This is a genomic window from Streptomyces sp. NPDC104381, from assembly GCF_055583745.1.
Genome location: NZ_JBVJNK010000007.1, coordinates 1 through 55,627 on the forward strand (window position 1 = coordinate 1; position 55,627 = coordinate 55,627).

General features: G+C 72.2%; 55 protein-coding genes and 1 pseudogene (1 of these 56 cut by a window edge). 21 read left to right on the plus strand and 35 right to left on the minus strand.

Annotation, left to right across the window (positions count from 1 at the left end; translation table 11 throughout):
- Positions 1-498 precede the first annotated feature (498 nt).
- The 7 genes and pseudogenes from ACZ607_RS24315 to ACZ607_RS24345 form a co-directional block, all read right to left on the minus strand.
- Positions 499-701: pseudogene (locus ACZ607_RS24315) on the minus strand (AraC family transcriptional regulator); the annotation flags it as partial.
- 21 nt (positions 702-722) lie between these two features.
- On the minus strand, positions 723-1,532 hold the full coding sequence (gene proC, locus ACZ607_RS24320) for a pyrroline-5-carboxylate reductase (protein WP_469737762.1): 810 nt from the start codon (positions 1,530-1,532) through the stop codon (positions 723-725).
- Positions 1,533-1,603: 71 nt separating this feature from the next.
- Positions 1,604-2,365, minus strand: coding sequence for an ABC transporter permease (locus tag ACZ607_RS24325; RefSeq protein ID WP_469737764.1), 762 nt, complete (start codon positions 2,363-2,365; stop codon positions 1,604-1,606).
- Entirely contained in the window at positions 2,362-3,156 is a 795-nt protein-coding gene (locus ACZ607_RS24330; protein WP_469737766.1) for an ABC transporter ATP-binding protein, read from the minus strand. The genes ACZ607_RS24325 and ACZ607_RS24330 overlap by 4 nt, the downstream gene beginning before the upstream one ends.
- Before the next feature lie 75 nt (positions 3,157-3,231).
- Complete coding sequence (locus ACZ607_RS24335; protein WP_469737768.1) at positions 3,232-3,996, minus strand: class I SAM-dependent methyltransferase; 765 nt, start codon at positions 3,994-3,996, stop codon at positions 3,232-3,234.
- A 50-nt stretch (positions 3,997-4,046) separates the two neighbouring features.
- The gene (locus tag ACZ607_RS24340) at positions 4,047-4,592 is read right to left on the minus strand and encodes a hypothetical protein (RefSeq protein ID WP_469737769.1); all 546 of its coding nucleotides are present in this window, start codon (positions 4,590-4,592) and stop codon (positions 4,047-4,049) included.
- A gap of 34 nt (positions 4,593-4,626) precedes the next feature.
- Complete coding sequence (locus ACZ607_RS24345; protein WP_469737771.1) at positions 4,627-5,001, minus strand: SH3 domain-containing protein; 375 nt, start codon at positions 4,999-5,001, stop codon at positions 4,627-4,629.
- 124 nt (positions 5,002-5,125) lie between these two features.
- Here ACZ607_RS24345 and ACZ607_RS24350 point away from each other — a divergent pair, with 124 nt between their 5' ends.
- Positions 5,126-7,312: a serine/threonine-protein kinase gene (locus ACZ607_RS24350; RefSeq protein WP_469737772.1), complete on the plus strand. Its 2,187-nt coding sequence runs from the start codon at positions 5,126-5,128 to the stop codon at positions 7,310-7,312.
- A gap of 34 nt (positions 7,313-7,346) precedes the next feature.
- On the opposite strand, the gene ilvD is transcribed toward ACZ607_RS24350, so the two are convergent.
- The 5 genes from ilvD to ACZ607_RS24375 all read right to left on the minus strand — a co-directional run bounded on the left by ilvD (position 7,347) and on the right by ACZ607_RS24375 (position 13,254).
- Entirely contained in the window at positions 7,347-9,197 is a 1,851-nt protein-coding gene (ilvD, locus tag ACZ607_RS24355) for a dihydroxy-acid dehydratase (protein WP_469737774.1), read from the minus strand.
- Between the two features lie 149 nt (positions 9,198-9,346).
- A complete protein-coding gene (locus ACZ607_RS24360) occupies positions 9,347-10,606 on the minus strand; it encodes a PQQ-binding-like beta-propeller repeat protein (RefSeq protein ID WP_469737776.1) in 1,260 nt (419 codons plus the stop codon).
- Between the two features lie 150 nt (positions 10,607-10,756).
- On the minus strand, positions 10,757-11,380 hold the full coding sequence (locus ACZ607_RS24365) for a TetR/AcrR family transcriptional regulator (protein ID WP_469737778.1): 624 nt from the start codon (positions 11,378-11,380) through the stop codon (positions 10,757-10,759).
- Positions 11,377-12,186 (minus strand): sugar phosphate isomerase/epimerase family protein, encoded by an 810-nt coding sequence (locus ACZ607_RS24370; protein WP_469738527.1) that lies wholly within the window; start codon positions 12,184-12,186, stop codon positions 11,377-11,379. Before ACZ607_RS24370 ends, ACZ607_RS24365 begins: the two co-directional genes overlap by 4 nt.
- A gap of 120 nt (positions 12,187-12,306) precedes the next feature.
- Positions 12,307-13,254, minus strand: a complete 948-nt coding sequence (locus ACZ607_RS24375) for a Ppx/GppA family phosphatase (RefSeq protein WP_469737780.1) — start codon at positions 13,252-13,254, stop codon at positions 12,307-12,309.
- Between the two features lie 32 nt (positions 13,255-13,286).
- Between ACZ607_RS24375 and ACZ607_RS24380 the strand changes: the two genes are divergently transcribed.
- Positions 13,287-14,129 carry a DUF3109 family protein gene (locus ACZ607_RS24380; RefSeq protein ID WP_469737781.1) on the plus strand — a complete coding sequence of 281 codons (843 nt, stop codon included), beginning with the start codon at positions 13,287-13,289 and terminating at the stop codon, positions 14,127-14,129.
- Between the two features lie 106 nt (positions 14,130-14,235).
- On the opposite strand, the gene ACZ607_RS24385 is transcribed toward ACZ607_RS24380, so the two are convergent.
- The gene (locus tag ACZ607_RS24385) at positions 14,236-16,014 is read right to left on the minus strand and encodes a BACON domain-containing protein (protein WP_469737783.1); all 1,779 of its coding nucleotides are present in this window, start codon (positions 16,012-16,014) and stop codon (positions 14,236-14,238) included.
- 187 nt (positions 16,015-16,201) lie between these two features.
- On the opposite strand from ACZ607_RS24385, the gene radA reads away from it, so the two are divergent.
- Together radA and disA are read left to right on the plus strand one after the other, a co-directional pair.
- Positions 16,202-17,614 carry a DNA repair protein RadA gene (gene radA, locus ACZ607_RS24390; RefSeq protein ID WP_469737785.1) on the plus strand — a complete coding sequence of 471 codons (1,413 nt, stop codon included), beginning with the start codon at positions 16,202-16,204 and terminating at the stop codon, positions 17,612-17,614.
- Positions 17,615-17,694: 80 nt separating this feature from the next.
- Positions 17,695-18,819, plus strand: coding sequence for a DNA integrity scanning diadenylate cyclase DisA (gene disA / locus ACZ607_RS24395; RefSeq protein ID WP_469737787.1), 1,125 nt, complete (start codon positions 17,695-17,697; stop codon positions 18,817-18,819).
- An 83-nt stretch (positions 18,820-18,902) separates the two neighbouring features.
- Here disA and ACZ607_RS24400 read toward each other — a convergent pair whose 3' ends face one another.
- Entirely contained in the window at positions 18,903-19,730 is an 828-nt protein-coding gene (locus tag ACZ607_RS24400) for a hypothetical protein (protein WP_469738529.1), read from the minus strand.
- Between the two features lie 259 nt (positions 19,731-19,989).
- Here ACZ607_RS24400 and ACZ607_RS24405 point away from each other — a divergent pair, with 259 nt between their 5' ends.
- From ACZ607_RS24405 to cseC, 5 genes are all read left to right on the plus strand, one after another.
- Positions 19,990-20,892, plus strand: coding sequence for an HhH-GPD family protein (locus ACZ607_RS24405; RefSeq protein WP_469737789.1), 903 nt, complete (start codon positions 19,990-19,992; stop codon positions 20,890-20,892).
- A 183-nt stretch (positions 20,893-21,075) separates the two neighbouring features.
- Positions 21,076-21,660, plus strand: a complete 585-nt coding sequence (locus ACZ607_RS24410; protein WP_147983522.1) for a SigE family RNA polymerase sigma factor — start codon at positions 21,076-21,078, stop codon at positions 21,658-21,660.
- Positions 21,648-22,346, plus strand: a complete 699-nt coding sequence (locus ACZ607_RS24415) for a hypothetical protein (protein WP_469737791.1) — start codon at positions 21,648-21,650, stop codon at positions 22,344-22,346. The genes ACZ607_RS24410 and ACZ607_RS24415 overlap by 13 nt, the downstream gene beginning before the upstream one ends.
- 11 nt (positions 22,347-22,357) lie before the next feature.
- Positions 22,358-23,068, plus strand: a complete 711-nt coding sequence (gene cseB / locus ACZ607_RS24420) for a two-component system response regulator CseB (RefSeq protein ID WP_469737793.1) — start codon at positions 22,358-22,360, stop codon at positions 23,066-23,068.
- The gene (gene cseC / locus ACZ607_RS24425; protein ID WP_469737795.1) at positions 23,065-24,396 is read left to right on the plus strand and encodes a two-component system sensor histidine kinase CseC; all 1,332 of its coding nucleotides are present in this window, start codon (positions 23,065-23,067) and stop codon (positions 24,394-24,396) included. Before cseB ends, cseC begins: the two co-directional genes overlap by 4 nt.
- A gap of 128 nt (positions 24,397-24,524) precedes the next feature.
- Here the strand turns inward: cseC and ACZ607_RS24430 are convergent, their stop codons facing one another.
- Positions 24,525-26,120: an MDR family MFS transporter gene (locus ACZ607_RS24430; RefSeq protein WP_469737797.1), complete on the minus strand. Its 1,596-nt coding sequence runs from the start codon at positions 26,118-26,120 to the stop codon at positions 24,525-24,527.
- 135 nt (positions 26,121-26,255) lie between these two features.
- Between ACZ607_RS24430 and ACZ607_RS24435 the strand changes: the two genes are divergently transcribed.
- Entirely contained in the window at positions 26,256-26,840 is a 585-nt protein-coding gene (locus tag ACZ607_RS24435) for a TetR/AcrR family transcriptional regulator (RefSeq protein WP_469737799.1), read from the plus strand.
- 44 nt (positions 26,841-26,884) lie between these two features.
- Here ACZ607_RS24435 and ACZ607_RS24440 read toward each other — a convergent pair whose 3' ends face one another.
- Positions 26,885-27,607, minus strand: coding sequence for a M23 family metallopeptidase (locus ACZ607_RS24440; protein ID WP_469737801.1), 723 nt, complete (start codon positions 27,605-27,607; stop codon positions 26,885-26,887).
- 971 nt (positions 27,608-28,578) lie between these two features.
- Entirely contained in the window at positions 28,579-31,104 is a 2,526-nt protein-coding gene (locus ACZ607_RS24445; protein ID WP_469737803.1) for an ATP-dependent Clp protease ATP-binding subunit, read from the minus strand.
- A 440-nt stretch (positions 31,105-31,544) separates the two neighbouring features.
- Between ACZ607_RS24445 and ACZ607_RS24450 the strand changes: the two genes are divergently transcribed.
- The gene (locus ACZ607_RS24450) at positions 31,545-32,126 is read left to right on the plus strand and encodes an SCO3374 family protein (RefSeq protein ID WP_469737805.1); all 582 of its coding nucleotides are present in this window, start codon (positions 31,545-31,547) and stop codon (positions 32,124-32,126) included.
- Here the strand turns inward: ACZ607_RS24450 and ACZ607_RS24455 are convergent.
- From ACZ607_RS24455 to ACZ607_RS24500, 10 genes are all read right to left on the minus strand, one after another.
- The gene (locus ACZ607_RS24455) at positions 32,105-32,440 is read right to left on the minus strand and encodes a histone-like nucleoid-structuring protein Lsr2 (protein ID WP_099173598.1); all 336 of its coding nucleotides are present in this window, start codon (positions 32,438-32,440) and stop codon (positions 32,105-32,107) included. The two genes, ACZ607_RS24450 and ACZ607_RS24455, sit on opposite strands and share 22 nt — an antisense overlap.
- A gap of 144 nt (positions 32,441-32,584) precedes the next feature.
- Positions 32,585-33,082, minus strand: coding sequence for an amino-acid N-acetyltransferase (locus ACZ607_RS24460; protein ID WP_104791746.1), 498 nt, complete (start codon positions 33,080-33,082; stop codon positions 32,585-32,587).
- A 129-nt stretch (positions 33,083-33,211) separates the two neighbouring features.
- Complete coding sequence (locus ACZ607_RS24465; RefSeq protein ID WP_469737808.1) at positions 33,212-33,646, minus strand: BlaI/MecI/CopY family transcriptional regulator; 435 nt, start codon at positions 33,644-33,646, stop codon at positions 33,212-33,214.
- Between the two features lie 101 nt (positions 33,647-33,747).
- Complete coding sequence (locus tag ACZ607_RS24470; protein ID WP_104786906.1) at positions 33,748-33,927, minus strand: hypothetical protein; 180 nt, start codon at positions 33,925-33,927, stop codon at positions 33,748-33,750.
- Between the two features lie 66 nt (positions 33,928-33,993).
- Complete coding sequence (locus tag ACZ607_RS24475) at positions 33,994-34,590, minus strand: hypothetical protein (protein ID WP_469738531.1); 597 nt, start codon at positions 34,588-34,590, stop codon at positions 33,994-33,996.
- Between the two features lie 140 nt (positions 34,591-34,730).
- The gene (locus tag ACZ607_RS24480; protein WP_031091045.1) at positions 34,731-35,528 is read right to left on the minus strand and encodes a type III pantothenate kinase; all 798 of its coding nucleotides are present in this window, start codon (positions 35,526-35,528) and stop codon (positions 34,731-34,733) included.
- Positions 35,528-36,574 carry a carboxylating nicotinate-nucleotide diphosphorylase gene (gene nadC / locus ACZ607_RS24485; RefSeq protein WP_469737811.1) on the minus strand — a complete coding sequence of 349 codons (1,047 nt, stop codon included), beginning with the start codon at positions 36,572-36,574 and terminating at the stop codon, positions 35,528-35,530. Before nadC ends, ACZ607_RS24480 begins: the two co-directional genes overlap by 1 nt.
- Before the next feature lie 2 nt (positions 36,575-36,576).
- Complete coding sequence (locus ACZ607_RS24490; RefSeq protein ID WP_469737813.1) at positions 36,577-38,367, minus strand: L-aspartate oxidase; 1,791 nt, start codon at positions 38,365-38,367, stop codon at positions 36,577-36,579.
- The gene (gene panC, locus ACZ607_RS24495) at positions 38,364-39,377 is read right to left on the minus strand and encodes a pantoate--beta-alanine ligase (RefSeq protein ID WP_469737815.1); all 1,014 of its coding nucleotides are present in this window, start codon (positions 39,375-39,377) and stop codon (positions 38,364-38,366) included. Before panC ends, ACZ607_RS24490 begins: the two co-directional genes overlap by 4 nt.
- Positions 39,374-40,348 carry a Rossmann-like and DUF2520 domain-containing protein gene (locus ACZ607_RS24500; RefSeq protein ID WP_469737817.1) on the minus strand — a complete coding sequence of 325 codons (975 nt, stop codon included), beginning with the start codon at positions 40,346-40,348 and terminating at the stop codon, positions 39,374-39,376. The genes panC and ACZ607_RS24500 overlap by 4 nt, the downstream gene beginning before the upstream one ends.
- Before the next feature lie 165 nt (positions 40,349-40,513).
- On the opposite strand from ACZ607_RS24500, the gene ACZ607_RS24505 reads away from it, so the two are divergent.
- Positions 40,514-41,713, plus strand: a complete 1,200-nt coding sequence (locus ACZ607_RS24505; protein ID WP_469737819.1) for a threonine aldolase family protein — start codon at positions 40,514-40,516, stop codon at positions 41,711-41,713.
- Between the two features lie 24 nt (positions 41,714-41,737).
- Here the strand turns inward: ACZ607_RS24505 and ACZ607_RS24510 are convergent, their stop codons facing one another.
- On the minus strand, positions 41,738-41,896 hold the full coding sequence (locus ACZ607_RS24510) for a hypothetical protein (protein ID WP_469737821.1): 159 nt from the start codon (positions 41,894-41,896) through the stop codon (positions 41,738-41,740).
- Between the two features lie 104 nt (positions 41,897-42,000).
- On the opposite strand from ACZ607_RS24510, the gene ACZ607_RS24515 reads away from it, so the two are divergent.
- Positions 42,001-43,113, plus strand: a complete 1,113-nt coding sequence (locus tag ACZ607_RS24515; RefSeq protein ID WP_469738533.1) for a DUF5937 family protein — start codon at positions 42,001-42,003, stop codon at positions 43,111-43,113.
- Positions 43,114-43,135: 22 nt separating this feature from the next.
- Here the strand turns inward: ACZ607_RS24515 and ACZ607_RS24520 are convergent, their stop codons facing one another.
- Positions 43,136-43,810, minus strand: coding sequence for a response regulator (locus tag ACZ607_RS24520; RefSeq protein WP_469737823.1), 675 nt, complete (start codon positions 43,808-43,810; stop codon positions 43,136-43,138).
- A gap of 20 nt (positions 43,811-43,830) precedes the next feature.
- Positions 43,831-45,039, minus strand: a complete 1,209-nt coding sequence (locus tag ACZ607_RS24525) for a sensor histidine kinase (RefSeq protein ID WP_469737825.1) — start codon at positions 45,037-45,039, stop codon at positions 43,831-43,833.
- A 96-nt stretch (positions 45,040-45,135) separates the two neighbouring features.
- On the opposite strand from ACZ607_RS24525, the gene ACZ607_RS24530 reads away from it, so the two are divergent.
- Both ACZ607_RS24530 and ACZ607_RS24535 read left to right on the plus strand, forming a co-directional pair.
- Positions 45,136-46,125: an SAM-dependent methyltransferase gene (locus tag ACZ607_RS24530; RefSeq protein ID WP_469737827.1), complete on the plus strand. Its 990-nt coding sequence runs from the start codon at positions 45,136-45,138 to the stop codon at positions 46,123-46,125.
- A gap of 46 nt (positions 46,126-46,171) precedes the next feature.
- Positions 46,172-47,314 carry an NADH-quinone oxidoreductase subunit D gene (locus ACZ607_RS24535; RefSeq protein WP_469737828.1) on the plus strand — a complete coding sequence of 381 codons (1,143 nt, stop codon included), beginning with the start codon at positions 46,172-46,174 and terminating at the stop codon, positions 47,312-47,314.
- A 55-nt stretch (positions 47,315-47,369) separates the two neighbouring features.
- Here the strand turns inward: ACZ607_RS24535 and ACZ607_RS24540 are convergent, their stop codons facing one another.
- From ACZ607_RS24540 to ACZ607_RS24555, 4 genes are all read right to left on the minus strand, one after another.
- Entirely contained in the window at positions 47,370-48,398 is a 1,029-nt protein-coding gene (locus tag ACZ607_RS24540) for a hypothetical protein (protein ID WP_469737830.1), read from the minus strand.
- Positions 48,399-48,502: 104 nt separating this feature from the next.
- Positions 48,503-49,483 carry an ABC transporter substrate-binding protein gene (locus ACZ607_RS24545; RefSeq protein ID WP_469737832.1) on the minus strand — a complete coding sequence of 327 codons (981 nt, stop codon included), beginning with the start codon at positions 49,481-49,483 and terminating at the stop codon, positions 48,503-48,505.
- Positions 49,484-49,535: 52 nt separating this feature from the next.
- Positions 49,536-50,210 carry an ABC transporter permease gene (locus ACZ607_RS24550; protein ID WP_469737834.1) on the minus strand — a complete coding sequence of 225 codons (675 nt, stop codon included), beginning with the start codon at positions 50,208-50,210 and terminating at the stop codon, positions 49,536-49,538.
- A 3-nt stretch (positions 50,211-50,213) separates the two neighbouring features.
- Positions 50,214-50,933, minus strand: coding sequence for an ABC transporter permease (locus ACZ607_RS24555; protein ID WP_469737836.1), 720 nt, complete (start codon positions 50,931-50,933; stop codon positions 50,214-50,216).
- 141 nt (positions 50,934-51,074) lie between these two features.
- On the opposite strand from ACZ607_RS24555, the gene ACZ607_RS24560 reads away from it, so the two are divergent.
- From ACZ607_RS24560 to ACZ607_RS24585, 6 genes are all read left to right on the plus strand, one after another.
- Positions 51,075-52,250, plus strand: coding sequence for an ABC transporter ATP-binding protein (locus ACZ607_RS24560; protein WP_469737838.1), 1,176 nt, complete (start codon positions 51,075-51,077; stop codon positions 52,248-52,250).
- A gap of 79 nt (positions 52,251-52,329) precedes the next feature.
- A complete protein-coding gene (gene folP / locus ACZ607_RS24565; protein WP_469737840.1) occupies positions 52,330-53,190 on the plus strand; it encodes a dihydropteroate synthase in 861 nt (286 codons plus the stop codon).
- Complete coding sequence (locus tag ACZ607_RS24570) at positions 53,187-53,669, plus strand: nuclear transport factor 2 family protein (protein ID WP_469737842.1); 483 nt, start codon at positions 53,187-53,189, stop codon at positions 53,667-53,669. The genes folP and ACZ607_RS24570 overlap by 4 nt, the downstream gene beginning before the upstream one ends.
- Before the next feature lie 194 nt (positions 53,670-53,863).
- On the plus strand, positions 53,864-54,223 hold the full coding sequence (gene folB / locus ACZ607_RS24575) for a dihydroneopterin aldolase (protein ID WP_099173577.1): 360 nt from the start codon (positions 53,864-53,866) through the stop codon (positions 54,221-54,223).
- Positions 54,220-54,831 carry a 2-amino-4-hydroxy-6-hydroxymethyldihydropteridine diphosphokinase gene (folK, locus tag ACZ607_RS24580; RefSeq protein WP_469737844.1) on the plus strand — a complete coding sequence of 204 codons (612 nt, stop codon included), beginning with the start codon at positions 54,220-54,222 and terminating at the stop codon, positions 54,829-54,831. Before folB ends, folK begins: the two co-directional genes overlap by 4 nt.
- 116 nt (positions 54,832-54,947) lie before the next feature.
- Positions 54,948-55,433 (plus strand): DUF3180 domain-containing protein, encoded by a 486-nt coding sequence (locus ACZ607_RS24585; RefSeq protein ID WP_469737846.1) that lies wholly within the window; start codon positions 54,948-54,950, stop codon positions 55,431-55,433.
- A 43-nt stretch (positions 55,434-55,476) separates the two neighbouring features.
- Here the strand turns inward: ACZ607_RS24585 and folE are convergent, their stop codons facing one another.
- Positions 55,477-55,627: the final stretch of a GTP cyclohydrolase I FolE gene (gene folE / locus ACZ607_RS24590; protein ID WP_469737848.1), read on the minus strand. Its footprint extends 455 nt past the window's final position; 151 of the gene's 606 nt are visible here — the last part of the coding sequence; the start codon falls outside the window, past its right edge — the gene reads right to left on this strand; its stop codon occupies positions 55,477-55,479.

The following is a 55,627-nucleotide window of genomic DNA, read 5'->3' on the forward strand; positions in this document are numbered from 1 at the left end:
TTCACCGGGGCCCTCCGGGCGCTTCCCTTCGTTCTTGCGTTTCCGACTCTATCAGACTCTTTCGTGTCCGATTCCCGGCCGAAGCGGGTTCCTGCTGATTCGCTTTCCAGTTCTTCGCTTTCGCGTTTCCCTTTCCGGCGAGTCCGACTCTATCAGATCCTTTCGGGCCTGATTCCCAGTCAGCGGGGTTTGCCATCCCGGCCGTTGGGCCGTTCCGACGAGTGAGACTTTAGCGGAATCCTGGGCTCCGACGCTAATCGGGGCACCTTCGAAGCATCTTCGAACGCTGATTCCTCATTTCGCACGTGTGCACGTAAAAACGCACGACAGACGTCGCTCGTTTCGAGTGGTCACTGCGGAATGGCTGTCCGGGGACCGACCGGGGTCGGCGCTCACGTCGGACAACTCGGAGCACACTACGGACCTGCCCGGGGCGTGTCAACCCACCTCTTGGCCCGCCCTTGTCGCGGGGGGCCGGCCTGTAGTCGCGCGGGCTCCGGACATGCCGGCCCGGGCGGCGAGCCCGGGCCTCGTGCGCGGTTCGGCCGGACGGGTCATCGCATGGGCGCGGGCCTCCGCCGGTGCGTCCGCGTGACGGTCGGCGCGGGGCGTGGGGTGCTCGGTGAACTGCGCCCGGGTCCCGTACGGAACGGAGCGGTGACCATCGAACGCGCGATCGTGGCCGCCGCCCCGGCTCCGTGAGTGGGCAGCGGCCCGACCGGTCAGCCGTTGCCGGTCGCCAGTTCGCGGCTGCGGTCCCGGGCGGCTTCGAGTGCGGCGATGAGGGCCGCCCGTACGCCGTGGTTCTCCAGCTCGCGGATGGCGCTGATGGTGGTGCCGGCCGGGCTGGTGACGGCCTCGCGGAGCTTGACCGGGTGTTCGCCGCTGTCCCGGAGCATGACCGCCGCACCGATGGCGGCCTGGACGATCAGGTCGTGGGCCTGGGCGCGGGGCAGCCCGAGCAGGATGCCGGCGTCGGTCATCGCCTCGACGAGGAAGTAGAAGTACGCGGGTCCCGAGCCGGAGAGCGCGGTGGCCGCGTCCTGCTGGGACTCGGGGACCCGGAGGGTCTTGCCGACGCCGCCGAAGATCGACTCGGCGTGGTCGAGGTGCTCGGCGGTGGCGTGGCTGCCCGCGGAGATGACGGACATGCCCTCGTCCACCAGGACGGGGGTGTTCGGCATGACGCGTACGACCGGGGTGCCGACGGTGAGGCGCTCCTCGATGAAAGCGGTGGTGATGCCGGCGGCGGCGCTGATGACGAGGCGGTCGGCGGTGACGTGCGGGGCCAGTTCGTCGAGGAGCCGGCCCATATCCTGCGGCTTGACCGCCAGGATGAGGATGTCGGCGCTCTTGGCGGCCTCGGCGTTGGTGACGGCCTCGACGCCGTAGCGGGCGCGTAGCTTCTCGGCCCGCTCGGCGCGGCGGGTGGTCACCAGCAGGTCACCGGCGCGCCAGCCGGCCCGGATCATGCCGCTGAGCAGGGCCTCGCCGATCTTTCCGGTACCGAGGACTGCGACTGTCTGGGTCATGCGGTTCATCCTCCGGGTGGCGGTGCGCGGTACGTGGCGCTGATCGTCGTGCCCATCCTCGCACCGCGCCCTCAGGTGGTGCGGCGCCGGAGGGTTGCGGCGCCCAGGCAGAGGACGAGCAGGGCGCTGCCGGCGACGATCAGGACGTCGCGGTAGAAGTCGGCGGTGACGTCGGTGTGCGTGAGGACCTGGTTCATCCCGTCGACGGCGTACGACATGGGCAGGACGTCGGAGATGGCTTCGAGTACGGGGTGCATCCGGTCGCGCGGGGTGAACAGTCCGCAGAGCAGCAGCTGCGGGAAGATCACGGCGGGCATGAACTGGACCGCCTGGAACTCCGATGCGGCGAAGGCCGAGACGAACAGGCCGAGCGCCGTGCCGAGCAGGGCGTCGAGCAGGGCGACCAGGAGCAGCAGCCAAGGGGATCCGACGACGTCCAGCCCGAGGACCCAGACGGACATCGCGGTGGCCAGGAGCGACTGGGCGACGGCGACGGCGCCGAAGGCCAGCGCGTAGCCGGCGATCAGGTCGCCCTTTCCGAGAGGGAGGGCGAGGAGGCGTTCGAGGGTGCCCGAGGTGCGTTCGCGGAGGGTGGCGATCGAGGTCACCAGGAACATCGTGATCAGCGGGAAGATGCCGAGCAGCGAGGCGCCGATGGCGTCGAAGGTCTCCGGGGTGGCGTCGAAGACGTAGCGCAGCAGCGTGATCATCAGGACCGGGACGATCAGCAGGAGTGCGATCGTGCGGGGGTCGTGGCGGAGCTGGCGCAGGACCCGGCCGGCGGTGGCGAAGGTCCGGGCCGGGGACAGTGCGGGGGCGGCGTCGGTGCTCATCGGGTCGTCTCCTGGCGGGCGGTGGCCTCGTCCGCGGCGGCCTCGTCCACGAGGTGGAGGAAGGCCTCCTCGACGGTGGCGGAGCCGGTACGGGTGCGGAGGGCGTCGGGGGTGTCGTCGGCGAGGATCGTGCCCTCGCGCATGAGCAGCAGCCGGTGGCAGCGTTCGGCCTCGTCCATGACGTGGGAGGAGACGAGGACCGTGGTGCCCCGGTCGGCGGCGAGGGAGTGGAAGAGGTCCCACAGGTCGCGGCGCAGTACGGGGTCGAGGCCGACGGTCGGCTCGTCGAGCACCAGGAGTTCGGGGGTGCCGAGCAGGGCGACTGCGAGCGAGACGCGGCTGCGCTGGCCGCCGGAGAGGGCGCCGGCGAGGGAGTCGGCGTGGCTGGTGAGGTCGACGTCGCCGATGGCGCGGGTGACGGCCTCCTCGCGTTCTCCCCGGCGGGCGCGGCCCGGCAGGAGCACGGCCGCGAAGTAGTCCAGGTTCTGACGCACGGTGAGGTCCGTGTAGACCGACGGTGCCTGGGTGACGTAGCCGACGCGGGGCCGCAGGGACGGGTGGCCGGCCGGGCGGCCGAGGACGTCGAGGGTGCCCGTGACCTTGGCCTGGGTGCCGACGACGGCCCGCATCAGCGTGGACTTGCCGCAGCCCGACGGGCCCAGGAGGCCGGTGATCCTGCCCGGCTCGACCGTGAAGCCGAGACCGCGCAGGACGGTGCGGTCCCCTCGTACGACGGTGAGGGCGTGTGCCTCGACGGCCCCCGCGTTCGTGGGACGCAGAGAATTCATCATGTGATGAATATTGGTCCTGCCGGAGGGGCCGAGTCAAGGGACGCGGGGCCCCGTTCGGCGGCCGTCACGGAGCGTTCAGAGGACCAGTACGGCGAGTTCGACCACGTAGCGCTCCTCGACCATGCCGTCCGGGAACTCGGCGGTCAGGTGTGCGCGCTCCTCGTCCATGAACCGGCGGGTGGACCGCTCGCCGTCCACACCCCGCACGAGGAAGGCGGAGTGGGTGGCGAGGTTGGCGAGGTGCAGGTCGACCGGGACCGTCCGGGACCACGGCACCAGCCGTTGCGCGAAGTCGCCGCCGGAGAGCCGCGCGAGGTTCCGGGAGTCGGCCGGTGAGCCGTGGGCGCTGCTGCCCGCGCCGAGATGGCGGCGCAGCCGGGTGTCCTGGCCGGCGATCCAGGGGGCGGAGTGGTCGGAGACGTTCCACCAGAGGGCCAGCGCCCCGCCGGTGCGCAGGACCCGGCGCGCCTCGGGGAGGGCCAGGTCCGGGTCGGTCCAGTGCCAGGACTGGGCGTAGGTGACCAGGTCGGCCGCCCCGGTGGCCAGGGGGAGGCGGTTGCCGTCGCCCCGGACCACGGGGACGTGCGGCAGTGACCGGTGCAGCTCCGCCGCCATGCCGGGGCCCGGCTCGACTGCGGTGACCAGGGCGCCGCGGGCGTCCAGCAGCCGGGTGGCGATGCCCGTCCCCGCGCCGACGTCGACCGTACGGGCCCCCCTCAGGGGGCGGTCGGCCAGTTCCTCGACGGCGTCCAGGAGCGCGGGCGGGTATCCGGGGCGCGCGGCGGCGTACTCGGCGGCGGCGCTGTCGAACGAGAGGGCGCGGGACGTGGGAGCGGTCATGGATTCATCGTGCACGCACTACGGCGCGCGCGAGCCCGGAACCACGGGTTCTACCTGCGCCCGGAGCGCTTCCCCTTGGCTCCCTTACGGGCGGCCGGGTTGCCCGTGCGCGAGGAGCGGCGCTTCGCGTACTGGGCGAGCGCCGTCTCGTACTCCGTACGCCGCAGCTTCTCCCCCGGGGCCTCGGTGAAGGAGCGGACGAAGTAGGCGAGCAGCGAGCCGATGAAGCCGATCGCCTTGAGGCCGCGCAGCCTGTCCTCGTGGGCCGGGTCGGCGGGGCGGCGGGTGAAGCCCTCCCAGGTCTTGCGGAAGGCGATGGCGCTGCAGACGGCGAACATCAGCACCACCAGGGTCCCGACGAGGCTGCCCACCTCGGCGATCTCCAGGCCCTGGTAGGCGAAGCGCAGGACGAAGCACGCGGCGACGGCCGCCGCGAGCGAGCCGACGGTGGCGCCCACGCGCCGCAGCCCGTACCCCCCGTCATGGTCGACCCAGGTCGTACCGAAGAAACGGAGAGGTTCGGGCCGCGGCCCTGGTGCGGTGGAGCCCGGAGGCACGGCCGAGGGCGTTCCGGAGGCTTCGCTGTTCTCGCTCACGGAACCGATTATCCCCGGCCGAGTCCCGCTTCCGTCAGTCGCAGCGCGGTGCGATGTAGCCGTCACTGCCCGTGTGGACATAGGCGTCCGACACGAACTGGCCGTTGGCGATGTTGTCCCAGAGGTTCGACGTGCCGTACGGGCCGGTGACCCGCTCCCCCGGCTTCTGGCAGTGGACCGGGACGCTCATCCCGTACGGCAGCGTCCGGACGATCCCGTACTGCGTGCCGGGTCCCCTGCGGACGTTGACGCGGTAGCCGGGAGCGATCGGGTAGACGACGGCGCCCGCGGCGAGCGTCGTCACCTCCTCCATGACGACCGCCTCCGCGACGACCGCCTCCGTGACCGTGTCCGTCGCGCCCGTGACGTCCGTGGTCACCGTGCCGACGCTCTTCTCCTCAACACCCATGAGTGCCTCCCCCGTTGAAAGCGATGCGGTGTGACGCGCAGGCTAACAAGCCCCACGCTGCTCGCACGCACCATCGACTAGGCTCCGTGCGTCGCGCTTGCGCACGAACACACGGGGGTGGGCGATGCCGCCGCTGCGAGGGACCGGTTCACATCCGGAAGCGGAGCATCCTGAGTACGCCGGGCAGTATCGGCTGGAGGCATGTCTCGGAGCGGGCGGCATGGGTGTCGTGCACCTGGCGCGCTCCGCCTCGGGGTTGCAGCTCGCGGTGAAGGTGGTGCACCGCCAGCACGCGGACGATCCGGAGTTCAGGGCGCGTTTCCGGCAGGAGGTCGCGGCCGCCCGGCGGGTCAGCGGGGCGTTCACCGCGCCCGTCGTGGACGCCGATCCGGCGGCCGGGCTGCCCTGGATGGCCACCCTGTACGTCCCCGGCCCGACGCTCGCCGCGCAGGTGAAGCGGAACGGGCCGATGAGCCCCGCCGAGCTGCGCAGGCTCACGGCCGGGCTCGCCGAGGCGCTGCGCGACATCCACCGCGCCGGAGTCATCCACCGGGATCTCAAGCCGAGCAACGTGCTGCTGCCCGACACCGGCCCCAAGGTCATCGACTTCGGGATCTCCCGGCCGTACGACAGTGATCTCCGTACGGAGACGGGGAAGCTGATCGGCTCACCGCCCTACATGGCGCCCGAACAGTTCCAGCGGCCCCGCGAGGTCGGTCCGGCGGCGGACGTGTTCGCGCTCGGGGCGGTGCTGGTGCACGCGGCGACCGGGCGGGGGCCCTTCGACTCGGACAGCCCGTACCTCGTGGCCTACCAGGTGGTGCACGACGAGGCGGACCTGGCCGGGGTGCCGCCGGATCTGGCGCCCCTGGTCGGGCGGTGCCTCGCCAAGGACCCCGGGGACCGGCCCACGCCCGACGAGATCATGGCCGCGCTGCACCCTCCGTCGTACGAGGCGGCCGCCTTCATTCCCGTCCAGCGCAGGCCGGTCGCGGCGGAGTCCGTGGTGCCGGCGGGGACGGCACAGGGGGACGCCGACGAGGAGCCCACGCATGTACGGGTGGCCGACGGGCTGCCCTCCGGGCCCGGGGCGGTGAGGCGCCGCCGCACCCGCCGGCTCGCGGCCGTCGCCGTGGCGGTGGTCCTGGTGGCCGGCGGCCTCTGGGCGGCCGGAGCGTGGGGCGGGCCCGGGGAGCCGGAGCCGGAGCCCGCGCCGAGGAAGAGCACGGCGGCGGCCTTCACGCCCTGGCGGACGCCGCCGGCGGAGCGGGGCGGCTCGGCCCCGTCCTGCTCCCCGGGGACCGCCGGTACGCACCCCGCGCTGTACTGCGTCTCCGCCGCTTCCGGCGCCGCCCGGCTGGACCCCTCGGACGGCCACCCCGTCTGGTCGCGGCGCGAGGGCTCGTCGGAGGGTTCCGAGGGGCCGGGCCCCGTGGGCGCGGTCGCCGGGAGCGTGGCGTACACCGTCGTGACGGGCGGGGAGGCCCGGGCGTACTCCCCGGGCGAGGGCACGGAGCTCTGGCACAAGGACCTCTCCGCGTACCTCGACTCCCCCTTCCCGGCGGGCGACACCCTGCTGGTGGTGCGCCAGGACGGGACGCTCCAGGCACTCGACGCGGCGACCGGCACCTCCCGGTGGCGGCGCGCCGTCCCGGGACACGTGAGCCCGGGCTTCGCGCTGTACGAGCCGGCGACCGGGCTCGCGTACGCCTTCGAGAGCTCGGCCCGGGGGACGACCACCCTGGTCACGGCCGTCGAGGCGAGCACCGGGAGGACGGCCTGGCAGCGCAGGCTGGACGGGATGCTCACCCCCGCGGGTACCTCCGGCGGGGCGCTCCTGCTGACCTCGATGGACCAGAAGGCGCAGACCACCGCGCTCGTCCGCTACGACCCCGGTCCGCGCCGTACGACCCGGATCCCGCTGCCCTTCCGGATGAACGGGCCGGAGGCCGTGGTGGACGGGGACACCGCCCTGCTCCTGGAGCGCGGCGGCACCCTGCTGGCCGTCGACGTCCGCCCGGGGGCCGCGCGGGCCGAGCGGTGGCGGCTGGAGACGGCGGTCAGCACGACCTCGGCCCCGGTCGTCGGGGCGGGCGGCCGGCTGTACTTCTCGGCCGCCGACGGACGGCTGCTCGCCGTCGACACGGAGCACGGGACGCTGCTCGGCCAGACACGTCCCCGGCTGCGGGAGGGGAAGCTCGGCCACGCCTCGTCGCTGCCCTCGCCCGTCGTCCTGGGCCGCAGCGTCATCGGCACCGCGCCCGACGGGTCCGTCTTCGCCGTGGACGCGGACGACCCCGCCCACTGGTGAGACCAGGGACGGGGCCGTACGGGAAGGCGTCGGGTCAGCCGAGCCTGGAGACGTCGCGGACCGCGCCCTTGTCCGCGCTGGTCGCCATCGCCGCGTACGCGCGCAGCGCCTGGGAGACCTTGCGGTCGCGGTTCTTGGGTGCGTACACGCCGTTCAGCGCCTCGCGTCGGGTGGCCAGCTCCTCGTCGGACACCAGGAGCTCGATCGTGCGGCTCGGGATGTCGATCGCGATCCTGTCGCCGTCCTCGACCAGGGCGATGGTGCCGCCGGACGCCGCCTCGGGGGAGGCGTGGCCGATGGACAGGCCCGAGGTGCCGCCGGAGAAGCGGCCGTCGGTGACGAGGGCGCAGCTCTTGCCGAGGCCGCGGCCCTTCAGGAACGACGTCGGGTAGAGCATCTCCTGCATGCCGGGGCCGCCCTTGGGGCCCTCGTAGCGGATGACGACGACGTCGCCCTCCTTGATCTCCTTGCGGAGGATCTTGTCGACGGCCTCCTCCTGCGACTCGCAGACGACGGCCGGGCCCTCGAAGGTCCAGATCGACTCGTCGACGCCGGCCGTCTTCACGACGCAGCCGTCGACGGCCAGGTTGCCCTTGAGGACCGCGAGCCCGCCGTCCTTGGAGTAGGCGTGCTCGACCGAGTGGATGCAGCCGCCGGCCGCGTCCGTGTCGAGGCTGTCCCAGCGCTCCGACTGGGAGAAGGCGGTCGCCGAGCGCTTGCACCCGGGGGCCGCGTACCAGAGGTCGAGCGACTCGGCGGAGGGCGAACCGCCGCGCACGTCCCAGGTCTTGAGCCACTCGTCGAGGGAGGCCGCGTGCACGCTGTGGACGTTCTCGTTGAGCAGACCGCCCCGGTGCAGCTCGCCGAGGATGGCGGGGATGCCGCCCGCGCGGTGGACGTCCTCCATGTAGTACGTGCCGCCGGGCGCCACGTTGGGGGCGACCTTCGCGAGGCAGGGGACCCGCCGGGAGATCTCGTCCATCTCCGCGAGGCCGAAGTCCAGCTCCGCCTCCTGCGCGGCGGCCAGCAGGTGGAGGATCGTGTTGGTGGAGCCGCCCATGGCGATGTCGAGCGCCATGGCGTTCTCGAACGCCTCGCGGCTGGCGATGTTGCGGGGCAGGACGGAGTCGTCGTCCTCCCCGTAGTAGCGCTCGGTGATCTCGACGACCGTGCGGGCGGCGTTCTCGTACAGCGCCTTGCGGGCGGTGTGGGTGGCGAGGACCGAGCCGTTGCCCGGGAGCGCCAGGCCGATGGCCTCGGCGAGGCAGTTCATCGAGTTGGCGGTGAACATGCCGGAACAGCTGCCGCAGGTCGGGCAGGCGTTCTCCTCGATGCGGAGGATGTCCGCGTCGGAGATCTTGTCGTTGACGGCGTCCGAGATCGCGTCGACGAGGTCGAGGGTGCGGACCGTGCCGTCGACGAGGGTGGCCTTGCCGGCCTCCATCGGACCGCCGGAGACGAAGACCGTGGGGATGTTGAGGCGCAGCGCGGCCATCAGCATCCCGGGGGTGATCTTGTCGCAGTTGGAGATGCAGATCAGGGCGTCGGCGCAGTGGGCCTCGACCATGTACTCGACGCTGTCCGCGATGAGGTCGCGGGAGGGCAGGCTGTAGAGCATGCCGCCGTGGCCCATGGCGATGCCGTCGTCCACCGCGATGGTGTTGAACTCGCGGGGCACCGCGCCGGCGGCCTTGATCGCCTCGGAGACGATCCGGCCGACCGGGGCGAGGTGCGTGTGGCCCGGGACGAACTCGGTGAAGGAGTTGGCGACCGCGATGATGGGCTTACCGATGTCCTCACTGGCTACGCCGGACGCCCGCATAAGGGCGCGGGCGCCCGCCATGTTGCGGCCGTGGGTGACAGTGCGGGACCTCAGCTGGGGCATCGTCTCTCGCTCCTTCGACAGAAAAGACTGTCTCCGAGCGTACGCCTCCCGTGCCAAGATCTGGACACAGTGTCCGGAATGCGGGATGTGATGCTCAACGGGTGGGCGGGGCCGGGGAGTGACGCAGGCCCCGTGCCGCCGCCCCCGGGTCACACCGCCGGCAGCGCGAACAGCCGCTCGGCGTGCAGGGCGGCCAGCCGCTTGTCGTCGCCGGGGACCACGTACCACTGCTCCAGCGAGCCCCCGCCGTCGTTGAAGGTCCAGCGGAGCTTCCCGTCCCGCGCGTCGTACGCCTGCACGCCGCCGTTCTTGTCGAACTCCGTCGCCCCGTACAGGGTCTCCCCCACCTTGGCGAACTGGAGCGGCACCGAGACCTCGCGCAGATCCTCCGTGTTGTGCCAGCGCTGCTTGCCCGTGCCGGGGTCGACGGCCCACAGGGAGTGGGCGCTGTCCGAGGCGTAGAGCACCCCGTCGACGACGGTCGGCCCGTTGAACGTGTCGAACTCCTCGGTCGGCAGCGACCAGCGCTCGGCGCCGTCGTCCAGGGCGAAGGAGCGCAGGTGACGGCCGTCGGAGACGATCACCGCTCCCTCGTGGACGGCGATCCGCTCGAAGTTGGCCCTGCTGATCTTCTTCGTCCAGAGCTGGCGTCCGGTCGTGGTGTCGCGGACGGTCAGGTTCTTGCGGAGGTCGGTGTAGACCAGGCGCTCACCGCTCACCGCGGAGGTGAGACCGGACTCGTCGGTCCCGGTGTCCCGCTTCTCGCTCCAGACCGCCTTGCCCGTACGGATGTCGATGGCGGCGATCACGTTGGTGCGGGAGCTGAGGTCCTTCTCCAGGATGCCCGCGATCACATACACGCGTTCGGTGTCGGCTCCGACGGGCCGGGGCTGCGCGTAGCGCCCCTCCAGCCGGCTGCGCCAGGTTTCCTTGCCGGTGGCAGGGTCCAGGCCCACGAGGTCACCGTCGTACGTCCCGCTGGCCAGGTAGAGCGTGTCCCCGCCCATGATCAGCCGCGCGCCGGGCTGGGCGGCGTCCTTCAGCGACCACAGCTTCTTCCCCGTGGTGAGGGACCGGCCCACCAGGGGATCACCGGCGACCAGCACCACGTCCCCCACGACGGCGAGCACCTCGTGGTTGCCGAGGGTGCCCACCGCGGTCGTCTCCTGCCACAGGGCGCGCGGCGCGGTCCCGGCGGGCGGTGTCGTGAACGCGTCCCCGCCCGCGCCGCCGGGCTTCGGGTCGCCGGTGCCGCCGCCGGAGGCGTCGGCCTCCTCGGGCCCGCACGCGGTCACCGCTCCCGCCAGCGCGAGGCCGAGACTCGCGCCGGCCAGCCGCAGCAGCCGCCTGCGCGACACGGCGGCGCTCCCGCCGCCCGGTCCCTGCCCGGCTCCGGTCGTCACACGCATGTTCGTCTCCCCCACCTTGTCCACGCCGTACGTCGGCCCACCCGGTCCGGGACAGCCAACCTCAGATTCCGGCCACGGCCGGTGTCCGGTACCGACTCGCGACACCGTTGTGATCCCACCGGCACAGCCGTCACACGGGCCGGACCCGGATCACCCGTCGCTCAGATACCGCTGGAGCGTGGGCGCCACCATGGCGATGATCTTCTCGGGATCCGTGGAGGCCAGCGGTTCCGCCCGGATGACGTACCTCAGCATCGCGATCCCGATCATGTGCGAGGCCGCCAGCTCGGCGCGGAAGGTCGGGTCCGGCACGTCCAGCTCCGCCGCGATCCGCTCCAGCAGCCGGCGCAGCACGAAGCCGCGCAGCACCTTCGCCGCCGCCTCGTGCGTGAGCGCGGACCGGAGGATCGCCAGCAGCGGCGCGCGGGACGCCGGGTTCTCCCATACGCCGATGAAGTACCGGGCCAGCCGCTCCCCCAGGTCCTCCGGGTGCCCGCCGAGGACCTGGGGCAGGACGAGGGCGGGCTCGAAGGAGAGCTCGATGGCGGCGGCGAAGACCTCGTCCTTCGTACCGAAGTAGTGGTGGACCAGGGCGGCGTCGACACCGGCGGCCCTGGCGATGCCCCGCACGGACGTCTTGTCGTAGCCGCGCTCGGCGAACTCGCTGCGGGCCGCCTCCAGGATCCGGGTCCTGGCGTCGGGGCCGGTGGCGCCCGCCGTGCGGGCGGGGCGCCCCCTGCGCCGCGGGGACGGGTCGTCGGCGCCGGGGGTCACGTGCGGGGCGTCCGCGCCGACGACGCCAGGTGCAGCCGGGTGAAGGCGAGCGCCTCCGCGAGGTCGGCCTCGCGTTCGGCCGACGACATGGCGCGGCGGGTGTTGACCTCGATGACCACATGGCCGTCGAAGCCCGTACGGGCCAGGCGCTCCAGCAGTTCCGCGCACGGCTGGTCGCCCCGGCCGGGCACCAGGTGCTCGTCCTTGCCGGAGCCCTTGCCGTCGGCGAGGTGGACATGGGCGAGCCGGTCGCCCATCCGGTCCACCATGGCCAGGCTGTCGGTGCGGGCGGTCGAGGTGTGCGAGAGGTCCACGGTGAAGTGCCGGTAGTCGTCGTTGCTGACGTCCCAGGCGGGGGCGTACGCGAGCATCTCGCGGTCCCGGTAGCGCCACGGGTACATGTTCTCCACGGCGAAGCGCACATCGGTCTCGTCCGCCATGCGCCAGATGCCGGAGACGAAGTCCCGGGCGTAGTTGCGCTGCCACCGGAACGGCGGGTGGACGACCACCGTCGACGCGCCGAGCTTCTCCGCCGCGGCTCTCGCCCGCTGGAGCTTCACCCACGGGTCGGTCGACCAGACCCGCTGGGTGATCAGGAGACAGGGCGCGTGCACGGCGAGGATCGGGACCTGGTGATAGTCCGACAGCCGCCGCAGCGCCTCGACGTCCTGGCTGACGGGGTCGGTCCAGACCATGACCTCGACACCGTCGTAGCCCAGGCGCGCCGCGATCTCGAAGGCCGTCGCCGTCGACTCCGGATAGACGGAAGCCGTCGACAGGGCGACCTTCGCATCCGGGATGCGCACCACTGGTTCTGCCACGTGGACAGGGTACGGGCAGCGGTGTGCGAGTCCGAGGGAGCCCGGCTGAAAGTGAGAAGGCCCATGAGGGCGCCCGCGAGGACGGGACCGGGGCGCCCACGGGGATCAGGCCAGGGCGGCCTGCTGCGCGGGCAGGTGGTCGAGGCGGCGGAGAATGACTCCCTCGCGCAGCGCCCAGGGGCAGATCTCCAGCTCCTCGACCCCGAACAGGTCCATCGCGCCCTCGGCGACGAGCGCCCCCGCCAGGAGCTGCGCGGCGCGCCCCTCGGTGACGCCGGGCAGATTCCCCCGCTGCTCGACGGTCATCGTCGACAGCTTCGGCACCCACTCCTCCAGCGCCTTGCGGGTGAGGACGCGCTGCACGTACAGCCCCTCGGCGGACCGGGCGGCGCCCGTGATCCTGGCGAGCTGGCGGAACGTCTTGGAGGTGCCCACCACATGGTCGGGCGGTCCCAGCCGGGTGAACTCGCCGACCGTACGGGCGATGCCGGCGCGGACATGGCGGCGCAGCGCGCGTACGTCGGTGGGGTCCGGCGGGTCGCCGGGGAGCCAGGCGGCCGTGAGCCGGCCGGCGCCGAACGGCAGCGACACGGCGGCGTCGGGCTCCTCGTCCATCCCGTAGCCGACCTCCAGCGAACCGCCGCCGATGTCGAGGACCAGCAGCTTCCCCGCCGACCAGCCGAACCAGCGGCGGGCGGCCAGGAAGGTCAGCCGGGCCTCCTCCTCGCCGCTGAGGACGGCGAGGGTGACCCCGGTCTCGTCGCGCACCCGGGCCAGCACCTGGTCCGCGTTGCCCGCGTCACGCACGGCGGAGGTGGCGAAGGCCAGCACGTCCTCGCAGCCCTTGTCCTCGGCGGCCTGGAGGGCGTCGGCGACCGTCGTCACGAGGCGGTCGACGCCCTCGGGGCCGATCGCCCCGTCCCGGTCGAGGAGTTCGGCGAGCCGTAGTTCCGCCTTGTGCGAGTGGGCCGGCAGCGGGCGGGCGCCGGGATGCGCGTCGACCACCAGCAGATGCACCGTGTTCGACCCCACGTCGAGGACTCCGAGTCTCATACGGGAACGCTACTGCGGCTTACTCTGGGCACGTGCCAAAGACGAAAAAGGCGAAGCCGGACAAAGCCACGAAGAAGCAGCAGAAGACGAAGCAGGAGATGCGGCAGGCGGAAGCCACCGGGCCGGACGGGCCCGACGAGAAGGGGCTCGACTTCGCGCGGGCCTGGGTCGAATTCCCCGACCCCGCCGACGACGAGCAGGTCTTCCGCTGCGATCTGACCTGGCTGACCTCCAGGTGGACCTGCATCTTCGGCAGCGGCTGCCAGGGGATCCAGGCGGGCCGCGCCGACGACGGCTGCTGCACGCTGGGCGCGCACTTCTCGGACAAGGACGACGAGAAGCGGGTGGCCGGTCACGTGGCGCGGCTCACACCGGAGCTGTGGCAGTTCCACGACGTGGGCACCAAGACCGGCTGGGTCGGGGTCGACGAGGACGGCGAACGCCAGACGCGGCGCTGGGAGGGCTCCTGCATCTTCCAGAACCGCCCCGGGTTCGCCGGCGGCATGGGCTGCTCCCTGCACATCCTGGCCCTGAAGGAGGGCAGGGAGCCGCTGGAGACCAAGCCCGACGTGTGCTGGCAGCTGCCGGTCCGCCGTACGTACGACTGGATCGAACGGCCCGACGACACGCGCGTGCTCCAGATCTCCATCGGGGAGTACGACCGCCGGGGCTGGGGCCCGGGCGGTCACGACCTGCACTGGTGGTGCACCTCGGCGACGTCCGCGCACGGCGCCGGTGAGCCGGTCTACGTGTCGTACCGTCCCGAGCTCATCGAACTGATGGGCAAGGAGGCGTACGACCGGCTGACCGAGCTGTGCGAGCAGCGGCTGGCGTCGCTGCTGCCGATGGCGCCGCACCCGGCCGACCCGGCCTGAGACACGCCCGTCGGGGCGGCCCCCGCGGCTCCTCGGCCTCTCCGACGGCGTCCGGGCGCGCGGCGCGCAAACGTTCCGCCGTGCACCCGGGCGCCGTTCCTCCATGTCAGCCCCCGGATCCGGACGGCCCGCCGGGGTCCCCGGTGGTGTCCGAGGTCGGGGTGGGCGCGGTGGTGCCGTCGGAGGGCGACGGGGTGGGAGAGCCGGGGTCGTCCGTCGGCGGGTCCGTCGGCGAGGGTGTCGGGTCCGGCGACCCGGTCGGATCCGTGGGGTCCGGGGTGGGGTCCGTCGACGGGGGCGGCGACGTCGGGGTGGGGTCCGGGGTCCCGGCCGACGGGTCCGGGGACGGCTGCGGACTTCCGGGGCGCGGGCTCGTGGCGCCGTGGCCGGTGATCGCGACCGCGGAACCGGACGGGGTGAGCAGGACGCGGGCGCTCCACGGGCCCCTGGGCTCGGCCGCGTGGTCCACGAAGACGTGCAGGGTGACGCTCCGGCCGGGGGCGACCGTGCCTGCCGTCCGGCTGAGGCGGAGCCACGGGGCGTCCGTCCTGGCCGACCAGACCACGGTCGTGTCGCCGGTCGCGGTCAGCGTGATCGTCGTACGGCCGCCGGACGAGCGGGCCGCGACCGCGAGGGAGGACGCTCCGGCCGGGCCGGAGCCGACGCTGACGACCTCGGCGGAGACGTCCGCGCCCCGCCCGCCGTCGGCGAACGCGTCGCCCTCCTCGGGGCGGGCGTTGCCGGCGTTCTCGTAGTGGTCGTACGGATCGTCCGTCCCGGACCCGCCGTCCACGTCGGACGCCGTGACCGAGGTGTCCCTGCCCTCGCCGGTCAGCGGCGCGCCCCGGTAGGCGGCCCACAGGGCGATCACCGGGGCCGCGACGACCGTCGCCACCACCGTCGTCGTCAGGACCCGGGCGCGCAGCCGGTCGCGGCGCGCGGCGTGGTCCTTGGGGTCCAGCGGGAAGCCGGTCCGGCCGAAGCGCGGGGCGCCGGACCTGGACCGCCGGGCGTGGGCCAGGGCGACGTGCACCGAGGGGCGGGGCGCCTCGACGACCGGCAGCGCGGCGGCGGCCGGGGTGACGGCCGCACCGGGCCAGGGCCCGGCCGCTCCGGCCCGCTCGGCGGCGCGGCGGCAGCGGGGGCAGTCGTCGACGTGCCGGACGAGCTCGCGGCGCAGGGCCGCCGAGAGCAGCACCTGGTGGGCGCCGGTGAGCCGCGCGACGGCGGGGCAGTCGCCCTTCTCGACCACGGCGAGGGCGGCGCGGGTGCGCTCCACCTCGCAGGCGGCTCCCGCCAGGAGCTCCCGGGCGCTGCCGGGGTCGAGGCCGAGGACGGCGGCGACGGCGCGCGGGGTGAGCCCGTGGCGCACGGCGAGCTCCAGCGCCTCGCGCTGCTCGGGGGTGGTGCCCGCGGCCTCGGGCCAGGCCAGCTGGGCGAGTTCACGCCGGTGCGCCTCGGCCGCCGGGGACTCCGCGGGACAGCTGGCCTCCTCCTGGGGGGCGTGCCGGCGCGGGGCGCGGACGCCCTCGCGGGGTGCGGCCCTCCGGGAGGCGGGCGCCCTCCGGTGCGCCTGACGGCCCCGCCCCTGCTCGGTGAGCGCGCGCAGGCACGTCCATCTGGCCAGGGCGTACAGCCAGGATTTACGTTCCTCCTCGGCCGCGGGGCACCGGCCGTCCTGCCGCTCGGCGATCGCCAGGACCGAGCCGAGCGCCTCGGTGGCCGCCTCGTGGTCGCAGAGCACGGAGAGGCAGTAGGTGAACAGGCCGTCGAGATACGGCTCGTGGCGTGCGGACGAGCGCTGCGCGGAGGGGCGGGCCTCGCGGCGGTGCGCCCGGTGTGCGCCGGTGGTGTGTGTGGGGGTCTCCAGCCTGGCTCTCGTCACGTGGCGACCGTAGGCAGATACGCACGGAACCCTGACAGCACTTTCCGACATTTAATCCTTACGAGTGACGGTCTCCCTCGAAAGAGGACAGGAATCCCTGATTCCACCGGAAATACCGCATCGGGCGCATGTTCGGCTCCCGTGCCCACGACCGGCACTGTCGGACCCCACCTATACGGTGACGTCCATGGCTGCCCGTACGAAATCCGCGAAGGACCGCCCGTCCTACCGCTGCACCGAATGCGGCTGGACGACGGCCAAATGGCTCGGCCGCTGCCCGGAGTGCCAGGCCTGGGGGACGGTCGAGGAGTTCGGCGGCGCCCCCGCGGTCCGCACGACGGCCGCGGGGCGGGTCTCCTCCGCCGCCGTGCCCATCGGCCAGGTGGACAGCCGGCAGGCCGCCGCCCGCTCGACCGGGGTCGGCGAGCTGGACCGCGTGCTCGGCGGCGGGCTCGTGCCCGGCGCCGTCGTGCTGCTCGCGGGCGAGCCGGGCGTGGGCAAGTCGACGCTGCTGCTGGACGTGGCCGCCAAGGCGGCGAGCGACGACCACCGCACCCTCTACGTCACGGCCGAGGAGTCCGCGAGCCAGGTGCGGATGCGGGCCGACCGGATCCGGGCGATCAACGACCACCTCTATCTGGCCGCCGAGACCGACCTCTCCGCCGTCCTGGGGCACCTGGACGCGGTCAAGCCGTCGCTCCTCGTCCTGGACTCCGTGCAGACCGTCGCCTCACCGGAGATCGAGGGCGCGCCCGGCGGCATGGCACAGGTCCGCGAGGTCGCCGGCGCCCTCATCCGGGCCTCGAAGGAGCGCGGCATGTCGACGCTCCTGGTGGGCCATGTGACCAAGGAGGGCGCGATCGCCGGGCCCCGCCTCCTGGAGCATCTCGTGGACGTGGTGCTCTCCTTCGAGGGCGACCGGCACGCCCGCCTCCGGCTCGTGCGAGGCGTCAAGAACAGGTACGGCGCCACGGACGAGGTCGGCTGCTTCGAGCTGCACGACGAGGGCATCACCGGCCTGGCCGACCCCTCCGGGCTCTTCCTCACCCGCCGTGACGAACCGGTCCCCGGCACGTGTCTGACGGTCACCCTGGAGGGCAAGCGGCCGCTCGTCGCCGAGGTGCAGGCGCTGACGGTGGACTCACAGATCCCCTCGCCCCGGCGCACCACCTCGGGCCTGGAGACCTCCCGGGTCTCGATGATGCTGGCCGTCCTGGAACAGCGCGGCCGGATCACCGCCCTCGGCAAGCGGGACATCTACAGCGCGACCGTGGGCGGCGTGAAGCTCACCGAGCCGGCCGCGGATCTCGCCGTCGCCCTCGCCCTGGCCAGCGCGGCCAGCGACACACCGCTGCCGAAGAACCTGGTCGCGATCGGTGAGGTGGGGCTCGCCGGGGAGGTCAGGAGGGTCACGGGGGTCCAGCGCAGGCTGGCGGAGGCGTACCGTCTCGGGTTCAAGCACGCCCTGGTCCCGAGGGACCCGGGGCAGGTCCCGGCCGGTATGAAGGTCACAGAAGTGGCCGACATGGGCGACGCCCTGAGAGTCCTTCCCCGCCGCTCTCGGGCGGACGGACCACAGGAGGACGGCGCACGCCGGTAGACTTTGCCCTGGTCTCGCCCGCCCGTACGAACGGTACGAGGGACGCAAGGGCACCGCCGACCTGTGACCGGAGGAGTGCAGTGGCAGCCAACGACCGGGCAGCATCGCCCGGAAAGTCCGGCCAAGGCACGGGGAACGAGGCGCTGATGCGCGCCTCGTTGAGCGCGGTCGCGCCCGGGACGGCCCTCCGCGACGGCCTGGAGCGCATCCTCCGCGGCAACACCGGCGGACTGATCGTCCTCGGCATGGACAGAACCGTCGAATCCATGTGTACGGGCGGTTTCGTGCTCGACGTGGACTTCGCCGCGACGCGCCTGCGCGAACTGTGCAAGCTGGACGGCGCGATGATCCTCGACAAGGACATGACGAAGATCCTCCGGGCCGGTGTGCAGCTGGTCCCGGACGCCTCCATCCCCACCGAGGAGACGGGCACCCGGCACCGCACGGCGGACCGGGTCTCCAAGGCGTGCGGCTTCCCGGTCGTCTCGGTCTCCCAGTCGATGCGCCTCATCGCGCTGTACGTGGACGGGGAGCGGCGGGTCCTGGAGGAGTCCTCCGCGATCCTGTCCCGGGCCAACCAGGCGCTCGCCACGCTCGAGCGGTACAAGCTCAGGCTGGACGAGGTCGCCGGGACGCTCTCCGCGCTGGAGATCGAGGACCTGGTGACCGTCCGGGACGTGACGGCGGTCTCGCAGCGGCTGGAGATGGTCCGCCGCATCGCGACGGAGATCGCCGAGTACGTGGTGGAGCTGGGCACCGACGGCCGTCTTCTGGCCCTCCAGCTGGACGAGTTGATCGCGGGCGTGGAGCCGGAGCGGGAGCTGGTCGTCCGCGACTACGTCCCCGAGCCCACCGCGAAGCGGTCCCGTACGGTCGACGAGGCGCTGGCCGAGCTGGACACGCTCACCCACACCGAGCTGCTCGAACTCCCCGTGGTGGCACGCGCCCTGGGCTACAGCGGCTCCCCGGAGACCCTGGACTCGGCGGTCTCCCCGCGCGGCTTCCGGCTGCTGGCGAAGGTGCCGAGGCTCCCCGGGGCGATCATCGAGCGGCTGGTCGAGCACTTCGGCGGCCTGCAGAAGCTGCTCGCCGCCAGCGTGGACGACCTCCAGGCCGTGGACGGGGTCGGCGAGGCACGGGCCCGCAGCGTCCGGGAGGGGCTCTCGCGGCTGGCGGAGTCCTCGATCCTGGAGCGGTACGTCTAGAACTCCCGAACGAACGCCGAAGGGCCCCGCACGGTGTGCGGGGCCCTTCGGCGTTCGTTCCCGGTGCGGATCCGCCCGCGCCGTCAGTCCTTCGCCAGCACGAACGAGGCGCGCTGGACGCTCCCGCCCTGGACCTTCGCCTCCAGCAGGTACGTCCCCGGGGCCGCGCTCCGGACCGGCGGTGTCGCGCACGAGGGCGCGCTCCCCTTGCGGTCCCACTTCACGACGTGGACGACCGTCGCTCCCGCCGGGACCCTCAGGAACAGGGCACCGGCCTTCGGGCAGTCCTTCGAGGACCACACCTGCTCGTCCTCCTCGCCGGCCTCGGTGATCGTGAGTACGGCGCTCTTCGGGCCGAAGTCGGCCTTGCAGTCGGTGGCCGAGGTGTTCCTGGCGCTCAGCCTGAACTCCGGCTTGTCGTCGGGCCCGTAGCTGAGCTCCGTCTTCAGGCTCAACCGGAGCACGGCGGGTGTGCAGTCGGGGAGCGACGATCCGGCCGGGACCTGCTCGCCGCCCGTGCTGCCGCCGGTCCCCGCGCCCGTACCCGCCGCTGTGGAGCCGCTCGCTCCCGTGGAGTCCGATCCCGCCGCGCCGCCCGTCCCCGTACCGGTGTCGCCGCTGCCTCCCGCGGAGCCCGAGCTCCCGCCGGTGCTCCCACCGGTGTCGTCCGACTCGTCGCGTCCGCCGGGGGGTTGGCCGGTGACGGGGCCCGAACTCGAAGGTCCCGGGGTGATCGACGGGGCGGGGCCGGAGCCTCCGGGCTTCCCGTCGTCCTGTCCGCCGCCGCCGCTGCCGCCACCCGTGGTGACGGCCCACGCGACCAGCGCCGCGAGCAGCGCGATCACCAGCACCGCTACTGCTCTCCGACGCCAGTAGATGCTGGAGGGAAGCGGCCCGACCGGATTGCGCATAGAACCCACGGACCGAACTGTACGAGAGATCCGGGCCGACTCCGGCCCCAACCGCCGCCTGATCCACAAGTTTTCCGGATCATCATCACGGAGCGACGGCTCCCGGGGCGCTTCATCCGCTTTGCCCCACCCGGGGCCCCGTCCGCCCCGCGCGAGGGGTCAGAACGGGTGGCGTTATCACCCCGTGGACGCACGGCGGGCCCGACACCCCCGTAGCCGTCCCCGATGCCCCGCCTTCCGTGCCAGGATCGTAGGTGCGATGACTGCCACGACTTCGACACAGACGCCCCCCGCCTCCCTCCATACCCCCGTCATCGGGTGGTTCGAGCAGCACGCCCGCGATCTGCCCTGGCGCCGCCCCGATGCGGGCGCCTGGGGTGTGATGGTGAGCGAATTCATGCTGCAGCAGACCCCGGTGAACCGGGTCCTCCCGGTGTACGAGCAGTGGATGGCCCGCTGGCCCCGCCCCGCCGACCTGGCCGCCGACGCACCGGGCGAAGCCGTCCGTGCCTGGGGCCGGCTCGGCTACCCGCGCCGCGCGCTGCGGCTGCACGGGGCCGCGCAGGCGATAACGGAACGCCACGGGGGCGACGTGCCGAGCGAGCACGGCCAGTTGCTCGCACTGCCCGGGATCGGGGAGTACACGGCCGCGGCCGTGGCCTCGTTCGCCTACGGGCAGCGTCATGCCGTGCTGGACACCAATGTCCGCAGGGTGTTCGCCCGGGCCGCGACCGGCATCCAGTACCCGCCGAACGCGACCACCGCGGCCGAGCGCAAGCTCGCCCGCGCACTGCTCCCCGAGGAGGACGAGCGCGCCGCCCGCTGGGCGGCGGCCACGATGGAGCTCGGCGCACTCGTGTGCACCGCGAAGAACGAGGACTGCACGCGCTGCCCGATCGCCGGACAGTGCGCCTGGCGGCTGGCGGGGAAGCCCGCCCACCAGGGCCCGCCGCGCCGCGGCCAGACCTACGCCGGTACGGACCGCCAGGTGCGGGGCCGGCTGCTCGCGGTGCTGCGGGACGCCGTCACACCGGTGCCGCAGTCGGCGCTGGACGCGGTATGGGAGGAGCCCGTGCAGCGGGCGCGCGCCCTGGACGGGCTGGTCTCCGACGGCCTCGTCGAGCCCCTGGCGAACGGCCGGTACCGGCTCCCTCTGACCTGACCGTGCTCCGGCGGACCGGGGCTGTCCAGCGGCTGTTACACAACCGATGGACAGCCGTGCGTCCGCCTACGGCTGCTCCGCACAGCCTCGTGACAACGCCTCCGTAACGTCTCCGGACGTCGGCGAACGGACCATCCCGCCGACGGCGGTACACGGGGATCGACGGGGACGGAGGCGGTTGTAATGGCGCAGGGCGAGGTGCTCGGATTCGAGGAGTACGTACGGACCCGGCAGGACGCGCTGCTGCGCAGTGCTCGCCGGCTCGTACCCGATCCGGTGGACGCGCAGGACCTGCTGCAGACCGCCCTGGTCCGCACCTTCGGCCGCTGGGACGGCATCGCCGACAAGTCCCTCGCCGACGCCTACCTCCGCCGCGTCATGATCAACACGCGTACGGAGTGGTGGCGGGCCCGCAAGCTCGACGAGGTCCCCACCGAGCAGCTCCCCGACGCGAGCGTCGACGACGGGGCCGACCAGCGCGCCGACCGCGCCCTGCTCATGGACGTCCTCGGGGTGCTGGCTCCGAAGCAGCGCAGCGTCGTCGTGCTGCGACACTGGGAGCAGATGAGCACGGAGGAGACGGCCGCGGCACTGGGTATGTCCGCCGGCACGGTGAAGAGCACGCTGCACCGCGCCCTGGCACGCCTGCGCCAGGAGCTGGAGGACCGTGCCGCCCGGAGCCGTGAGGCCGAGGAGACACCGGTGCGGATACCCGCGCAGCGGAACAGGCGTCATGACGAGCGGGGGCGGGAGCGGTGCGCGGCCTGACAGGCAGCAGCGGGGAGAGCACGACGGCCGGCCGCGGAGGACTCCGGGCCGGTCTGGTGGCGGGGAGCACGGCGGTGGCCGGGCTCGCCGCCTTCGGGCTGTTGTGCGCCGGGTGTTCCACCGGGGGCACGGGCACCCGTGACGAGGGCCCGGCGAGCGCCCAGCAGGCCACCCGGGCCACACCGACGAGCGCGGTTCCCAGCGGGACGGCCGAGCCGTCGCCGCGGGTCGACGCCGTACGGCTGGTCAAGAGCGACCCGAAGGTGAGCCGGCAGCTCAGGGACGACCTGAAGCCCTGCACCGGGAACGAGTACCCGGTCGACACCTCGTACGGCAAGCTCACCGGCGGCCCGGCGACGGATGTCGTGGTCAACGTGATGACCTGCGGCGACTCGGTGGGGGTCGGCACGTACGTCTACCAGCGGCGGGCCGACGGTTCGTACGGGAACGTCTTCGCCGCCGAGGTACCCGCCGTCTACGGCACCATCGACCGGGGCGACCTGGTGGTGACGACCCAGGTGTACGGGTCGAAGGACTCGGTCGCGTACCCCTCGGGCGAGGACGTCGTCACCTATCACTGGACCGCCGGCCGGTTCACCGAGACCGACCGGGTGCACAACGACTTCAACCGGGCCGTCGGCGCCGGGGAGGGCGACCTTCCCGCACCGCAGCCGACGCAGAACTGAGAGCCGCTCGCATGGCCGAGACCCATGTCCTCTTCGTCGAGGACGACGACGTCATCCGTGAGGCCACCCAGCTCGCGCTGGAGCGGGTCGGTTTCACGGTCACCGCGGTGCCCGACGGCCTGCTGGGCCTGGAGGCCTTCCGGGCGGACCGTCCGGACATCGCGCTGCTGGATGTGATGGTGCCGGGCCTGGACGGGGTCAGCCTGTGCCGGCGCATCCGCGACGAGTCGACGGTGCCCGTGATCATGCTGTCGGCGCGGGCCGACGCGATCGACGTGGTGCTCGGCCTGGAGGCCGGGGCCGACGACTACGTCACCAAGCCGTTCGACGGGGCGGTCCTCGTCGCCCGCATCCGTGCGGTGCTGCGGCGCTTCGGCCACGCGGCCGGTGCGGGCGGGGCGCCCGACGGGCCCGGCGGCGCGGACGACGAGGCGAGCGGTGTGCTGGTCTTCGGCGACGTGGAGATCGACACGGAGGGCATGGAGGTGCGCCGGCAGGGCGCGCACGTCGGGCTGACCCCGACGGAGATGCGGCTGCTGCTGGAGTTCTCCTCGGCGCCCGGCACCGTCCTCTCCCGGGACAGGCTCCTGGAGCGGGTCTGGGACTACGGCTGGGGCGGGGACACCCGCGTCGTCGACGTCCATGTGCAGCGGCTGCGCACCAAGATCGGGCAGGACCGCATCGAGACGGTCCGCGGCTTCGGCTACAAGCTGCGCGCATGAGGCGGCTGGCGCTGCGGACCGGGGTCCGCTGGAAGATCAGCATCGCCATCGCGGCGGTCGGGGCGCTCATCGCGCTGGCGCTGAGCCTCGTCGTCCACAACGCGGCCCGTGTCTCGATGCTGGAGAACGCGCGCGAGGTGCAGCTGGAGCGGCTGCTGTTCGCCCAGCGGCTGTACGAGGCGACGAACACGACGAAGCCGTCGCCGAAGTTCGGCGCCAAGATCAACGACCCCTCGCTGCCGAAGAGCCTGCGCGAGCAGATACGGGACAACCGGCGCGCCACCCATGTCGACGAGTACGGCAACGGCGCGCCCGACGTCTGGGCGGCGGTGCCGCTGGCCAACGGCGACGTCCTGTCCCTGCACACCCGCTTCGCCGACCGCAGCGCCACGATCATGGGCGACCTGGACAGGGCCCTGATCATCGGCTCGGTCTCGGTCGTCTTCGGCGGCTGCGCCCTGGGCGTGCTGATCGGCGGCCAGCTGTCCCGGAGGCTGCGCAAGGCGGCGGCAGCGGCCGGCAAGGTCGCGCAGGGCAACACGGAGGTACGCGTACGGGAGGCCGTCGGCGGCGTCGTACGGGACGAGACCGACGAGCTGGCCCGGGCCGTGGACGCGCTGACGGACGCGCTGAACGAGCGGATCGAGGCGGAGCGCCGGGTCACCGCCGACATCGCCCACGAGCTGCGCACCCCGGTCACGGGTCTGCTCACCGCGGCGGAGCTGCTCCCGCCGGGGCGCCCCACGGAGCTCGTACGGGACCGGGCTCAGGCGATGCGGACCCTGGTCGAGGACGTCCTGGAGGTGGCCCGGCTGGACAGCGCGTCGGAGCGGGCCGAATTGCAGGAGCTCCAGCTCGGCGAGTTCGTCAGCCGGCGGATCCGGGTGCTGGATCCGGAGATCCCGGTCCGAGTGGTGCACGAGTCCTGGGTGTCCACGGATCCGCGCCGACTGGAGCGCATCCTGGGCAATCTGCTGGGGAACGCCGCCAAGCACGGGGCCGGGCCGGTGGAGGTCACGGTCGAGGGCCGGGTCGTACGGGTCCGCGACCACGGGCCGGGTTTTCCGGAGGCGCTGCTGCGGGAGGGGCCGAGCCGGTTCCGTACCGGGAGCAGTGACCGGTCGGGGCGGGGCCACGGCCTGGGGCTGACCATCGCCGCGGGGCAGGCCCGGGTGCTGGGAGCCAGGCTGACGTTCCGCAACGCGGGGCCCCTCGGGGCCACGGACTCCGGCGGTACGGGCGGGGCGGTCGCCGTGCTGTGGCTGCCCGAGCACGCCCCGACGAACACCGGAAGCTTCCCCGTGCTGCGGCAGACGGAGACGGGCTGAGAGGAAAAGGGGCGGGCCCCGGAGACCGGTGGTCTCCGGGGCCCGCACTCTCAGGGGCCCGCACTCTCCGGGGCCCGGGCTCCCAGGGGGCTGTTGCTCCCAGGGGCTGTTGCTCCGGGCGCCGCTGCTCAGGCGTTCTGCGACTGCTTGGCGGCCGCGAGCCCGCCGGGCGCCGTCCCGTCGGCGTCCGAGGCCACCGCCTCCGGCTTCGCCGAGCCGCGCAGCGGGACCTCCTTGACGAAGAGCGCCGCCACCAGGGCCAGCACCGCGACGGAGCCGCCCACCAGGAAGGCGATGTGGGTGCCGGAGGCCACCGCGTACTCGTACGCCTCGCGGACCTGGTCCGGCAGCTTCGCCAGGCTCGCCGCGTCCAGCTGGGCGGACCGCTCGGTGGCTCCGCCACCGCCGCGCGACGTCATCTCGTCCTGCACCCGGCCGGTGAAGAGCGCGCCCATGATCGCGACTCCGAAGGAGCTGCCGAGCGTACGGAAGAGGGTGGTCGTGGACGAGGCGACGCCCATGTCCTTCAGCTCGACGCTGTTCTGGGCGACGAGCATCGTGATCTGCATCAGGAAGCCCATGCCCGCACCGAGCACCGCCATGTAGATGCCGGACGTCAGGCGGCTGGTGCCGGTGTCCATCGCGGCGAGGAGGAACAGGCCGGCGACCATCAGGACGCTGCCCACGATCGGGAAGACCTTGTACTTGCCGGTGCTGGTGGTGATCCGCCCCGCGACCAGCGAGACGATCATCATCGCGAGCAGCATGGGCAGGAGGAGCAGTCCGGAGTTGGTCGCGGACGCCCCCTGGACCGACTGCTGGAACAGCGGCAGGAAGAGCACCGCGCCGAACATCACGAAGCCCGCCATGAAGCCGACCACGGACATGAGGGTGAAGTTGCGGTTGCGGAAGATGTGGAGCGGCACGATCGGTTCGGCGGCCTTCGTCTCGACGAAGACGAAGCCGACGAGGGAGGCGACGCCGAGGGCGATGAGCTCCATGATCACGGCCGAGCCCCAGGCGTACTCCGTACCGCCCCAGGTGGTGACCAGCACGATCGCGGTGATGCCGACGGTGAGGAGCGCGGCGCCGAGGTAGTCGACCTTCGCCTTCGTACGCTCCTTGCGGGGCAGGTGCAGCACGGCGGTGACCATGGCCAGCGCGACGGCGCCGAGCGGCAGGTTGATGTAGAAGCTCCAGCGCCAGCCCAGGTGGTCGGTGATGGTGCCGCCGACCAGCGGTCCGCCGATCATGGCGATGGCCATCACGCCGGCCATCATGCCCTGGTACTTACCGCGCTCCCGGGGCGGGACCAGGTCGCCGATGATGGCCATGACGCCGACCATCAGACCACCGGCGCCGAGGCCCTGGACGGCCCGGAATCCGATGAGCTGGCCCATGTCCTGGGACATTCCGCTCAGCACCGAGCCGATCAGGAAGATCACGATCGATGTGAGGAAGATGCTCTTGCGGCCGTACAGGTCGCCGAGCTTGCCCCAGATGGGGGTGGAGGCCGCGGTGGCGAGGGTGTAGGCCGTGACCACCCAGGACAGATGCTCCAGGCCGCCCAGGTCGCCGACGATGGTGGGCATCGCCGTACCGACGATCAGGTTGTCGAGCATGGCGAGCAGCATCGCGATCATCAGCGCGAGCACCACCACCCGGACGCTGCGTGCCGGCGGTTCCGCTTTCCCGTCCGACGCCGCTTTCTTGAGTTCTGTCATGCCGTCCGCTCCCCTGATCCCCTGATGCCGGTCTGCCGCATATCCGGCACTTACTTGCCGCCCGGCTAGTTGGCTACACTGAGGAAAGTAGACCCGTAACTAGCCGGGCGTCAAGTAAGTTCTTGGGAGAGTCGCATGGGCAGCACGCCGCAGCCGCGCCGGGGCAACACCCGTCAGCGCATTCAGGACGTCGCCCTGAAACTCTTCGCCGAGCAGGGGTACGAGAAGACCTCGCTCCGCGAGATCGCCGAGCAGTTGCAGGTCACCAAGGCGGCGCTGTACTACCACTTCAAGACGAAGGAAGACATCCTCGTCAGCATCTTCGAGGACCTGAACAAGCCGGTCGAGGAGATCGTCGCCTGGGGCCAGGGCCAGCCGCGCACCCTGGAGACGAAGAAGGAGATCCTCTTCCGCTACAGCGAGGCGCTCAAGGCGGCGGCCCCGCTCTTCGTCTTCATGCAGGAGAACCAGGCGACGGTGCGCGAGCTCAGCATCGGCCACACCATGAAGGACCGGATCCACGCCCTGGTGGACCTGATCAAGGACCCGGACGCGCCGCTCACCGACCAGGTCCGCTGCTTCACCGCGCTCTTCGCGATGCACGCCGGGATGATGGCCCTCAAGGACGCCGAAGGCGACCCCGATGAGAAGCGCAAGGCTGCTCTCGAGGTCGCCGTCGAACTGGTGACCAAGGCCCATGACCCGGGGCCCGCCGCCTAGGACCTCCCGTTCAGGAGACCCCGGCGGCTACGGGGTGGTGCGCGTCAGACCTGGACGTGCACGGACTTCAGGTACGAGACCGGGTCGAGCGCGGAACCGTAGTTGGGCGAGGTCCGGATCTCGAAGTGCAGGTGCGGACCGCTGGAGTTACCGGTGTTGCCGGACTTGGCGATCTCGTCGCCGGTCTTCACACGGTCGCCGACCTTGACCTCGATCTTCGACAGGTGCGCGTACTGCGAGTACTTGCCGTTGGCGTGCTTGATCACGATGGCGTTGCCGTACGCGGGACCGTCGCCGCCACCGTTGGGGCCCGCCTTGACGACGCGGCCGGTGTGCGCGGCCTCGACCTTGGTGCCGATCGGCACGGCGAAGTCCTGACCGGAGTGCTTGTGGGCCCAGCGGTCACCGCCGGTGCCGTAGGTGGCGCTCAGCTCGTAGTGGCTGACCGGGGTCTCCCACGAGGCGGCCTTCTTCTTGGCAGCGGCCTTCTTCTTCGCGGCCGCCTTCTTCTCGGCGTCGGCCTTCTCGGCCTTGTCGGCCTTCGCCTTGGCGGCGGCCTTGCTCTGGGCGGTCGCCTGCTGGGCGACGGAGTCGGCGGTGGCCGCGCCGGCGAGGGCCGCGGAGTCCGCGGTGCCCGTCGTGCCGGACGCGAACGCCGCGCCCGCGCCGAACACCATCGACGCACCCAGGCCGGCGGCCACGACGGCGCCACTGACGCGGGACATGGACGGGCGGCGGGAGTGCTGGAACGTAACGCGCTTCGACATGCGGGGAGAACCTCCGGGGTGACTGAACCCGGCCGGTCGACCGGGCTTGCTCCACCTTGGTAACCCGCACCCCCCAGAACACTCAAACACCCCATCTACGATCAAAAGCCGTAGCCGGCGGGCCGGGAATTCATCGCGGCCACCGGCCCGGCGACAGCGGACGATCTTCCGCACAAATGGCGCGAAGCGGGTTTAACCCCAGTTCCCGAGGTGCCCTTGCGGGACATGGGCGCGAAATCCGGTCATATTCACCCAAACGCCGAAAGCCTCCTCCGGGGCGGGCCGAAGGTCCCACGGCCGGTCACCCCGACTTCTCCTAGGGCGGCTAGTAGGCCTCCGAGGGGCTGTGCGCCTTGTCACCGCCGGTGGGCCGGAAGCCTGCCCGTTTCGGGACCTTCGGCCCCGGGCCGCCCACGCGGTCCGACTGCGCCGTCGAGGCGGGCTGCCGGTCCCCACGGGGAGGTGCTGCCCGGGATCACCGCCAGGCCTCCCGGCGACAGCACGGCAGCCGTCCCCGAGGCCGCCCCCCTCCGACCCCGTACCGACGGGGGCGTACCCCTCCCGGGCCCGTACCGACGGCGAGAACGCGTACGGCCTGCCCGGACCCGCCTGCCCGGACCCGCCTGCCCGCACCCCGCATGCCTGGGCCCGCCCGTCCGGGCCCGCCTGGGCGGCCCGTCTGGATCCGCCCGCCCGGGCCCGCCTGAGCGACCGCCCGCCCGTGCCTGCCCGTCCGGGCCCACTTGCCCGGACCCGCCCGCCCGGGCTTGCCGCTCCCGGCCTGAAGAGGCGCAGCCCCGGTGCCGGACGCTCCCCGGCACGGCGCCACGGTCCGTCGGCTCTCAGCCGTCGGCCGTCAGCCGTGGAAGCGGGCCGGCTCGACGGGCAAGGGCTCCGAGCGCCGAAAAGGGGCTGCCCCGGACCGAAACCGGTCCGGGGCAGCCCCTGGGAACGCTCAGGCGCTACGCGCCCTACGCCTCCTTCGTCAGGTTCGGGCCGCCGCCCGCTGCCTGCTCGATCGGCGGGACGTCGGGCAGTGCCGACTTCTCCTCGCCTCGGAACGAGAACTTCTTCTCGTCCCCTTCGCCCTCGGTGCCCACGACCACGATGTGACCGGGACGCAGCTCGCCGAAGAGGATCTTCTCGGAGAGGACGTCCTCGATCTCGCGCTGGATCGTCCGGCGCAGCGGCCGGGCGCCCATCACGGGGTCGTAGCCCTTCTTCGCGAGGAGCGACTTGGCCTCGGCACTGAGCTCGATGCCCATGTCGCGGTCCTTCAGACGCTCATCCACCTTGGCGACCATCAGGTCGACGATCTGGATGATGTCTTCCTCGGTGAGCTGGTGGAAGACCACCGTGTCGTCGACACGGTTGAGGAACTCAGGCCGGAAATGCTGCTTGAGCTCGTCGTTGACCTTGACCTTCATCCGCTCGTAGTTCGTCTTGACGTCACCCTGGGCGGCGAAGCCCAGGTTGAAGCCCTTCGAGATGTCCCTGGTCCCGAGGTTGGTCGTCATGATGATGACCGTGTTCTTGAAGTCCACGACCCGGCCCTGGGAGTCGGTCAGACGACCGTCTTCCAGAATCTGGAGCAGGGAATTGAAGATATCGGGGTGGGCCTTCTCGACCTCGTCGAAGAGGACGACGGAGAACGGCTTGCGGCGCACCTTCTCGGTGAGCTGGCCGCCCTCTTCGTAGCCCACGTAACCGGGGGGCGAACCGAAGAGACGGGAAACCGTGTGCTTCTCGCTGAACTCCGACATGTCGAGGGAGATCAGCGCGTCCTCGTCACCGAAGAGGAATTCGGCGAGCGTCTTGGAGAGCTCCGTCTTACCGACACCGGACGGGCCGGCGAAGATGAACGAGCCACCGGGGCGCTTGGGGTCCTTCAGACCCGCTCGCGTACGGCGGATCGCCTGCGACAGGGCCTTGATGGCGTCCTTCTGGCCGATGACGCGCTTGTGGAGCTCGTCCTCCATGCGCAGCAGACGCGAGGACTCCTCCTCGGTCAGCTTGAAGACCGGGATGCCGGTGGCGGTCGCCAGGACCTCGGCGATCAGCTCGCCGTCGACCTCGGCGACGACGTCCATGTCGCCGGCCTTCCACTCCTTCTCCCGCTTGGTCTTCGCCGCCAGCAGCTGCTTCTCCTTGTCGCGGAGCGAAGCTGCCTTCTCGAAGTCCTGGGAGTCGATCGCCGACTCCTTGTCGCGGCGGACACCCGCGATCTTCTCGTCGAACTCGCGGAGGTCCGGCGGCGCGGTCATCCGGCGGATGCGCATCCGCGAGCCGGCCTCGTCGATCAGGTCGATCGCCTTGTCCGGCAGGAAGCGGTCCGAGATGTAGCGGTCGGCCAGGGTGGCGGCCTGGACCAGCGCCTCGTCCGTGATGGAGACCCTGTGGTGGGCCTCGTAACGGTCGCGCAGACCCTTGAGGATCTCGATGGTGTGCGGCAGCGAAGGCTCCGCGACCTGGATGGGCTGGAAGCGGCGCTCGAGCGCGGCGTCCTTCTCCAGGTGCTTGCGGTACTCGTCCAGCGTCGTGGCACCGATGGTCTGGAGCTCGCCTCGCGCCAGCATCGGCTTGAGGATGCTCGCGGCGTCGATCGCGCCCTCGGCGGCGCCCGCACCCACCAGGGTGTGGAGCTCGTCGATGAACAGGATGATGTCGCCGCGGGTGCGGATCTCCTTGAGGACCTTCTTCAGGCGCTCCTCGAAGTCACCGCGGTAGCGGGAACCCGCCACCAGGGCGCCGAGGTCCAGGGTGTAGAGGTGCTTGTCCTTGAGGGTCTCGGGCACCTCGCCCTTGACGATGGCCTGCGCCAGGCCCTCGACGACCGCCGTCTTGCCGACGCCGGGCTCGCCGATGAGAACCGGGTTGTTCTTGGTACGGCGGGACAGCACCTGCATGACCCGCTCGATCTCCTTCTCGCGCCCGATGACCGGGTCGAGCTTGGACTCACGAGCGGCCTGGGTGAGATTCCGGCCGAACTGGTCGAGCACCAGGGACGTGGAGGGCGTGCCCTCCGCGGGGCCGCCCGCTGTGGCCGCCTCCTTGCCTCCCGAGTACCCGGAGAGCAGCTGGATGACCTGCTGCCGCACCCGGTTCAGGTCGGCGCCCAGCTTCACGAGAACCTGGGCTGCGACGCCCTCGCCCTCGCGGATCAGGCCGAGCAGGATGTGCTCCGTGCCGATGTAGTTGTGGCCGAGCTGAAGTGCCTCACGGAGCGACAGCTCCAGGACCTTCTTCGCCCGGGGGGTGAAGGGGATGTGCCCGGACGGGGCCTGCTGGCCCTGACCGATGATCTCCTCCACCTGCTGGCGGACCGCCTCGAGCGAAATCCCGAGGCTCTCCAGGGCCTTAGCGGCGACACCCTCACCCTCGTGGATCAGGCCCAGGAGGATGTGCTCGGTGCCGATGTAGTTGTGGTTGAGCATCCGGGCTTCTTCCTGAGCCAGGACGACAACCCGCCGCGCGCGGTCGGTGAACCTCTCGAACATCGTTAATCGCTCCTCAGAGCGGTCAGGCAGTAAGGGGTCGGTCCCCTCCCTGTCCTTCCGCAGCTTAGTCCCGCAAGCGGGGACCGCTCATTTCAACTGCCGACACCCGGCCCTGCTTCCTGGCGGATACCCCGCCCCGAACGCCGACAACTGCTCCAACCCGATGGTGCGAGACGATGTTCCCGCAGGCCAGGCAGATAGCCCTTTCGCCAGTACGCCGATGGCGAACGTGAGACGTTTTTGCCCGCGTGTCGCCCCTTCCCACTAGGGATGTCTTACCCGCACCCACTGACAGTCCATGCGGCGCACCCCCGTTTACTCCGCTACGGGCGAACAACAACGCGCCGCCGAAGGCCTCCACGCGCCCCCGTGGCGGACACACAGCGCAGTCGATCATGCGCGTCGCGTAACTCCGGGGCCGGTTCGGCGGTTCATCGGGCATGGCTTCCCTCGTCCCGCCTCCCCGCTCGTCGCCGGAGCGCGACACCGCGCAGTGGTACGTCCGCGAACTCGACTGGGCCACGGAGGGCACGGCACCGGTGCGGCTGCTGACGGGGCTGCGCTTCGACGTCCTGGAGCTGCCGGCCGCGGCAGGTCACGCGGCGCTGCGCAGGATCGGGCGTACCGGTCCGGTGGCGCTGGCGGGGCGGCGGATGCGGCTGCTGGTGGCCGCGGGCGGCGCGGACGAGCTGCCGGGGCTGCTCGACTGGCTGGAGTGGGGCGGCATCGCCCTCGATCTGACCGCCATCGGCGCCGGCGGGCACATCACGGCCCCGGTGCCGCCGGGTGGTGCGGCGGGCCCGCCGGGGACCGCGGTCTGGCTGCGGCCCCCCGGATCGCGCCAGGAGGTGGAACCTTCACTCCCGGCCCTCGGCGGCCTCGGGAGCAGGGGTGGGGGTGCTCCCGATCTCGTACGACTCGTGGACGCGGCGGCGACGGAATGCCACCGGGCCAGGCTCACTCACGCCCGGACACACCTGTGGGCCCATCGGCCGACAGGTCAGCCGTTCGCCTTCTCGTAGGCCTCACGGATCTCGGCGGGGACACGGCCGCGGTCGTTCACGTTGTGGCCGTTCTCGCGGGCCCACCGACGGATCTCGGCGGTGTCCTTGTTTCCACCGGTGACGGCGCGGCCCTTGCCACGGCCGGTCGCGGCACGGCCGCCGGTGCGGCGTCCGCTCTTGGTGTACGGCTCGAGAAGACCACGGAGCTTGTCCGCGTTGCTCGTGGTGAGGTCGATCTCGTACGTCTTGCCATCCAGGGCGAACGTGACGGTCTCGTCCGCCTCGCCACCGTCGAGGTCATCAACAAGAAGGACCTGAACCTTCTGTGCCACCGGATTTCCTTTCATCGAAAATGCAGTACGCGGAAAGGAAACCGCTTTTCACCGGAAAACACAAACCCCTGGGAGAGGTTCAGGAGCGCAAGAGCACGGGAAACATGCGCGATTCGGACATAGGGTTCCGGCAACTTCCGCCGTTCACAGGTGCAGAAGCATCCGGCTGTTGCCCAAGGTGTTCGGCTTCACTCGTTCGAGGCCCAGGAACTCGGCGACACCCTCGTCATAGGAACGCAGCAGCTCGCTGTAGACATCTCCGTCGACCGGCGTCTCTCCGATCTCGGTGAAGCCGTGCGCGGCGAAGAAGTCGACTTCGAACGTGAGACAGAAAACCCGGCGGACACCGAGCCAGCGCGCGGTCTGCAGGAGCTTGTCCAGGACCTGGTGTCCGACACCGGCGCCCTTGATGGCGTGGTCGACGGCGAGAGTACGGACTTCGGCGAGGTCTTCCCACATCACGTGCAGTGCGCCGCAGCCGATGACACGGGCGTCCTCGTCGCGTTCGGCGACCCAGAACTCCTGGATGTCCTCGTAAAGGGTGACGGTCGCTTTGTCGAGCAGGATGCCTTCGGAGACGTAGCCGTCAAGGAGGCCGCGGACCGACGCCACATCGCTCGTCCTGGCACGGCGGACGGTGATGGCCGGCTTATTTACCGACGGGCCGGTATGAAGTTCTGAGGGAGATCCGGTTTCCGCACCGGTATGCGCCCCGGTTTGCGACTCGGTGCGGTGCTCGGTTTGCGGTTGCTCTGAGGACATCCCCCGACGCTATCGCCCGCTCTCCGGCGGCGCTTCATCGGCCGCACCCCTGTCATCGGGCGGGCTCCCGTCCGGTTCGGGGAAGGCGGGCGCGACGACGCGCATCGCATCACGGAGAGCCTCGCGCTGCTCGGCGGACATCATGCCGAAGAAGGCGACCAGTGCGGCCGCGGGGTTGTCACTCTGCGACCAGGCTTCGTTCATCAGTGCGGCCGAGTATGCGGCGCGGGTGGAGACCGCCGTATATCGATATGCCCGGCCATCCACTTCCCGGCGGACCCAGCCCTTCTGATGGAGATTGTCCATTACCGTCATGACGGTCGTGTACGCGATGGACCGTTCCTGTTGAAGGTCCTCGAGAACTTCCCGCACGGTGACCGGGCGGTTCCATTGCCAGACCCGTGTCATCACGGTGTCTTCCAGCTCTCCCAATTGGCGGGGCACACCGTCACCTTAGTGCTAGATGTCCGGAATGGGATAATTCTGGGACGGGAAAAGGGCGCACGACTCCGGGGAGTCGTGCGCCCTTCGTGCTCGGGTCCGGGTCAGGCGCCCTCGGGCCTCGGAGCCTGCCGGGCCGATTCGGCGCGGGCGAGGGCCGCGTCCACCGCGGCGTCCTCCTTGGCCTTGTTCGGGCCGCCCTGGCTCTTGATGATCGTCCTGACGAGGCCGATGAAGAAGACGGCCATCACCACGGGGGGAACGAGCGCGGATACGTAGTCCATGCCGTCCAGGGTAGCGAGCCCGGCATTCCGGCCACTCCCGGGCACCCCTCCGGCGCGCCGGTCCGCTCAGGACACCGCGCGCTCCTCCGGCGGCGGCGCCGGAACCGGCCGGCGACGGGGCGGGAAGACCTCCGACGGCTTCGGCATCGGACGCTCCCCCGGAGCCGGCTGACGGGCGGGCTCGGCGGGCCGCAACGGGGTACGGGGCCGCTCGGGCTCCTTCGCCGCCGCCAGGCCACCGCGCAGGGCCAGCAGCCGTCCGCGCGGCGCGGGTGGCGTCACGGGCGCCGCACGACCGGCCAGGCGCGCCCGCACCGAGCGCTCCGCGAGCACCTGGCAGCGCTCCAGCAGGGCCGCGGCGACCGGTCCGGCGCGCAGGGCGCGCAGGGCCGCGAGGTCGTCCGGGCGCGGGTCGTAGCCGGCCGCGAGGGCGTCCTGGAGGAGTTCCAGGTAGCCGCTGAGCGAGCCGGGGAGCGCGTCGCGGTAACGGGCGAGATCGGCGAGGAGGAAGGCGCGGAGCCGGCCCGCCTCGCTCACCACCTCGTCCACCGCGCCCGCGAGGCGCAGGCAGTCCTGGACATCCTCTTCGGGCAGGGGCGTGGGGTGGAGGGCGTTGGCGAGAGCACGTCGGAGCACCCGGAGCTCGTCCGCGCTGAACGCCATGCCGCCGCGTGATCCGTAGGGCGTGGGCATGCCGCGACAATACGTGCTAAATGGACAAAATCGGCTTAACCAACTGCTCGGCGGCGCGGCGTCGTGCCCCGCGCCGCCGGGTCGTTCCCGCAGGTGACCGCAGGCGCGTCCTACATCCGGGCGATGTTGCGCTCGTACACGAGGCGCAGCCCGATGAGCGTCAGCCAGGGCTCGTGCTCGTCGATGACGGAGGACTCACCCAACACCATCGGAGCAAGGCCGCCGGTCGCGATGACGGTGACCTCGTCGGGGTCGGCCGCCAGCTCCTTCTTCATGCGCTCGACCACGCCGTCGATCTGGCCGGCGAAGCCGTACACGATGCCGGACTGCATGGCCTCGACGGTGTTCTTGCCGATGACGCTGCGGGGACGGGCCAGCTCGATCTTGCGGAGCTGGGCGCCCTTCACGCCGAGGGCCTCCACGGAGATCTCGATGCCCGGGGCGATCACCCCGCCCGTGTACTCGCCCCGCGCGGAGACCGCGTCGAACGTCGTGGCCGTGCCGAGGTCGACGACGATGGCCGGGCCGCCGTAGAGCTCGACCGCGGCGACCGCGTTGATGATGCGGTCCGCGCCGACCTCCTTGGGGTTGTCCGTGAGGACCGGGACGCCGGTCTTCACCCCCGGCTCCACGAGGACCGCCGGGACGTCGCCGTAGTAGCGGCGGGTGACCTCGCGGAGCTCGTGGAGAACGGCCGGGACGGTCGAGCAGATCGCGATGCCCTCGATGCCGTCGCCCAGCTCGACCCCGAGCAGCGGGTGCATCCCCATCAGCCCCTGGAGCAGGACGGCGAGTTCGTCGGCGGTGCGCCGGGCGTCGGTGGAGATCCGCCAGTGCTCGACGATCTCCTCGCCGTCGAACAGCCCGAGCACGGTGTGGGAGTTGCCCACGTCGATGGTGAGCAGCATCAGGCGTCGGCCCCGTCGGTCGCCGCCGCGTCGCGGAAGTCCAGGCCGATGTCGAGGATCGGCGAGGAGTGCGTGAGCGCGCCGACGGCCAGGTAGTCGACCCCGGCCTCGGCGTAGGCGCGGGCCGAGTCGAGGGTGAGCCGGCCCGAGGACTCCAGCACCGCGCGGCCGCCGACGAGGGCGACGGCCTCGGCGGTTCCGGCCGGGGTGAAGTTGTCCAGCAGGATCAGGTCGGCCCCTGCGGCGATGACCTCGCGGACCTGCTCCAGGGTGTCGACCTCGACCTCGATCGCGAGCTCCGGGAACGCCTTCCTGACCCGCTGGAACGCCTCCGCGACGCCCCCCGCCGCGATCACGTGGTTGTCCTTGACCAGCGCCGCGTCCACGAGCGACATGCGGTGGTTGACCCCGCCGCCGCAGCGCACCGCGTACTTCTCCAGCGCGCGCAGCCCCGGAGTGGTCTTGCGGGTGTCGCGGACCTTCGCCTTCGTACCGTCGAGCACGTCGGCCCAGGCGCGGGTCGCGGTCGCGATGCCGGAGAGCCGGCACAGCAGGTTGAGCGCGCTGCGCTCGCCGGTGAGCAGGTCGCGGGTGCGGGTGGTCACCGTGAGCAGCTTCTGGCCGGGGACGACGCGGTCGCCGTCCTCCACGTGGCGCTCGACCTCGAACTCATCGGTACAGACGATGGAGAGGACGGCCTCGGCCACGCGCAGACCCGCGACGACGCCGGCCTCACGCGCGGTGAAGTCGCCGGTGGCGACGGCGTCCTCCGGGACGGTCGCCACGGTGGTGACGTCCTCGCCGCCGTCGAGGTCCTCCTCGATCGCGACGTGGGCGATGTCCTCGACCTGGACGGGGTCCAGTCCGGCGTCCGCCAGGAGCTGGGCCAGCGCGGGGTCGAGACCGCACTCCAGGCCGTCGGGGTCGTAGCCGTCACCGCAGCCGCAGCCGTCGCCGCAGCCCCCACCGGACTCGGCGGGTGCGCCGATGTGGATCAGCGGTACGTCCACAGGTGTGGGGCGCGGATTCTCTTCGGGCGTGCTCACGGTTACGGCTCCTCGGGGGCGTCGGCGGGCTGGTTCTGGAGGCGGTGGGGGTCGGGCGGTGCGGTGTCCGGCGCATCCGCGGGGGCCGACGGACGTACGGGCGGGAACGCGGCGCCGTCCGTCGTACGGACGGCGGGCCGCCCGTCCGGGGTGACGCGGACGACGAGGTGGCGGCGCCAGGCGGTGTCGTCGCGGTCGGGGTGGTCCTCGCGCCAGTGGCAGCCGCGGGTCTCCTCGCGCTGCTGTGCGGCGGCGACCAGGACCCGGGAGACGAGCAGCAGGTTCGTGGCCTCCCACGCCTCCACCCCCGGTACGGCGTCCTTCGGGCCGTCCTCCTCGGTGGTGGCGGTACGCCCGAGCGCCTCCAGTTCCCCGGCGGCGGTGGCGAGGCTGCCGGCGGAGCGGATCACCCCGGCGCCCCGGGTCATGATGCGCTGGATCGTGGTCCGCGACTCCGCGGTGAGCAGCGGCACGGTGGGGGCCGCCGGGCCGGGGCCGGCCTCGGGGGCGGGCCGGGCGGCGTCACCGGAACCGGCCCGCCGTCCGTCCGCCGCGTCGGCGATCCCGGCCGCGATGCGCTCGGCGAAGACGAGCCCCTCCAGGAGGGAGTTGGACGCCAGCCGGTTCGCGCCGTGCACCCCCGTGCAGGCGACCTCGCCGCAGGCGTACAGGCCGGGGACGGTCGTACGGCCGCGGAGGTCCGTACGCACCCCGCCCGAGGCGTAGTGCGCGGCGGGGGCCACCGGGATCGGCTGCGTGACGGGGTCGATCCCGTGCGCGCGGCAGGCGGCGAGGATCGTCGGGAAGCGCCGCTCCCACATCTCGGCGCCGAAGTGCCGGGCGTCGAGATACATGTGCTCGGTGCCCTGGAGGAGCATCTGGCGGGTGATGGCCTTGGCGACGATGTCGCGGGGCGCCAGCTCCGCCAGCTCGTGCTGCCCGAGCATGAAGCGGGTCCCCGAGGCGTCGACGAGGTGGGCGCCCTCGCCCCGTACGGCCTCGGACACCAGGGGCTGCTGGCCCTCGGAGTCGGCGCCGAGAAACAGGACGGTCGGATGGAACTGGACGAATTCCAGGTCCGACACCTCGGCGCCCGCGCGCAGCGCCAGCGCCACCCCGTCACCCGTGGAGACCGGCGGGTTGGTGGTGGCGGAGAAGACCTGGCCCATGCCGCCGGTGGCGAGGACCACGGCCGGGGCGCGGACCGCCCCGACACCGTCGTGCTGGCCCTCGCCCATGACGTGCAGGGTGACGCCCTCCGTACGGCCTTCGGCGTCGGTGAGCAGATCCAGGACCAGCGCGTTCTCGATGGTGTGCAGGGCTGCGGAGCGGACCGCCCCGACCAGGGCGCGGGAGATCTCGGCGCCCGTGGCGTCGCCCCCCGCGTGCGCGATGCGGCGGCGGTGGTGGCCGCCCTCGCGGGTCAGGGCGATCGCGCCGGTGTCGGTGGTGTCGAAGTGCGCGCCGGTCTCGATCAGCCGGCGGACGGCGCCGGGGCCCTCGGTGACCAGGGCGCGCACCGCCGCCTCGTCGCAGAGGCCGACCCCGGCGACCAGGGTGTCGTCGAGGTGCTGCTCGGGGGTGTCCCCCTCGCCGAGCGCGGCGGCGATGCCGCCCTGCGCCCAGCGGGTGGAGCCGTCGTCGAGGCGGGCCTTGGTGACGACCACGGTCGCCAGGCCGGCCGCGGCGCAGCGCAGTGCGGTGGTGAGACCGGCCACGCCGGAGCCGACCACGACGACGTCCGCGTCGATGGCCCAGCCGGGGGCGGGGGCGGTCAGCCGTATTCCGGTCACGTGAGCGCTCCGAGGGTCAGCGGGATGTTGTCGATCAGGCGGGTGGCCCCCACCCGCGCGGCGACGGCGAGGACCGCCTCGCCGCTGACACGGTCGTCGGGGACGTCGGTGAAGTCCGCCGGGTCCACGAGGGCCACGTAGTCCAGGGTGAGGGGTGCCTCGTCCTCGGCCGCCTCGTCCAGGACCGCGCGTGCGGCGTCCAGCACCGCGGCGGGCGCGACGGTCGGCCGGGCCAGCGCCACGGCCTGGGTGTCGGCGGCCGCGCGGGCCTCGCCGAGCCGGTTCAGCGCGTCGGCCCGGCCGTCGCGCTCGGGGAGCGTACGGGCGCGGGCGTGCAGCGTCTGCTGGGCGACCAGCCGGTCCCGGGCCGCGAACAGGGCCCTGGGCAGGGCCAGCGCGGTCCGGCGCTCCTCGGCGGAGAGGAAGCGGTTACGGCTGGAGAGCGCGAGGCCGTCGGGGTCGCGGACGGTCGGCACCGCCACGATGTCGATGCCGAAGTTGAGGTCACGCACCATGCGGCGGACGAGCGCCAGCTGCTGGGCGTCCTTCTGCCCGAAGAACGCGGCGTCCGGCCGGGTCAGGTGCAGGAGCTTGGCGACGACGGTGAGCATCCCGTCGAAGTGCCCGGGGCGGGCGGCGCCTTCGAGCCGCTCGCCCATGGGCCCCGCGGTGATCCTGACCTGCGGCTCACCGCCGGGATAGACCTCGTCGACGGAGGGGGCGAAGACCGCGTCGGCACCGGCTCCGGAGGCGACGGCGAGGTCGGCGTCCAGCGTGCGCGGATAGCGGTCGAGGTCGGCGGCCTCACCGAACTGGAGCGGGTTGACGAAGACGGTGACCACGACCTGGCCTTCGGGCCCCGTGGCCTCGCGCGCCGCGCGGATCAGGGTGGCGTGGCCGTCGTGGAGCGCGCCCATCGTCATGACGACGGCGCGGCGTGCCCCGGAGGGCCGGCGGAGGGCCTCCAGCTCGGCGGCCGAGCGCAGCAGGGTGGCGGGTGCGGTGTTCATCGCTTCTCCCCCGGTCCGGATCCGTCCGGTCCGTGTGTTCCGTTCGTGCCGTTCACGGCGTTGCTGTCGGACAGGACGCCGAGGAGGTCCTCGGCGAACTCCGGCTTGAGCAGGCCGTGGTCGAGGGCGCGGTCCGCCGTGGCACGCGCCATGGCGAGGTATCCGGCGACCGTCTGCGGCGCGTGGGCGCGCAGCTCGCGGATGTGCGCGGACACCGTCCCGGCGTCGCCCCGGGCGACGGGGCCGGTCAGCGCCGCGTCACCGGAGCGCAGGGCGTTGTCGAGGGCGGCCCCGAGGAGGGGGCCGAGCATCCGGTCGGGCGCGCCCACCCCGGCCTTGCGGAGCAGGTCCATGGACTGTGCGACGAGGGTGACCAGGTGGTTCGCCCCGAGGGCGAGGGCCGCGTGGTAGAGCGGCCGGGACTCCTCGGCGATCCACTCGGGCTCGCCGCCCATCTCGATGACGAGCGCCTCGGCGGCGAGCCTGAGCTCCTCGGGGGCGGTCACCCCGAAGGAACAGCCCGCCAGCCGCTGGACGTCGACGGAGGTGCCGGTGAAGGTCATCGCCGGATGCAGGGCGAGCGGGAGGGCGCCGGCCCGCAGCGCGGGGTCGAGCACCTTCGTCCCGTACCGACCGGAGGTGTGGACGAGCAGCTGGCCCGGCCGTACGGCGCCGGTCTCGGCGAGGCCCTCGACCAGGCCGGGCAGCGCGTCGTCGGGGACGGTCAGCAGCACGAGCTCGGCCCGTGCGAGGACCTCGGCCGGGGTCACCAGAGGGACGTCGGGGAGCAGCGCGGCGGCCCGGCGCACGGATGCGTCGGAGACGCCCGACACGGCGACCGGGCGGTGCCCGGCGAGCTGCAGCGATGCGGCGAGGGCGGGGCCGACCCGGCCCGCGCCGACGACGCCGACGGTGAGACGGGCGGGGCGGTCCCTCGCGTCGAGGGATTCCTTGGAAACTGATGCGTTCACGCGGCGGTGGCCTTCCGTTCCAGTCCGCGGGGGGTACCGGACGATTCCTCTGCATGCTACGCCAGCGTTTCGTACCGCACACCGATCATCCACAGCCTGTGGATAACTTTTGGCGACGGAGAACCCGGAATGGGCGGCACCGGCGGCCCGGGTGATGATCGTCCCATGGGAGACACCGACGAGCAGGAGCAGCGACACCGCAGGCTGACCGCGTGGCAGCGGTCGGGAAGGGTGCTGGCCCGGATGTCCGCGGACCACACGCTGGCCGGACGGCTGGCCGCGCTGGCCGCCGACGCCGGCACGGTCCACGACCTGGGCGGGTGGACGGATGTGTACGGCGGCGGGGTCGTCGCCGAGGTCGAGCGGCGCACCGCCGATCTGCTGGGCATGGAGGCCGCCGCGTTCTTCCCGACCGGGACGATGGCCCAGCAGGTGGCGCTGCGGTGCTGGGCGGGGCGTACGGGCAATCCGACGGTGGCGCTGCACCCCCTGGCCCACCCGGAGGTGCACGAACGCGGCGCGCTGGCCGCCGTGAGCGGGCTGCGCACGGTGCATCCGACGACCGCGCCCCGCCCGGCCACGGCGGACGAGATCCGGGACCTCCCCGAGCCGTTCGGCACGCTGATGCTGGAGCTGCCGCTGCGCGACGCGGGCTTCGTCCTGCCCACCTGGGAGGAGTTGCGGGCCGTCGTGGCCGCCGCCCGGGAGCGGGACGCCGTGGTGCACCTGGACGGGGCGCGCCTGTGGGAGTGCACGGCGCACCTCGGGCGGGGCCTGCCGGAGATCGCGGCGCTCGCCGACAGTGTGTACGTGTCCTTCTACAAGTCCCTGGACGGTCTGTCCGGAGCCGTGCTCGCCGGCCCCGAGTCCCTGGTCGAGGAGGCGAGGACCTGGCGCCACCGGTACGGCGGCCAGGTCTTCCAGCAGTATCCGGCGGCGCTCTCCGCCCTGCTGGGCCTGGAGCGTGAGCTGCCGAGGCTGCCGTCGTACGTGGCCCACGCGAAGGTGGTCGCGGGCGCCCTGGCGGAGGGCCTCGCCGGATCGGCGGTGCCGTGGTTCCGGGTGCATCCCGAGCCGCCGCACACGCACCAGTTCCAGGTCTGGCTGCCGTACGCCGCGGACGTGCTGGACGAGGCGTCGGTGCGGCAGGCCGAGGAGACGGGCGTGACGCTCTTCCGACGCTGGTTCGCCGCTCCGGCGGGGCCGCCCGGACTCTCGTTCACGGAGGTCACGGTGGCGGCGCCGGGGCTGGAGTGGACGGCCGGCGACGTACGGGCGGCGGTGACGGATTTCGTGACGCGCCTCCAGGAGGAAGAGGAGGAAGCGACGCGGCCTCAGGAGGCACCGGCGCGGCCTCAGGCGTAGGGCGCCGAGGGAAAGCGCGCGGCCTCAGGCGTAGGGCGGCCGGTGCGCGGCCGCCCAGGCGCGGATACGCCTGCGGAGGCCGCGCAGCACCTCCCGGTCGTGCGTGCCGGGCACCGGCGGCGGTGCCTCACCGTGCCGCGCGGCGCGCCAGCTGTCGAGCATGTGCTGCTGAACGATGTCCATGGATCCAGCCTGGCTCCGCCCCGGCGGCCCCGCCCGTGGATTGACGGCCGTCGTCAAGTGGCGACGGTCTGCGCCCCCGCACCCCGCACCATGGAGGGGTGAGCGTGCACATCGACATCGCCGGCCTGCCTCCCGAGCGCATCGTTTTCGAGACGTCCCCCCTCGCCGAGCTGGGGCTGGCCCTCCACGCGCTCTCCGAGCCCGGTCACCATCCCGGCCTGCACGGCTGGGCGACCGCGACCTCCGCGGCCCTGGAGCCGGACCTCGCGGACCGGCTGCACGAGGCGGAGTTCCTGTGGCGGAACACCTTCTCCGACGTCTTCATGCCCTTCGCCGGGGTCCGCGGCGGCGACGGCAGGACCGGCGCGACCCTCGCCGAGGACCTGGACATCCTGGACAAGCTCGACGACGAGCGGTTCGTCTCGGCCGCCCTGGAGTTCACCTGCGCGAGCCTGTACGGAACGGGCGCGCCCTCACCCCTCACCGACACCTGGATGCGGACCCGCGCGCTCGACATGGCGGCGGCCCGGGGGCCGAAGCAGCTGGACTTCACCCGGCAGCTGCTGGCCGACCCCGGCTCCGTACGCGGCTGGGTCAGGCGTCTCCTGGAGGACTGCGACCGCGCCTTCTTCGCCGACACCTGGCGGCGGGTCCAGGTCCAGCTGGTCGCCGACGCCCGGCACAAGACCGAGGTGCTGCGGCACAAGGGCGTCGGCGCGGCCCTGGGTGCCGTCTCCGCGGCCCTGTCGCTGGACGAGGAGACCGGCAGGATCAGCGCCGACAAGCTGACCACGGGCCGGGCCGAGGCCACCGGATCGGAGGCCGGCAGCGGCCTCACCCTCATCCCGACGAGCTTCGGCTGGCCGCATCTGATGGTGCTGCACGCCCCCGGCTGGCGCCCGGTGATCCACTACCCGGTGCACCGCCCCGAACTGCCCTCCCCCGCCTCCGTCGAGCTGCTCCAGCTCCGGATGGAGGCGCTGGCCCACCCCATGCGGATGCGGCTCTGCCGCAACCTGGCCCGGTCCCCGTCCACCACCGGTGAACTCGCCGACGCGCACGGCATCACGCCTCCCGAGGTCTCCCGCCACCTGGCGGTGCTCAAGAAGGCCGGGCTGGTCACCACACGGCGGCGCGGCCGGTACGTCCTGCACTCGCTGGACCTGACGGTCGTGGCCCGCCTGGGCAGCGACTTCCTGGAGGGCGTGCTGCGCTGACGGCGCCCCGCCCGAGCGGCGGTCAGCCCGCCTGGCCGCCGGCCCTGACGAGACCCGTCTCGTACGCGAGGACGACGACCTGGACGCGGTCGCGCAGCCCCAGCTTGGTGAGGATGCGGCCCACATGGGTCTTCACGGTCGCCTCGGACAGCACCAGCCGGGCCGCGATCTCGCCGTTCGACAGCCCCTGCGCGACCAGCAGCATCACCTCGCGCTCGCGCTCGGTGAGCTTCTCGACGTGCTTGTGCTGCGGCTCCTTCCGTCCGCTGGGCAGCATCGGCGAGAACCGGTCGAGGAGCCTGCGGGTCGTGGACGGCGCCACCACCGCGTCGCCGCTGTGCACCGAGCGGATGGCGGAGAGCAGTTCGCCCGGCGGCACGTCCTTGAGCATGAACCCGCTGGCGCCCGCCTTCAGACCGGAGAACGCGTACTCGTCCAGGTCGAACGTGGTCAGGATCAGCACCTTCGGCGGCTCGGTCGCCGCGCAGATGCGCCGGGTCGCCTCGACGCCGTCCAGCCGTGGCATGCGTACGTCCATCAGCACGACGTCGACGGCCGTGGACCGCAGGAGCTCGATCGCCTCGACGCCGTCACCCGCCTCGGCGACGACCTCCATGTCCGGCTGGGCGGCTAGCACCATCCGGAAGCCGGTGCGCAGCAGCGCCTGGTCGTCGACGAGCATCACGCGGATCGCCATCAGGGGTCCTGTCCTCACTGTCACTGGTTGGCCGGCTTGAGGGGGAGCAGGGCGCTGATCCGGAAGCCGCCGCCCTGGCGCGGGCCCGCGTCCAGCGTGCCGCCGACCATGCCGACCCGCTCCCGCATGCCGATCATTCCCTGTCCCGCGCCGTCGGCTCCGCCGTCCTCGTACAGCTCGTGCGGGGCGCCGCGGCCGTCGTCCTCGACCAGCAGGCCCAGCCCGTCGTCGAAGTAGACCAGCCGCACGCTCGCCCCGGCGTCGGGGCCTCCGTGCTTACGGGTGTTGGTGAGCGCCTCCTGCACGATGCGGTACGCGGTCAGCTCGACCCCGCTCGGCAGCGGACGCGGGGTGCCCTCGATCTTGAAGTCCACCGCGAGGCCGGTCTCCCTGACCTTGCCGACGAGCTCCTCGATCTGCTGGACGTCGGGCTGGGGGACGTACTCCCCGCTCTCCTCGGAGTCACCGGTCCTCAGCACCCCGAGCAGCCGCCGCATCTCGGCGAGCGCCTGCCGGCCGGTCCCGGAGATGGTCTCCAGCGCCTGCCGGGCCTGGTCGGGGGACGAGTCCATGACATATGCGGCGCCGTCCGCCTGGACGACCATCACCGAGACGTTGTGCGCGACGACATCGTGCAGTTCGCGGGCGATACGGGCGCGTTCGGCGGCCACGGCCACCTTCGACTGCGCCTCGCGCTCCCGCTCCAGCCGGGCGGCCCGCTCCTCCAACTGGCTGAAGTAGGCCCGCCGGGTGCGTATCGAGTCACCGAGCACCCAGGCCAGGACGAAGGGCACGGTCATCGTGACGGTGTAGGCCAGCGACTGCGCCCAGCCGCCGTACGGCGCGTCGTCGGGCCAGCGCAGCCTCGAGATCCCGGCCGCCACCAGGCTGCACCCGAGGGCCAGCCGGGACGCCCAGCGCTCCCCCACCGTGGCCACCGTGTACGTGATCACCAGCATGGCGAAGTCCGCCACGTCCGGCCGCACCCCGAACACCAGCTGGGCGATCCCCATCAGGATCGCGAGCAGCAGCATCTTCTCCGGCAGACGGCGGCGCAGGGCGACCACGACGGACAGCCCGACGGAGATCGGCACGGCGGCGACGCGCTCCGGGCCGCCACCGACCTGGCCGGCCACGATGGACACGCCGGAGAACCCGAGGAGGAGGACAGCCCAGAGGATGTCGACGCCCGTCGGGTGTCTGCGGATGAAATCGTAGAAGCGCTGCACGTTACCCAGCGTAGGGACAGCTGATCGGTGCCCGGGTCAGCCGAAGGGCCGATCCGGGTCCTGGGACCGTACTCCCCAAGGTGGAGACTTGCCCATGTGACGGATGACTGGTGCCGCTGGCGGGAAGCCGCCGAGACCGCTTTGTACGGGGACGAGGGTTTCTACCGGCGCCCGGAGGGCCCCGCGGGCCATTTCCGCACCTCGGTGCACGCCTCCCCGCTCTTCGCCACCGCCGTGGCCCGGCTGCTCGCCGCCACGGCACGGGAGCTGGGCACGGACACCGTGGACCTGGTGGATGTGGGCGCGGGCCGCGGCGAGCTGCTGACCGGGGTGCTCGCGGCGCTGCGGGACGGCGCGCTCGCCCCCGGCCTCACCGTACGGGCGTACGCCGTCGAGCTCGCCCCGCGCCCGCCGGGCACGGACCCGTCCGTCGAGTGGGGCGCCGAACTCCCGCAGGGCAGACGGGGGCTGCTGTTCGCCAACGAGTGGCTGGACAACGTGCCCACGGACATCGCGGAGGCCGACGCCGACGGGGTGCCCCGCTACGTCCTCGTCCGCAGGAGCGACGGCACCGAGCGGCTCGGCGACCCGGTGGCCGGGGAGGACGCCCGCTGGCTGGACCGCTGGTGGCCGCTGTCCCGGCCCGGCGACCGCGCGGAGATCGGCAGACCCCGCGACGAGGCCTGGGCCCGCGCCGTCGGATCGCTGGCCGGCGGGACCGCGGTGGCGGTGGACTACGCGCATGTACGGGCGTCGAGGCCGCCGTTCGGGACGCTCACCGGATTCCGGGAAGGGCGCGAGGTGGAGCCCGTGCCGGACGGGAGCCGCGACCTGACCTCGCACGTGGCGCTGGACGCCTGCGCGGCGGCGGCGGGAGGCGCGGCCGAGCTCCTGGACCAGCGGACGGCTCTGCGGGAGCTGGGCATCAGCGGCGAACGCCCGCCGCTGGCGCGGGCGTCGGCCGACCCCGCGGGTTATGTGCGGGCGCTCGCGGCGGCCGGGGAGGCGGCGGAGCTGACGGCGCGGGGCGGGCTGGGCGACTTCGGCTGGCTCCGGCACCGGGTCCCGGACCGCGAGGAGGGGTAGCGGGGGCCACGGCGGCAGAAGGGGCGCAGGAGGGATACTGTCCCGCATGACGGAGACGACGATCGGCATCGGCGGCGCGGCGGAGAGCACCGACATGGTGCTGAACATCGGTCCGCAGCACCCCTCCACCCACGGTGTGCTCCGGCTGCGGCTCGTCCTGGACGGCGAGCGGATCCAGCAGGCCGAGCCCGTCATCGGCTACATGCACCGGGGCGCCGAGAAGCTCTTCGAGGCCAGGGACTACCGGCAGATCATCATGCTCGCCAACCGCCACGACTGGCTGTCGGCGTTCTCCAACGAGCTCGGCGTGGTCATGGCCGTCGAGCGGATGCTCGGCATGGAGGTCCCGGAGCGCGCCGTCTGGACGAGGACGCTGCTGGCGGAGCTGAACCGGGTCCTCAACCACCTGATGTTCCTCGGCTCCTACCCCCTCGAACTCGGCGGGATCACCCCGGTGTTCCACGCCTTCCGGGAGCGCGAGGAGCTCCAGGCCGTGATGGAGGAGGTCTCCGGCGGCCGGATGCACTACATGTTCAACCGGGTCGGCGGCCTCAAGGAGGACCTGCCCGCGGGCTGGCTAGGCCGGGCCAGGGACGCCGTGGCGTCCGTACGGTCACGGATGGACGTGTACGACCGTCTGGTCCTCGGCAACGAGATCTTCCGGGGCCGTACCCGCGGGGTCGGCGTGCTCTCCGCCGAGGCCGTGCACGCCTACGGGGTGTCGGGCCCGATCGCCCGGGCCTCCGGCGTCGACTTCGACCTGCGGCGCGACGAGCCGTATCTCGCGTACGGGGAGCTGCAGGAGACTCTCGAGGTCGTCACCCGGACCGAGGGCGACTGCCTGGCCCGCTTCGAGTGCCTGCTGGAGCAGACGCACAACGCGCTGGACCTCGCCGACGCGTGCCTGGACCGGATGGACGGCCTGCCGCCCGGGCCGATCAACCAGCGGCTGCCCAAGGTGCTGAAGGCCCCGGAGGGCCACACCTACGCCTGGACCGAGAACCCGCTGGGCATCAACGGCTACTACCTGGTGTCCACGGGCGAGAAGACCCCGTACCGGCTGAAGCTGCGCTCCGCCTCGTTCAACAACATCCAGGCGCTGACCGAACTGCTGCCGGGCACGCTCGTCGCCGACATGGTGGCGATCCTGGGCTCGCTCTTCTTCGTCGTCGGGGACATCGACAAGTAGCCCGGCCGCACGGGCCGCTCGGGCATCTCGGCTGCTGTTACGGCCGCCGCGCTCGCTACGAGGAGATCGCGCTGCGCAGTTCGACGACGTCCAGCTGCTCGGTCTCGTCGTGCGCCGTCAGGTCGATGACCTTGCCGACGGCACGGTTCTCGGCCGCGCCCGTACGGTGCGCCGCCAGCGCCTCCTCGCCCACCACGTCCGCGAGGTCCTCGTTCTGCACGGACTCGATCGCGGCGCCGGCCTTCTGCGTACCGAAGAAGTCGAAGCTCCCCTGCGGCACGAGATGGCGCCGCGCGGCCGCGTACGGGACGACGGCGGACGCCGCCGGAACGGCCCGGGGCGGGCGCACGGGGGCGGGCGACAGCTTCGGTGCGGGGAGGGCGGCCTGGGCGCGGCGGTGCTGGGGGTCACCCGCTCCGGAGCCCGCCGCGTGCTTCCCCTTCGGGCCGTCACCGTCCGAGTCCCGCTCGGCGGAACGCTCGGCGATGTCGCGCTGCCGGGCCAGCTCGGCCGTCCGGCGCGCCTCCTGGAGCGCGGCGTTGCGGGGCAGGTCCTGGAGTGCCTGGGCGGCACGCAGATAGGCGCCCGGCGTCGGCGTGGACCGGGCGGGCAGGAGCTCGCGCGGCGACGACGCCTCGATGGCGAGCTGCCTGCGGCCCTCCAGCGCGCTGGCCCGCTCCGTCTCGGCGTTGGCGTACCGGCGCAGCAGCGCGGCGTGTTCGCCCCGCAGCCCGGCGAGCTCCACGCGCTTCCGGCGCAGCTTGGTCTCCAGCCGGGTGCGCAGCTCCCTCGACTCCTCGAGGTCCGCCTCGAGCTCGGCTATCCGCTCCTCGGTCTTCCACTCGTCGCTGGCCCGCGCCCGGGTCAGCTCCGCGACACGCAGCCCCGCGGCCCGGTCCCAGCCGCGCATCATGCAGGCACCGGTGACGGCGGCGGCCGCCGTCACGGCCACCAGGGCGCGCAGCGGCAGGGGTTCCGAGAGGAGCCAGGCGCCGGCGGCGCAGACGACCGGCACTCCGGCCAGCACGGCGGGGGGCAGGATTCTGTGGAGGGGCGGCGAATGGCGGTGGCGTCCTCGTGGCATGGCCCGAAATTTACCGTGCGTACGAGTCACTTGGGAGACCGCCCGGCAATCTGTTCCCCGCCGGTTACCAAAGATCTCCCAAGTGACCCCGCACGTACGCCTTTTTACTTCTTGATCAGACCCTTCGACCGGAGATAGTCCCCGGCGGCGTCCTCGGGCTTGGCGCGCTCCGCGTCGACCTTGCGGTTCAGTTCCGCGAGGTCCTCGGTGGTGAGTACGTCGGTGAGCTTCCCGAGCGCCTCCGCGATCTCCGGGTCGCCCGCGTCCTTGGCATTGAGAACCGGAAGGACGTTGTCCGCGTTCTGCAGCTTCTTGTCGTCCTCCAGGAAGACCAGCCCGTAGGAGTCGAGCACGGCGTCCGTGGTGGTCGTGAGGACCAGTTGGTCCTTGCCGTCCTTGACGGCCTGCTTGGACTGCGGCGTGCCGACGCCCTTGGGGTCGATCCCGGTGACGTCGATGCCGTACGTCTTCTTCAGCCCGGGTGCGCAGAAGGGGCGGACCTCGCACTCGTCGCCCGCAGCGATCCTGACCTTGATCTTCGAGCTGCCGAGATCGGAAAGGGTCGTGAGGCTGTTCTTCTCGGCGAATTCCTTCGACACCGCGAAGGCGTTCTGGTCGACCGCCTTGCCCGCCGGAAGGACCTTCAGTCCGAGCGGGGTGGCGAGCTTCTCCAGTGCCGCGACGGTCGCCGCCACGTCACCCGAGGCGACCGGCTTCTTCTCCGCCTCCTTCGCGCCGTTGACCTTGGCGTTGAGGAATTCCGCGATCGTCGCCGCGTATTCCGGTACGACGTCGATCTCGCCCTTCTCCAGGGAGGGTTCGTACAGCTCGCGGTTCTTCACCGTGGTGATGGAGGTGTCGTATCCGGCGCCGCCCAGGACCTGGGCGTAGAGCTCGGCGAGCACCTTGGACTCGGTGAAGCCGGCGGCGCCCACGACGAGCGAGCCCTTCTTGGAGCCGGAGCCGGCGCCCGTGTCCGAACCGCTCTTCTCCTTCTCCAGGCTGTCGCCGCCGCAGGCCGCGAGCGACCCTGCCAGCGCGACCACTCCGACGACCGCACCCGCTATGCGCGAGGTCCTGCTCATGTTGTTCTCCGTCCGCGAAAAATGGTGTGCACAGTCCGAAAACCCGGCGCGCTCATACGGTCCGGCGCCGGCGCAGCGGCGACAGCAGCCGGTCCAGCGCCACGAGGACGCCCTCCACCACCAGGGCCAGCAGGGCGACCAGCACGGCGCCCGCGAAGACCTGCGCGGTGTCGTAGGTGTTGAAGCCGGCGGTGATGATCCTGCCCAGGCCGCCGAGACCGACCATCGCCGCGATGGAGGCGGTGGCGATCACCTGGACGGCGGCGGACCGGAGGCCGGTCATGATCATGGGGTACGCGAGCGGCAGCTCGACCCGGACGAAGAGCTGCCCGCCGGACATCCCCATGCCCCGCGCGGCCTCCACCACCGACCGGTCGACCTCCGTCATCCCGACGTAGGCGTTGGTCAGCAGCGGGGGCACCGCGAACAGCACCAGGGCGATGACCGTGGGCAGATAGCCGGAGTTGCGCAGGGGCGTCATCATGAACAGCGCCAGCACCGCGAACACCGGGACGGCGCGCCCCACGTTGGAGACGTTGACGGCGAGCGAGCCGCCCTTGCCCACGTGGCCGAGGTACAGCGCGACCGGCAGGGCGATGACGCAGGCCACCGCGAGGGCGATCCCGCTGACGTACAGGTGCTCGGCCAGCCGGTGTCCCGCCCCGCCGTCCCCCGACCAGTTGGCGCCGGTGGTCAGCCAGGTCCACGCCTCCCCGATGACTCCCATGGGTCAGACCGCCTCCGTCTTCGCGATGCCCGCCCCGGCGGACGCCCCGGCGGGCGTGCGTATCCGGGTCCAGGGTGTGAGCAGGCGCTGCACGCCGAGCAGCAGGAGGTCCGCGGCCACCGCGAGGAGCACGCAGAGCACGGACGCGGTGAGCACCTGCGCCTTGAAGAAGCTGGGCAGCGCGTCCTCGATGAGATTGCCCAGGCCGCCCTTGCCGACGAGCGAGCCGACCGTGGTCAGCGCGACCGTCGACACCGTGGCGATGCGGAGGCCGGCCATCAGCGCGGGCAGCGCGAGGGGGAGTTCGACCTCCCAGAGGAGCCGGACGGGGCCGTACCCCATGCCCTCGGCGGCCTCCCTGGCCTCCTGCGGGACCGCTTCGAGCCCCGCGAGGATGTTCCGTACGAGAATGGTCAGCGAATAGAGCACCAGGCCGGTGACGACGAGCGCCGCGGACAGGCCGAAGAACGGCAGCAGCAGCGAGAACATCGCCAGCGACGGCACGGTGTAGAGCACGGTGGTCAGGCCCAGCACGGGCGCGGCGAAATGCCGGCCCCTGCGGGCGAGCAGCGCGAGCGGGAATGCCACCGCGAGCCCTATCAGCACGGAAGCCACCGTGATCCAGATGTGCTGGACGGTCGCCTCGGCCAACTCATGGCTGCGGGAGCGCAGATACTCTCCGCAGATCCAGTCGTTCGCCACCAGGCAGTTCTGCTCGGCCATCCGCCCCCACCTCCTGTTTGCCCTCGCGATGCCGCCCCGGGTCCGGTCCTGGGTGACCCTATCCTCGACCACCGACAATCGCCGAGGCTGTCTTATTCCGGCAACATGGCCTTCACAGAACCCGCGTCACAATGGGGAATCATGATCCGATTCGAGCACGTCACCAAGCGGTACGCGGACGGCACCACCGCCGTCGACGACCTTTCCTTCGAGGTCGCCGAGGGTGAACTGGTCACGCTCGTCGGGCCTTCCGGCTGCGGCAAGACGACCACGATGAAAATGGTGAACCGTCTGACCGAACCGACCGACGGCCGGATATTCCTCGACGGGGACGACATATCCGCCATCGACCCCGTCCAGCTCCGCCGGCGTATCGGCTATGTCATCCAGCAGGTCGGCCTCTTCCCGCACAAGACGATCCTGGAGAACACGGCGACCGTTCCCCATCTCCTCGGCTGGGGCAGGGAAAAGGGCAGGCGCCGCGCCGCCGAACTGCTCGATCTCGTCGGACTCGATCCCTCCGTTTATGGCGGCCGCTATCCCGAGCAGCTTTCCGGCGGCCAGCGCCAACGCGTGGGAGTGGCACGCGCCCTGGCGGCCGACCCGCCGGTTCTGCTGATGGACGAGCCTTTCGGGGCGGTCGACCCGGTCGTACGGGAAAGGCTGCAGAACGAATTCCTGAAGCTGCAGGCGCAGGTCCGCAAGACCGTGCTGTTCGTCACCCACGACATCGAGGAAGCGGTCCGCCTCGGTGACCGGATCGCCGTGTACGGGGCCGGGCGCATCGAGCAGTTCGACACCCCGGCCACGGTCCTCGGGGCACCGGCGACCCCGTACGTGGCCGACTTCGTCGGGGCGGACCGCGGTCTGAAGCGGCTCTCCGTCACGCCCATCGAGGAGAGCGACCTGGACCAGCCGCCGGTCGTGCACCTCGACGATCCGCTGGCGGGGGCGACCGAGCGGCTGCGGGCCGAGGGCGCCCGCTGGGCGGTCGTCCTCGACGGCCAGGACAATCTGCACGGCTGGATCCCGGCGGGCGAGGGCGCGGCGGCCAAGGGCACCGTCCGCGAGCACGCCCGGCGTATGGAGGCGTGGCTTCCGCTCGGGGCGCCGCTCAAGCAGGCCTTCGCCACGATGCTGCAGCACGACGCCGGCTGGATCGCCGTCATCGACGAGGAGGCCACCGGCCGTTTCCTGGGGGTGCTCACCCCGGCCCGGCTCCATGAGGCCCTGCGGCGCTCGATCGACGCGGACGCACAGGACGTGCCGCGCGCCGACGTCGCCGTGGAGACCGTGGCGGGCGTCGCCTCCCGGTGAGGGGAGCGCGGCGCCTCCCGGCGAGGGGCGGGCGACGGCGGCCGGGCAGGACCCCGCGGACACGGCCTAGGCTGGGCCCATGAGTACGTTGCGAGGGCGAGGCACGGTGCGGGGTCTCCCGGAGTGGGACCGCTGTGCGGTCATGGGGGTCGTCAATGTGACGCCCGACTCCTTCTCCGACGGGGGACGCTGGTTCGACACCACGGCGGCGATCAAGCACGGCCTCGAACTGGCGGCCGAAGGGGCGGATCTGATCGACGTCGGCGGCGAGTCGACCCGCCCGGGCGCGAGCCGGGTGGACGAGGCCGAGGAGCTGCGCCGGGTGATCCCCGTCGTGCGGGGCCTGGCCTCCGAGGGGATCACCGTCTCCGTGGACACCATGCGGGCCGGCGTCGCCGAACGGTCCGTCGCCGCCGGTGCGGTCCTGGTCAACGACGTGAGCGGCGGCCTCGCCGACCCGGACATGATCCCGGTCGTCGCCGCCGCCGGAGTGCCGTTCGTCGTCATGCACTGGCGCGGCTTCAGCGAATCGATGAACAGCCGCGCCGTGTACGGGGACGTCGTCGCCGAGGTCGTCGCGGAGCTCCGGGAGCGCGTGGAGGCCGTGGTCGAGGGCGGCGTGGACCCCGCGAAGCTGGTGATCGACCCGGGGCTCGGCTTCGCCAAGGACGCCGCCCAGGACCTCGCGCTGGTCGCCCACCTCGAACGGCTGCACGAGCTGGGCAGGCCCCTGCTGGTCGCCGCCTCCCGCAAGCGGTTCCTCGGCCACGTCCTGGCCGGCGAGGACGGGACCCCGCCGCCCGCCCGTGAACGGGACGCGGCGACAGCCGCGATCTCCGCGCTCTCCGCCGCTGCCGGCGCCTGGGCGGTCCGGGTGCACGCGGTACGCCCGACGGCCGACGCGGTACGGGTCGCCCGCGCCGTCGAGGGAGCCGCGTGAGCGCCGCGCGCGACGAGCACGAGGAGGCCGCGGCCGACATCGCGGCGGTCGAGCAGGCCAACACCGCCTTCTACGAGGCGATGGAACGCGGCGACCTGGACGAGCTCTCCGGCCTGTGGCTGCCCGGCGAGGACCTCACCCTGTCCTGTGTCCACCCGGGCTGGCCGGTGCTCACGGGGCGCGGAGAGGTGCTGCGGAGCTACGCGCTGATCATGGCGAACACCGAGTACATCCAGTTCTTCCTCACCGATGTCGGCGTCTCGATGACCGGCGACACCGCCCTGGTCACCTGCACCGAGAACATCCTCAGCGGGGGCCCAGCGGAGGAGGGCAACGCCCTCGGGCCCCTCGTCGGCCAGCTCGTCGTCGCCACCAACGTGTTCCGGCGCACACCGGAGGGCTGGAAGCTCTGGTCCCACCACGGCTCGCCCGTACTGGCCGAAACCGGTGAGGAAGAGGACGAGGAACCGACCGTCTGAGCGGCTGGAGCCGACGGCGGGGATTGAGCCCCCGGATCACGGGGTATACGCCGACACCAACCCCCGTGCCGGGCCGGTCCGCGCCCCCGCGGGCAGGCGTTGTCGGTGCTCGCGGGTAGATTCGGAAGACGGCACCGCACCGCCCGCACGCGGCCAGGTGCCTCCAGAGACGACGAACAGCAGGAGTGATTCGCGTGGATCGTGTCGCGCTGCGCGGCCTCAAGGCCCGTGGGCACCACGGTGTCTTCCCCCGGGAACGGGAGGAGGGCCAGACCTTCATCGTGGATCTGGTGCTCGGCCTCGACACCCGCCCCGCGGCAGCCGCCGACGACCTGTCGAAGACCGTTCACTACGGCGTGGTCGCGGAAGAGGTCGTCGACGTCGTCAAGGGTGAGCCCGTCGATCTGATCGAGACCCTCGCCGAGCGCATCGCGCAGCAGTGCCTCAAGCACGAGGGGGTCGAGGAGGTCGAGGTCGTCGTCCACAAGCCGGACGCCCCGATCACCGTCCCCTTCGACGACGTGACCATCACCATCACCCGGAGCCGAGCATGACTGCATTTTCCACCGAGGGGCAGAGCGACCCGACCGTACAGCCGGTCCCCGCCGCAGTGGTCGAGCAGGTCGACGCGGCGGACGTCACCCTCTCCAACCCCAAACGGGCCGTGATCTCCCTCGGCTCCAACCTCGGCAACCGTCTGGAGACGATCCAGGGCGCCATCGACGCCCTGGAGGACACCCCCGGCCTCCGGGTCAAAGCGGTCTCCCCGGTCTACGAGACGGAGCCCTGGGGCGTCGAGCCGGGCACCCAGCCCTCGTACTTCAACGCGGTGGTCGTCGTGAAGACGACGCTGCCCCCGTCCTCGCTGCTGGAGCGCGGCCAGGCCATCGAGGAGGCCTTCGACCGGGTCCGTGACGAGCGCTGGGGACCGCGCACCATCGACGTCGACATCGTGTCGTACGCCGAGGTGGTCTCCGACGACCCGCTGCTGACCCTGCCGCATCCGCGCGCCCGTGAGCGCGCCTTCGTCCTCGCCCCCTGGCACGACGTGGACCCGGAGGCCCAGCTCCCCGGCGCGGGGCCGGTCGCCGACCTGCTGGCCGGTGTCGGCCGCGACGGAGTGCTCCCCCGGCCCGACCTGGAACTCCGTCTCCCCGAGTAGTCGTTAGGCTCAAGGACGACCGGTTCACGGACGGCCGCCCCCGGGGCGGCCGGTCCCCGGGCGTTCGGCACGGGCGGACGACACGCGCAACGCGGCGACGAAGGGCGGCACTCTCGGTGAAGCAACTACGGCTCGGCCTCCTGGTCGGACTCCTCGCCGGAGCCGGCGTGCTGTCCTGGGGCGCGGCCCGCCTCTGGGACGCCCTGGGGACCCTGCCGAGCGTGCCGCTCGCCGCGCCGATCGTGCTGGCCGTGATCGCCGTCGTCCTGCTGGCCACGGCGCTGTCGATCAGGGCGCGGCTGCGGGCGCAGCGCGAGCGCCGCCCCGGGGCGAAGGGCGTCGAGCCGATGATGGCGGCCCGCGCCGTGGTCTTCGGCCAGGCGAGCGCGCTCGTCGCCGCTCTCGTCGCCGGGCTGTACGGCGGCACGGGCGTCTTCCTGCTCGGCTACCTCGACATCCCGCCCCGGCGCGATCAGGCCATCTACGCGGGCGCCGCCGTCGTGGCCGGCATCGCGGTCATCGCCGCGGCCTTCTTCCTCGAGCGCGTCTGCAAGCTCCCGGAGGACGGGGACAACGACTCGCACACGGCCCAGGCCGCCTGAGGGTCCCCCGCCCGTCCAGGAGCCGCCCCGGGCCCCTCCGCGGCTAGCGCGCCATGATGAGGCTCATCGCCTCGGCGCGCGTGGCCGGGTCGCGCAGCTGACCGCGGACCGCGGAGGTGATCGTCTTCGCCCCCGGCTTACGGATGCCGCGCATCGACATGCACATGTGCTCGCACTCGACCACGACGATGACC

Bases quoted from the DNA above. Each gene is read 5' to 3' on its own strand.
- ACZ607_RS24345 (WP_469737771.1), bottom strand. From the start codon at position 5,001: ATGGGTGTTGAGGAGAAGAGCGTCGGCACGGTGACCACGGACGTCACG.
- ACZ607_RS24405 (WP_469737789.1), top strand. From the start codon at position 19,990: ATGACTGCCACGACTTCGACACAGACGCCCCCCGCCTCCCTCCATACC.
- ACZ607_RS24430 (WP_469737797.1), bottom strand. From the start codon at position 26,120: ATGACAGAACTCAAGAAAGCGGCGTCGGACGGGAAAGCGGAACCGCCG.
- ACZ607_RS24325 (WP_469737764.1), bottom strand. From the start codon at position 2,365: ATGAGCACCGACGCCGCCCCCGCACTGTCCCCGGCCCGGACCTTCGCC.
- ACZ607_RS24410 (WP_147983522.1), top strand. From the start codon at position 21,076: ATGGCGCAGGGCGAGGTGCTCGGATTCGAGGAGTACGTACGGACCCGG.
- ACZ607_RS24450 (WP_469737805.1), top strand. From the start codon at position 31,545: ATGGCTTCCCTCGTCCCGCCTCCCCGCTCGTCGCCGGAGCGCGACACC.
- ACZ607_RS24350 (WP_469737772.1), top strand. From the start codon at position 5,126: ATGCCGCCGCTGCGAGGGACCGGTTCACATCCGGAAGCGGAGCATCCT.
- ACZ607_RS24520 (WP_469737823.1), bottom strand. From the start codon at position 43,810: ATGGCGATCCGCGTGATGCTCGTCGACGACCAGGCGCTGCTGCGCACC.
- cseB (WP_469737793.1), top strand. From the start codon at position 22,358: ATGGCCGAGACCCATGTCCTCTTCGTCGAGGACGACGACGTCATCCGT.
- ACZ607_RS24330 (WP_469737766.1), bottom strand. From the start codon at position 3,156: ATGATGAATTCTCTGCGTCCCACGAACGCGGGGGCCGTCGAGGCACAC.
- ACZ607_RS24440 (WP_469737801.1), bottom strand. From the start codon at position 27,607: ATGTCGAAGCGCGTTACGTTCCAGCACTCCCGCCGCCCGTCCATGTCC.
- ACZ607_RS24470 (WP_104786906.1), bottom strand. From the start codon at position 33,927: ATGGACTACGTATCCGCGCTCGTTCCCCCCGTGGTGATGGCCGTCTTC.
- ACZ607_RS24435 (WP_469737799.1), top strand. From the start codon at position 26,256: ATGGGCAGCACGCCGCAGCCGCGCCGGGGCAACACCCGTCAGCGCATT.
- ACZ607_RS24555 (WP_469737836.1), bottom strand. From the start codon at position 50,933: ATGGCCGAGCAGAACTGCCTGGTGGCGAACGACTGGATCTGCGGAGAG.
- ACZ607_RS24550 (WP_469737834.1), bottom strand. From the start codon at position 50,210: ATGGGAGTCATCGGGGAGGCGTGGACCTGGCTGACCACCGGCGCCAAC.
- ACZ607_RS24560 (WP_469737838.1), top strand. From the start codon at position 51,075: ATGATCCGATTCGAGCACGTCACCAAGCGGTACGCGGACGGCACCACC.
- proC (WP_469737762.1), bottom strand. From the start codon at position 1,532: ATGACCCAGACAGTCGCAGTCCTCGGTACCGGAAAGATCGGCGAGGCC.
- ACZ607_RS24510 (WP_469737821.1), bottom strand. From the start codon at position 41,896: ATGGACATCGTTCAGCAGCACATGCTCGACAGCTGGCGCGCCGCGCGG.
- folP (WP_469737840.1), top strand. From the start codon at position 52,330: ATGAGTACGTTGCGAGGGCGAGGCACGGTGCGGGGTCTCCCGGAGTGG.
- ACZ607_RS24400 (WP_469738529.1), bottom strand. From the start codon at position 19,730: ATGCGCAATCCGGTCGGGCCGCTTCCCTCCAGCATCTACTGGCGTCGG.
- ACZ607_RS24335 (WP_469737768.1), bottom strand. From the start codon at position 3,996: ATGACCGCTCCCACGTCCCGCGCCCTCTCGTTCGACAGCGCCGCCGCC.
- ACZ607_RS24505 (WP_469737819.1), top strand. From the start codon at position 40,514: ATGGGAGACACCGACGAGCAGGAGCAGCGACACCGCAGGCTGACCGCG.
- ACZ607_RS24540 (WP_469737830.1), bottom strand. From the start codon at position 48,398: ATGCCACGAGGACGCCACCGCCATTCGCCGCCCCTCCACAGAATCCTG.
- ACZ607_RS24445 (WP_469737803.1), bottom strand. From the start codon at position 31,104: ATGTTCGAGAGGTTCACCGACCGCGCGCGGCGGGTTGTCGTCCTGGCT.
- panC (WP_469737815.1), bottom strand. From the start codon at position 39,377: ATGAACACCGCACCCGCCACCCTGCTGCGCTCGGCCGCCGAGCTGGAG.
- cseC (WP_469737795.1), top strand. From the start codon at position 23,065: ATGAGGCGGCTGGCGCTGCGGACCGGGGTCCGCTGGAAGATCAGCATC.
- ACZ607_RS24375 (WP_469737780.1), bottom strand. From the start codon at position 13,254: ATGAGACTCGGAGTCCTCGACGTGGGGTCGAACACGGTGCATCTGCTG.
- ACZ607_RS24535 (WP_469737828.1), top strand. From the start codon at position 46,172: ATGACGGAGACGACGATCGGCATCGGCGGCGCGGCGGAGAGCACCGAC.
- ACZ607_RS24475 (WP_469738531.1), bottom strand. From the start codon at position 34,590: ATGGCGTTCAGCGCGGACGAGCTCCGGGTGCTCCGACGTGCTCTCGCC.
- ACZ607_RS24480 (WP_031091045.1), bottom strand. From the start codon at position 35,528: ATGCTGCTCACCATCGACGTGGGCAACTCCCACACCGTGCTCGGGCTG.
- folK (WP_469737844.1), top strand. From the start codon at position 54,220: ATGACTGCATTTTCCACCGAGGGGCAGAGCGACCCGACCGTACAGCCG.
- ilvD (WP_469737774.1), bottom strand. From the start codon at position 9,197: ATGCCCCAGCTGAGGTCCCGCACTGTCACCCACGGCCGCAACATGGCG.
- ACZ607_RS24360 (WP_469737776.1), bottom strand. From the start codon at position 10,606: ATGCGTGTGACGACCGGAGCCGGGCAGGGACCGGGCGGCGGGAGCGCC.
- radA (WP_469737785.1), top strand. From the start codon at position 16,202: ATGGCTGCCCGTACGAAATCCGCGAAGGACCGCCCGTCCTACCGCTGC.
- ACZ607_RS24545 (WP_469737832.1), bottom strand. From the start codon at position 49,483: ATGAGCAGGACCTCGCGCATAGCGGGTGCGGTCGTCGGAGTGGTCGCG.